Origin of the sequence: Amycolatopsis vastitatis, from assembly GCF_002234595.1 — a bacterium.
GTDB classification, from domain to species: domain Bacteria; phylum Actinomycetota; class Actinomycetes; order Mycobacteriales; family Pseudonocardiaceae; genus Amycolatopsis; species Amycolatopsis vastitatis.
Window position 1 is genome coordinate 1 of the sequence record NZ_NMUL01000066.1, and the last position, 57671, is coordinate 57671.

The following is a 57671-nucleotide window of genomic DNA, read 5'->3' on the forward strand; positions in this document are numbered from 1 at the left end:
TCACTCACGACCGTCACGGCTGCCGGGTCCAGGTGACTGTGTCGGTGCGGAGGCGTCCGTCCTGGACGGAGGTCGCCCGGACGACGTTGGGGCCCGGCTGCAGGGCGACGGCGGGCCAGACGGCGATGTGGTCGCCGGGAACCCGGGTGCCGAGCGGGACGCCGTTGACCGAAAGGCTCACCGGCGCGGTGCCGGCGTAGACCTTGACGTCGGTCGTGGCGGTGGCCCGGACCGTGTCGCGGGCGGAGGTGATGTGCAGGACCGGGCGGGACGACCAGTTCGCCTGGTACCAGTAGAAAGCGTCCTTTTCGGTCAGGCGGTCGTCGGTGACGAGCCCCTTGTCGTTGATCCCCGGGCGGTCGCCCTCGTTGCGCCCGTCCGAAGCGAAGTCGAACATGACCCACACGAAGCTGCCCCAGAGGTACGGACGCGCCTCGATCGCGCGCCACGACGCTTCGGCGACCTCCGCCTGGTACTCCTCGGGGTGCCAGTGCCCGCCGGGCACCGGTGGCGCCGGGTGCTGTTCGTGCTGCCGGACGCTGGCACCCGCCCCGTATTCGGAGACGGCGATCCGCCGGCCAGGGTCGGCCCGGTGGAGGTCGTCGGCCCACGTGCCCAGGTTCGCGGCACCCGGGACGTACCAGCCGTAGTACCGGTTGTAGCCGGTCAGGTCCGCGTGCCCGGCGAGGGCGTCGGTGTCGGACAGGCAGCAGTGGGCGTACGTCGTGAGGCGGTCCGGATCGTCGGCGCGGAACACGGCCTGGGCCGCGGCGAGCACGGCGTTGGCGGCCGGGCTGGAGACGTACTGCTCGTTGCCCAGGCCCCACATCGCCACCGACGGGTGGTTCGCGTTCTGCCGGACCAGCTCGTGCGCCTGCGTCTCGGCGTTCGCGGTGAAGGCCGGCGAATCGGTGACGAACCCGACCAGCGGCACCTCGGTCCACACCACCAGGCCGAGCCGGTCGGCGAGGTCGTATTCGCGCGGCGAGTGCTGGTAGTGGGCCATCCGGACGGCGTTCGCGCCCAGCTCGGCGATCAGCGCGTAGTCGGCGTCGATGTCGGCGGCCGACACCGCGGCGCCGCGGTCCGGACGGCTGGGCAGCTGGGTGTTCACGCCGTGCAGCGGGTACGGGACGCCGTTGAGCAGGAAGCCGCGCGCGGGGTCGGCGGCGAAGGTGCGCAGTCCCAGCGGGACGGTCACCGCGTCCCCGCCCACCTCCGCCGTGACCGAGTACAGGTAGGGATCCCGCACGCCGTTCCACCGGTGCGGATCGCGCACGCGCAGTGTGGAGGTCACCGGCACGGTCGAGCCGGCCCCGACGGTGACCGCGCCCGCCGAGACCGCCACGACGCGGCGCGCGGCGTCCCGGACCACTGTCCGGACCGGAATCCGCCGCGCCGCGGCCGTGTCGTTGGTGACCCTGGTGGTCGCCTCGAGGTCGGCGGACGCCGCCGTCAGTGTCTTTTGCCGCACCGAGACACCCGGGTCGCCGTAGTCGAGCGCGTCCACGTGCACCGGGTCGGCGACGACGAGCTTCACGTCGCGGTAGAGGCCGCCGAACAGGGTGAAGTCGCCGTCGAGCGGGGCGACGCCGGCGTTCTTGCGGTTGTCGACCGCGACCGCGACGGACACCGTCCGCCCGGCGGGCGCGAGCGCGGTGACGTCGAAGCGGAACCCGGAGTAGCCGCCCTCGTGCCGCCCCGCGTGCCGGCCGTCGACGTAAACGTCGGTGACCAGGTTCGCGCCGTCGAACTGGAGGAAGACCCGCCGGTCCCCGGCCGGGACGGCCAGGCGGGTCCGGTACCACCCGACGTCCCTCCGGTAGTTCCCGCCGCCGTCCGCGCCGTCGGCCGCGTTCCACGTGTGCGGCACCGAGACCGGCGCCCAGGAGCTGTCGTCGAAGGCGGGGGCCGCGGCGCCGGTGACGTCGCCGAGGTGGAACCGCCAGCCGCCGGCCAGCACCGTCTCGGTGCGAGGGTGGCCCGGGGCGGCCGCCACCGCCACCGGGACGCAGAAGCAGCACAGCAGCGCGGTGACCACCGCGAGGACGAACCGGCGCACGCGACCCTCCACTCAGGAATTGGTGACGGAGTAGCTGTTGGTCGTGAAGTTCAGGCCGCCCGACGACGAGGTGATCTCGAAGCCGAACTGGACTTCACCGAGCGTGACGTCCCCGAACCAGCCGCGCGCCTTGATCCAGTTCAGCACGGCCAGCACGTCGACCGTCCCGGCGTTCGTGTTCGACGTGCGGACGAACGAGAACACCGCGTTCGAACCGTTCGATCCCTTGTAGACGTCCCAGGTGTGACCGCCGACGGTCGCGGTGGTCTGCTTGCTGCCCAGCGGCCCGACCGCGCCCTGCTTGTTCATCCAGAGCATGGTCTCGTAGGCGTTGTTGTCCGCCCAGATGTCGTAGGCGGTCTCGTAGGCGCCGCTGCCGGGACGGGTGACGTTGAAACTGCTCGAAACCTTCCCGAGCGCGCTGAGCCTCTTGCCGACGTTCTTCGCCGAGTGCGGGTAGGTCTTGACACCGCCGGTGTTGGGCTGGTCCGACCAGACCCCGAAATTGCTGTGGGAGTTCGCCCAGATGGTCTGCGGGCCCGCCCCGCTGCCCCAGACGTCGTTGCGGACGGTGTAGCCACCTTCCGACCAGGTGGCCCATTTGTCCGAAGACGACCAGGTCGCCGCCGAAGCGACACCCGCCGAGGTGGCCACCGAAGCGGCCACCGTCAGCGAAACCAGCAGGGAACGCACGACTTTGTGCATGGTCACGTCCTGTCGTCGGTGAGGGATTCACCAAGACTATGACCGCCTGGTCAGCGCGTGGTCAAGCATTGCCGAACGCATTCGAGAAGTTCGAAAATCGCTTTCCGTCGAATTCATTGAACAACGCGGAAAGGGGCTTTCCCCGCGAACGAGGAAAGCCCCTTTGCCGAGCCGGCGCGCTCAGGAAGCCGCGCGGCGCTTCGTCCAGATGTCGTAGGCCACCGCCGCGAGCAGGACGACACCCTTCACCAGCATCACCCGCTCGCTCGGGGCGCCGATCAGGGACATGCCGTTGTTGATCACGGCCATGATCAGGCCACCGGTGATCGCGCCGACCACCTTGCCGACGCCGCCCTGGACGGCCGCGCCGCCGATGAACGCCGCCGCGATCGCGTCGAGCTCGAAGTTGATGCCCGCCGTCGGGCCCGCCTGGTTGAGCCGTCCGGCGAAGATGATCCCGGCCAGCGCGGCCAGCACGCCCATATTGACGAAGATCCAGAACGTCACCTGCTTGACCTTGACCCCGGACAGGGTCGCGGCCTGCAGGTTGCCGCCGACGGCGTAGATGTGCCTGCCGAACACCGACTTGCCCGCCACCAGCGAGTAGCCGAGCACCAGCACGGCGAGCAGGATCAGCACCCACGGCAGGTTCTTGAACCGCGCCAGCTGCACGACCAGCGCGAGCACCAGCACCGCGATCCCGGCGATCTTCAGCGCGAAGAGCGGGAACGGGTCGACGTCCTGGCCGTAGCCGAGGCGGCCCTTGCGCTTGCGCCACTGCGTGAACGCGATCCCGGCCACCGCGGCGACACCGGCGAGCAGCGACACCAGGTCGGCGCCGCCGAGCGGGCCGAGGGCGATGTTGCCCAGGTAGCCGTCGGTGAAGCCGTTCGACAGCGTGCGGATCGCGTCCGGGAACGGGCCGATGCCCTGGTTGCCCAGCACCGTCAGGGTGAGCGCCCGGAACGCCAGCATGCCGGCGAGCGTCACGATGAACGCCGGGATGCCGAAGTAGGCGACCCAGTAGCCCTGCCACGCGCCGATCGCCGCGCCGACGACGAGGGTGATCAGCACCGCCAGGAACCACGGCACGTGCGAGTTCACCATCAGCACGGCGGACACCGCGCCGGTCATCGCGACGACCGACCCGGCGGACAGGTCGATGTGCCCGGAGATGATCACCAGGATCATCCCGATCGCGAGGATCAGCACGTAGCTGTTCTGCACGATGATGTTGGAGATGTTCTGCGGCTCCAGCAGCGCGCCGCCGGTGAGCACCTCGAACAGCACCACGATCAGCGCGAACGCGACGTAGATACCGCTCTGTCGCGGGTTGATCGAAATCCTCCGCTTGGAGCGCTCAACCGGGGGCACGGCGGGCCGTGCTTCGGTCGTGGTCATTCCCGTTCCTTAGTCATGTACTGCATCAGTAGTTCCTGAGTCGCGTGTTCGCGGGTCGCCTCGCCGGTGATCCGCCCGGCCGACAGCGCGTAGATCCGGTCGCAGAGCCCGAGCAGCTCCGGCAGCTCGGAGGAGATGACCAGCACGGCCTTCCCCTGCGCGGCCAGCTCGTTGATGATCGTGTAGATCTCGAACTTCGCGCCGACGTCGATGCCGCGGGTCGGCTCGTCCAGGATCAGCACGTCGGGGTCGGTGAAGATCCACTTGGCCAGCACGACCTTCTGCTGGTTGCCGCCGGAGAGCTTCCCGGTCACGCTCTGCACGCTCGGCGCCTTGATCCGCAGGTCCCGGCGGTAGGAGTTCGCGGTGTCGTGCTCGGCGTGCTCGTTGACCCAGCCGCGCTTGGCCAGCTTGCCCAGCCCGGCCGCGGACACGTTGCGCTGGATGTCCTCGATCAGGTTGAGCCCGTAGCGCTTCCGGTCCTCGGTGGCGTAGGCGATGCCGTGGCGGACGGCCTCCTGCACCGACCGGACCTCGATCTCCTTGCCGTGCTTGAAGACCCGCCCGGAGATGTCCTTGCCCCACGACCGGCCGAACACGCTCATCGCGAGCTCGGTGCGGCCCGCGCCCATCAGCCCGGCCAGGCCGACGATCTCCCCGCGCCGCAGCGAAAGCGACGCGTTGTCGACGACGACCCGGCCGGCCTGGGTCGGGCTGTGCACCGTCCAGTCCTCGATCCGCAGCACCTCTTCGCCGATCTCCGGTTCCCGCGGCGGGAACCGGTGCTCGAGGTCGCGGCCGACCATGCCGGTGATGATGCGCTCTTCCGTCAGCCCCGCCGCGTCGAGCGTTTCGATCGTCTTGCCGTCACGCAGGATCGTGACGGTGTCGGCGATCGCCGTCACCTCGCCGAGCTTGTGCGAGATGATGACGCACGTGACGCCCTCGTCCCGCAGCCCGCGCAGCAGCTCGAGCAGGTGGGCCGAGTCGTCGTCGTTGAGCGCCGCGGTGGGCTCGTCGAGGATCAGCAGCTTGACCTCTTTGGACAGTGCCTTGGCGATCTCGACGAGCTGCTGCTTGCCGACACCGAGCTCCTGCACCGCCCGCGTGGCGTTTTCGGCGAGGCCGACGCGCTTGAGCAGCGCGCCGGCCTCGTGGTTGGTGCGGTTCCAGTCGATCCAGCCCCGCTTCTGCTGTTCGTTGCCGAGGAAGATGTTCTCCGCGATCGACAACTGGCCGCACAGCGCGAGCTCCTGGTGGATGATCACGATCCCGCGCCGTTCGCTGTCGCGCACCGACCCGAACTCGCACCGCTGCCCGTCGAAGGTGATCTCGCCGTCGTACGTCCCGTGGGGGTAGACGCCCGAGAGCACCTTCATCAGGGTGGACTTCCCGGCGCCGTTCTCCCCGCAGATCGCGTGGATTTCCCCGCGGCGCACGGAAAGAGTGACGTCCGACAGCGCCTTGACCCCGGGGAAGGTCTTGGTGATCCCGCGCATGCCGAGCAGTTCGGTCATTTCAGCTGACCTGCCGTGTAGTAGCCCGACTCGACGAGTTCCTTCTCGTAGTTGGCCTTGTCCACGGTGACCGGCTGCAGCAGGAAGGACGGGACGACCTTCTTGCCGTTGTCGTAGTCGGTGGTGTTGTTGACCTCGGGCTTGCCGCCCTTGAGCACCGCGTCGGCCATCTTGACGGTGGTGTCGGCGAGCTTGCGGGTGTCCTTGAAGATCGTCGAGTACTGCTCACCGGCGATGATGGACTTGACCGAGGCGACCTCGGCGTCCTGCCCGGTCACGATCGGGTACGCCTGACCGCCGGTGCCGTAGCCGTTGCTCTTCAGCGCCGACAGGATGCCGATCGACAGGCCGTCGTACGGCGAAAGCACGCCCTGGACCTTCGCGCCACCGGTGTAGGTCTTGGTGAGCAGGTCCTCCATGCGGCGCTGCGCGGTGGCCGGGTCCCAGCGCAGGATGGCCGCGCGGGCGAAGTCGGTCTGGCCGCTCTTGACGACCAGCTTGCCGCTGTCGATCAGGGGCTTGAGGACGGACATCGCGCCGTTGAAGAAGAAGGTGGCGTTGTTGTCGTCCGGCGAACCGGCGAACAGCTCGATGTTGAACGGCCCCGCGCCCGTGCCCAGGCCCTTGACCAGCGAGTTCGCCTGCTCGACGCCGACCTTGAAGTTGTCGAAGGTGGCGTAGTAGTCGACGTTCGGTGAATTGCGGATCAGCCGGTCGTAGGCGATGACCGGGATCTTCTTGTCGGCCGCCTCCTGCAGCTGGGTGGTGATGGCGGTGCCGTCGATCGAGGCGATGACCAGGAGCTTGGCGCCCTTGGTGATCTGGTTCTCGATCTGGTTCACCTGGGTGGGGATGTCGTTCTCGGCGTACTGCAGGTCGACCTTGTAGCCGAGCTTCTCCAGCGCCGACTTGATGTTGTCGCCGTCGTGGATCCAGCGCTCCGACGACTTCGTCGGCATGGTGACGCCGACCAGGCCGCCCGCGGCGCTGGCGCCCGACGGCGCCGCCTGGTCCGCGGTCTTCTGGCTCGAGCCGCACGCCGAAAGCGTGAGCACGAGCCCCGCGGCCGCGACCGCGGCGATTCCTCTGCTGAACTTCATTGTTCTTTCTTCCTTTCTCAGAAGCCCTGAGCGAGCCGGTGGTAGGCCTGGTTCCAGCGGATGCGGTCCGCGAAGCCGTGCGGGGTCGTGTCCTGGTCGATGACCAGCAGCTCGACGCCGAGCAGGTTCGCGAAGTCGCGAAGGGTCTCCGTGCCCACGGCCTGGGTGAGCACGGTGTGGTGCGGGCCGCCCGCGGTGATCCACGACTCGGCGGACGTCGACAGCGACGGCGCCGGCTCCCAGACCGCACGGGCGACCGGCAGGTTCGGCAGCGGCTCGTCCGGCGCGACGACCTCGATCTCGTTGGCCACCAGCCGGAACCGGTCGCCGAGGTCGACCAGGCCGAGGACGACGCCGGGCCCGGGCGCGGCGTCGAACACCAGCCGGACCGGGTCCTCGCGGCCGCCGATGCCGAGGGCGTGGATCTCGCACGACGGCTTCGCCGCCGCGATGCTCGGGCAGACCTCCAGCATGTGCGCGCCGAGGATCTTCGGCGTGCCCGGCCCGAAGTGGTAGGTGTAGTCCTCCATGAACGACGTGCCGAGGCTCTTGCCGACGCTCATCGCCTTGACCGCGGCGAGCAGCGCCGAGGTCTTCCAGTCGCCTTCGCCGCCGAAGCCGTAGCCGTCGGCCATCAGCCGCTGCACGGCGAGGCCGGGCAGCTGCCGCAGGCCGCCGAGGTCCTCGAAGTTGGTGGTGAACGCGCCGAACCCGCCGTCGGTGAGGAACTTGCGCAGCCCGGCCTCGATCTTGGCCGCGTAGCGCAGCGACTCGTGCCGCGCTCCCCCGGCCGCCAGGTCCGGCACAACGTTGTATTCGTCGGCGTAGCGCCCCACCAGCGACTCCACTGTGTCCTTTTCGGACACACTATCAACCTGTTCGACCAGGTCGTTGACCCCGTAGGTGTTGACCGAGACGCCGAACCGCAGCTCGGCCTCCACCTTGTCGCCTTCGGTCACGGCGACGTCGCGCATGTTGTCGCCGAACCGGGCCAGCCGCAGGTTCCGCAGGTGGTCGGCGCCGATCGCGGCCCGCGCCCACGCGTCGATCCGCGCGACGACGGCCGGGTCGCTGACGTGGCCGGCGACGGTCTTGCGCGGCACGCCGAGCCGGGTCTGGATGAACCCGAACTCACGGTCGCCGTGCGCGGCCTGGTTGAGGTTCATGAAGTCCATGTCGATCGTGGACCACGGGAGCGCCTCGTTGAGCTGGGTGTGCAGGTGCAGCAGCGGCTTGCGCAGCGAGTCCAGCCCGGTGATCCACATCTTGGCCGGCGAGAAGGTGTGCATCCACGCGATCACGCCCACGCACGACGCGTCGGCGTTGGCCTCCTGCAGCACCCGGCGGATCGACGAGGCCTCGGTCAGGACCGGCTTGCCGACGATCTCGGCGGGCAACCCGCCGGAGGCGGCCAGCAACTGCTGGATGCGCAGGGACTGGCCGGCCACCTGCTCCAGGGTCTCCTCGCCGTAGAGGCCCTGGCTGCCGGTGAGGAACCAGATTTCGGGTTTCGACGCGCGCGTCATCGTTCTCCTCGAGAGAGTTCAGTGCTGGCCGTAGACGTTCTGGTACCGGGCGTAGAGCCGGTCGACGTCGTCGGATCGCAGGGGTTCGGGCGTACCGAGCTCGAAAGCCTTGTGCACGGTGCGGGCCACCTCTTCGACCAGCACCGCGGCCTTGACCGCGGCGCGGGCGGTGCGGCCGACGGTGAACGGGCCGTGGTTGCGCATCAGCACCGCCGGCGACCGGCTCGAGCGAAGCGTTTCGACGATGCCGCGGCCGATGGAGTCGTCGCCGATCAGGGCGAACGGCCCGACCGGGATCTCCCCGCCGAACTCGTCGGCGATCATCGTCAGCACGCACGGGATCGGCTCGCCGCGGGCCGCCCACGCCGTGGCGTAGGTCGAGTGGGTGTGCACGACGCCGCCGATCTCCGGCATGTGCCGGTAGACGTAGGCGTGCGCGGCGGTGTCCGACGAGGGCGCGAGCTCGCCCTCGACGAGCTCGCCGTGCAGGTCGGTGACGACCATGGTGTCGGCGGACAGGTCGTCGTAGGACACCCCCGACGGCTTGATGACCAGCAGGTCCCGCCCGGGGACGCGCGCCGAGACGTTGCCCGCGGTCCAGACGACCAGCGCGTTGCGGGTCAGCTCGCCGTGCAGCTTCGCGACGGTCTCCCGCAGCTCGGCGACGGTGTCGAGGACTTCACCGGTCAGCGACATCAGGACTGTCCTTTCGCGACGGCCTGGGAAACGGCGCGGCGGCGGGCCGCCAGGCGGTGCATGACATCGTTGCCGCCACGGCCGAAGTAGTCGTGCAGCTGCGTGTACTCGGCGTACAGCTCGTCGTAGGCGGCGACGTGCGCGGGCACCGGCTGGTACACCGCGCGCTGGACCGAGCCCATCGCGGCGGCGGCCGTGCGGATGTCCGCGTGGGCCCCGGCGGCGACGGCCGCGTGGATGGCCGACCCGAGCGCGGGTCCCTGCGCCGAGCCGATCACCGACAGCGGGAGGTTCGTGACGTCGGCGTAGATCTGCATGAGCAGCGCGTTCTTCGTCAGGCCGCCCGCGATGATCAGCTCGGTGACCGGGACCCCGGCGGCGTTGAACGTCTCGATGATCTTGCGGGTGCCGAAGGCGGTGGCCTCCAGCAGCGCGCGGTAGACGTCCTGGGCGCGGGTGGCGAGCGTCTGCCCGACGATCACGCCGGAGAGCTCGTGGTCGACCAGCACCGACCGGTTGCCGCTGTGCCAGTCCAGCGCGACCAGGCCGTGTTCGCCGATCTCCTGCTGGGCGGCGAGCCGGGTGAGGTGCTCGTGCACGCCGTCCGGGTGCGCGTACGCCGCCGGGACGCCGTGCTCGACGAACCAGCCGAAGATGTCGCCGACACCGCTCTGCCCGGCTTCGTACCCCCACAGCCCGGCCACGATGCCGCCTTCGACGACGCCGCACATGCCGGGGACCTCGCGCAGCTCGGCGCCGTTCATGACGTGACACGTCGAGGTGCCCATGATCGCCACCATCTGCCCGGGCTCGACGGCCTGGGCGGCGGGCGCGGTGACGTGCGCGTCGACGTTGCCGACGGCGACCGCGATGCCCTCGGGCAGCCCGGTCCAGGCGGCGGCTTCCGCGGTCAGCGAACCGGCGCGGGAACCCAGCTGGCCCAGCGGGTGTTCGAGCTTGTCGGCGACGAAGGACTCGAAGCCGGGGGCGAGCTCGCGGAGGAAGTCGCGGCTCGGGTACTGGCCGTCCTGCAGGATCCCCTTGTAGCCGGCCGTGCAGGCGTTGCGGACGTAGGTCCCGGTGAGCTGCCAGACGATCCAGTCGGCGGCCTCGACCCAGTGCCGCATCGCGGCGTAGACGTCCGGGGCCTCCTCGAACAGCTCGAGCCCCTTGGCGAACTCCCACTCCGAGGAGATCAGCCCGCCGTAGCGCGGGAGCCACTTCTCGCCGCGGGTGCGCGCCAGCTCGTTGATGCGCACGGCCTGCGGCTGCGCCGAGTGGTGCTTCCACAGCTTCACGTACGCGTGCGGGTTGCCTTCGAACTCGGGCAGTTCGCACAGCGGCGTGCCGTCCGCGGTCGTCGGCACCATCGTGCACGCGGTGAAGTCGGTGGCGATGCCGACGACGTCGGCCGCGTCGGCCCCCGCGTCCCGCAGCGCCGCCGGTACGGCGTTGCGGAGCACCCCGACGTAGTCCGCGGGCACCTGCAGCGCCCATTCCGGCGGCAGCGCGCGGCCGGTGGCGGGCAGCGTCTCGTCGAGCACCCCGTGCGGGTACTCGAAGACGGCGGAGCCCAGTTCGGCCCCGTCCGCCACGCGCACGACCACCGCGCGGCCCGACAGCGTGCCGTAGTCGACGCCGACGGTGAGTGGTTCTCCCACGGTGTCCTCCCTCCTGAATTGGTGACCGGGACGCGGCGCGGGCGGCGGTGAACGCGCCGCGTCCCGGGGTCTTAGCGGCCGGTGAGGACCAGTGTCGTCACGGAGTTGGCCGGCAACGTCAGCTTCGACGTCGCGGCGAGTCCGGTGATCTCCCTGGTCTGCGGCACGATGGCGGTCGGCGCGGCGAGGCTGTTGCGCCCCGCCGGGTCGCCGGTGAGCGTGGTGAGCGTCCCGGTGCCGTCGACGGCGGTGACGCCGGTGAGCGACAGCCGTGCGGTCTGCACCTGCCCGGTCGGGTTGACGAGTTTGACCGTGAAGGTCTTCCTTCCGCTCTTGGTCGTCACGTTGACCACCTGCCGCAGGGGGCTGCCCTGGTTGAGGCGGCTGGTCACGATCTGCTTGCCGAGGGTGCTGGAGAACATCTGCTGCACCCAGTAGGACGGCGAGCCGTAGCTGCTCCCGGCGTCGAGCCCGATCAGGTTGACCGGCCAGTTGGCCTGGTTCTCGTGCACCAGCACCGGCGCGTACATCGAGCCGATGACGACGTCGCTGTTGCGTTCGAGCCCGGTGAGGAACGCGGCCTCGCCGATGGCGGCGGCCAGGGTGCCGGTGGGCCGGCCGTCCTGGGCGCCGTACTCGCCGACGAGGATGTCCGGGCCGCTGCGGTCGGCGGTGTCGTAGCGGGTCGAGTTGTCGGTGAACCACTGCGGCGACTGGTAGTAGTGGTCGTCCGCGGCGTCCGGGCGCACCCCGGTCGAGGTGCTCGACGCCGCCCCGCCCTGCAGGCCGCCGGTCGTCGCGACGACCGTCAGCTGCGGGTACTTCGCCTTGATGGCGTTGTACATGTCGGTGAAGCGCCAGGCGTAGCTGCCCGAGCCGTCGAACCAGTCCTCGTTGCCGACCTCGACGTAGTGCAGGTCGAACGGCGCCGCGTGCCCGTCGGCGATCCGCTTGGCGCCCCACGTCGTCGAGCTGTCGCCGATGGCGTACTCGATCTCGTCGAGGGCTTCCTGGACGTACTGCGGGTAGTCGGCCTGGTCGACGTGCTGGCCGTTGAGGGTGTAGCCGGCGAACAGCGCGAGCAGCGGCTGGGCGCCGATGTCCTCGGCGAGCTTCAGGTAGTCGAGGATGCCGAAGCCGTCGGTGGACCAGTAGCCCCACGCGGTGTTCTGGTGGCCGGGCCGCTGTTCCAGCGGGCCGATGGAGTTCTTCCACGCGAACCGGGTGTCGAGGGTGTTGCCCTCGAGGTAGTTGCCGCCGGGGACGCGGAACAGGCCCAGCTTCATCGCCGCGAGCTTCTGCCCGAGGTCGGCGCGGACGCCGTTGGGCCGGTTCTTGAAGGTCGGCGGGAACAGCGACACCTGCTGGAACCAGGCGTCCCCGCTCAGTGCCTTCTTGCCCTTGTTGACCAGGGACACGACGATCCGGTTGTCGGTGGACGCGGTGATCGTCGACGGGGTGGTGAAGCTGAACGTCTGCTGCGTCCACGCAGGCCCGACCGGCTGGACGTCCTTGCTCGCGAGCACCGTGCCATCCGGCTTCTCCAGGCTGACGCGGACGCCGCCGGTCCAGGTGCCCTTGGCGAAGAAGCTGCCGGTGTACTTCGTGGACGGCTTCGCGGCGACGCCGTAGAAGCCGACGTTCGCGGCCGCGACCCGGCCCGCCGCGGGGACGGTGTCGGCGTGCAGCTTCAGCGAGCGGTCGAGCGCGGTGTTCAGCGGGGTCGCGGTGTCGATCGCGTAGGTGCCGGTGGCACCCGCCGAGGTGAGCAGCGACCAGTACGGCACCGGCGTGTCGCCCGCGCCGCTGCCGGGCTGGTAGCCCTCCTTGAAGGTGCGGTTGCGGACGAGCTCGGCGTAGAGCCCGCCTTCGACCGAGTGGCTGATGTCTTCGAGGATCGAGCCGTAGGTGGTCGGCCGGGTGTTGGCGCGGACGACGTTGGCGTCGACGGCCAGCTGGTTGGCGCCGGCGAGGGTGCCGATCCGGTCCGCGGTGAGCGGGAAGCGGCGCAGCTCGACCTCGTCGACGGCGCCGGTGAACCCGGACCCGACGGTGAACGCGGCGGTGCTGGTCCCGGACGCCGGGCAGGCGGAGACGTCCAGCGTCGTGCCCGACGGCGTGCCGCAGGTGCTGGTCACCGCGGCGGCATCGCCGTCGGCGTAGACGGTGAGCCGCTGGGCGGCGCGGTCGAGGACCAGGGCCGCGTGGTGCCAGTTGCCGTCGGCGAGCCCGCCGCCGCTGGTGGTCACCTGGATCGTGCCGACGTGGGCGGTGAGCTTGCCGCCGGTCACGCCGAGGGCGTAGCCGTCGCCGTGGTCGACCAGGGTGCCGGCCGCGGTGGTGCGGAACCAGGCGGCCAGCGACAGCGAGCCGGTGCCGGTGTCGAACGCGGGCGAGGTGCCCATGTCCACAGTGGACTTGCCGTCGAGCTGGACGGCCTTGCCGGACGCTCCCGCGGTCCAGGTGGCTCCGCGCAGCGTGCCGTCGGCGGCGTTGGCCGAGGCGTCACGGGCGACCGTGCCGGTGCCTTCGTCGAAGTGCCACGAACCGCTCGCGGCCAGCGCGGCGACGGCGGACGCGGTCAGCGGTGTCGGGTACGCGCGGACGTCGTCGACGCCGCCGGCGAACCAGTCGACCGGGCTGCCGGCCCACTTGCCGCGGCCGATCTCCAGGTGCCCGGACGCGGTCCAGGGCGTGGTGAACGGGACGCTCTGCTGCAGGGTTCCGTTGACGTACAGGGAAAGCGTTCCCGCCGCCCGGTTGTAGACGCCGGCCACGTGCTGCCACTGGTCGGCCTGCGCCTGCAACGTCGACACCGCTGAGGATGAAGCGGTGTCGCCGTCGCCCGCGCGGCGCGTGAAGGCGAAGCGGCCGTCGGCGGCGCGCTGGAGGTAGAAGCCGCTGATCGTCGAACCGTCGACGCTGACAGCGGTCCGGAAGCCGGTGGCCGCGGTCGGCTTCACCCAGGCGGACACCGAGAAGCTCTGCCCGGTGTCGACGACCGGGGCCGGGACGTCGACCGCGGCGTCGGTGCCGTTCAGGGTGACACCGTGCGGGCCGACGACACCGTCGCCCCACGCCGCGCCGCCGGTGAGGGTGGCGGTGCGCGCGTCGAGGGAGTCGTCCGCCGTGGTCGTGCCGGTGCCCTCGTCGAGGCCCCAGTGCCCGGCGATGGCGAGGCGGGCGGCACCGGCGGCGGTCACGGCGCCCGAGTAGGCGCGGACGTCGTCGATCGTGCCGTCGACGAAGTCCACCGGGTTGCCGCCGTACTTGCCGCGGCCGATCACCAGGTGGCCGGTGCCCGCCCAGGCGGTGGGCGCGGCGACGGTGGCCTGGCGGGTGCCGTCGACGTAGAGCGACAGCGTCGCCGCGGCCGAGTCGTACACACCGGTCAGCTGGTACCACTGGCCGGCGACGGGGTCGAAGTTCGCCGACGCGACGACGCCGTCGGTCGGGGCGTCCCCGGCGAGGCGGGTGAAGGCGAACCGGCGGGAGTCGTCGCGGAACTGCAGGAAGAAGTTGCTCACCTGGGTGCCGTCGACGCTGACGAACGTCTGGTAGCCGGACGTCTTGTCGAGTTTGACCCAGCTGCTCACGGAGAAGCTCTTGGTGGTGTCGAGCACGGGCGCGCCGGCGTCGGCGAAGCCGTTGGTGCCGTCGGTCGTCAAGGCTCCGCCGCGGATGCCCGGGCCCCAGCCCGCGCCCCCGGTCAGCGTCGCCGGGTGCGTGCCCGCGGTGTCGGCGGCGGTCGTCCCGCTGCCGTCGTCGAAGGCCCAGTGCCCGGCCAGCGCGGGATCGGGGTCGGCGGACGCGGCCGGCGCGATCGCCACCGGCACGCCGGAGCACAGGGCCAAGGCGGCGAGCACGGCCATGGGCCGCCGCAGTCTGCGGAGCATGACTCTCCCTCGGGTGTGGGCGCCCACATGATCCACCGGGGTGGCGGAGCGGGGTTCAGCGGGTTCGGCGGGTGACGAGGCGTTGCAGGACGATGAAGACGAACAGCAGAGCCCCGGTGATGATCGAGGTCCACCAGGAGTTGAGGGTGCCGTCGAAGGTGATCAGCGTCTGGATGATGCCCAGCACCATGATCCCGAGCACGGTCCCGAGCACGTAGCCGGAGCCGCCGGTGAGGATGGTGCCGCCGATGACCACCGCGGCGATCGCGGTCAGTTCCAGGCCGACGCCGTTGAGCGGGTCGCCGGAGGACTTGTAGAGCACCAGCAGCAGGCCGCCGAGTGCCGAGCAGACGCCGCTGATCGTGTACACCGCGATCTTGGTGCGGCCGGTCTTGAGCCCCATCAGCATCGCGGACTGCGCGTTGCCGCCGATCGAGTAGACCGTGCGGCCGAAGCGCGTGAAGGCCAGGACATAGGCCGCCGCGGCGACCACCAGCAGCGCCACGACCACGCTGATCGAGATGTGCAGCTCGCCGCCGAGCGGGATCTGCGTCTGGGCCAGGGTGGCGATCGTCGCGTTGTCGATCGAGTAGGCCTCGGTGGTGATCGTGTAGCAGAGGCCGCGGGCGAAGAACATCCCGATCAGGGTCGCGATGAACGGCTGGATCTCGAAGAAGTGGATCAGCGCGCCCATCCCGGCCCCGAGCAGGGCCCCGATCACGAGCACCACCGCGACCGCGGCGTACGCCGGCCAGCCGTGCTTCTGGAGCAGGTCACCGGAGACCACTGTGGACAGTGCGACCACCGAGCCGACGGACAGGTCGATGCCGCCGGTGAGGATCACGAACGTCATCCCGACCGCGACCACGAGCAGGAAGGCGTTGTTGATGAACAGGTCGAGGATGACCTGCCCGGAGCCGAACGCCTCGTAGCTCGACGCGCCGAAGATGTACGCCCCGATCAGCAACGCCATCGTGGCGAGGATCGGCAGGTGCCGCTGCTGCGGCCGGTAGCCCTTGACGCGGGCGAGGGTGGTCATGCGGTGACCTCCACCTTCTCCGGAGCGGTTGTGGGCGCCGGGGTGACCGGATGGGCTCCGTGGCGCCGCCGGAACTTGCGGCGGAACGCCGGCGACTGCAGCAGGCACACCGCGAGCACGACCAGGGCCTTGAACAGCATGATCGACTCGGGCGGGATGCCGAGGGCGTAGACGGTGGTGGTGAGCGTCTGGATGAGCAGCGCGCCGATCACCGACCCGCCGAGGGAGAACCGGCCGCCGGTCAGCTGGGTGCCGCCGACGACGACGGCGAGGATCGCGTCGAGCTCGATGAACAGGCCGGCGTGGTTGCCGTCGGCGCTGTGCACGTTCGCGCTGATCATCAGCCCGGCGATGCCCGCGCACAGCGCGCAGAAGACGTAGACGAGCCAGGTCAGCCGCGCCGAGCGCAGGCCGGCCAGGCGGCTGGCCTCCGGGTTGCCGCCGACGGCCTCGACCAGCAGGCCGAGCGCGGACCGGCGGACGAGCACCGAAGCCAGCACGAACACCGCGATCGCGATGAGGATCGCACCGGGGAGGGTGAACAGGAAGCCGCTGCCGATCCACTCGAAGGAGTGGGAGTTGACGGTGATGATCTGCCCGTCGGTGATCAGCTGCGCGATGCCCCGGCCGGCGACCATCAGGATCAGCGTGGCGATGATCGGCTGGATGCCCAGTGCCGCGACGAGCCAGCCGTTCCACACCCCGAGCACCAGCGACAGCCCGAGCGCCAGCCCGAACGCGATCAGCGTGGTGCCGACCCCGTCGGGGTTGTCGCTGACCCAGAGGCACGCGAGCGCGCCGCTGATCGCCACGACCGCGCCGACCGAGAGGTCGATGCCGCGGGTGGCGATCACCAGCGTCATGCCGATCGCGATGAGGATCAGCGGGGCGCCGTTCTTGAGGATGTCGACGAGGTTCCCGTAGAGGTGCCCGTCGCGCAGCTCGATCTTGAAGAACGAGGGGCTCGCGATGAGGTCGCCCAGCAGCAGCACCAGCAGGGCCACCACGGGCCAGAAGAGCCGCTGTTTCGTCAAGCCTTTCACGCCTGCACCCCCTCGGCCATCGTGGCCATGATGTCGTCCGCGGTGAGCCCCTGGTTGTCCCGGACCGCCACGACCTTCCGGTCGCGCAGCACCACGACCCGGTGGCTCAGCCGCAGGACCTCTTCCAGTTCGGCGGAGATGTACACGACGGCCATCCCCTCGCCCGAGAGCTGGGTGACCAGTTTCTGGATCTCCGTCTTCGCGCCGATGTCGATGCCGCGGGTGGGCTCGTCGAGGATCAGCAGCCGCGGTTCGGTGATCAGCCAGCGGGCCAGCAGCACCTTCTGCTGGTTGCCGCCGGAGAGGTTGCCCACCAGCGCTTCGGGGTTGGCGGGCCGGATGTCGAGTGCCTTGACGTACTTCTCGGCGATCTCGTCCTGGCGGCGGCGGGACAGCGGCCGCGCCCAGCCACGCGAGGCCTGCAGCGCGAGCACGATGTTCTCGCGGACCGTCAGCTCCTCCACCAGGCCTTCGGCCTTGCGGTTCTCCGACAGGAACGCGATCTTGTGGTCGAGCCCGGCCCGCGGGGTGCGCAGCGACGTCGTGGCACCGTCGACCGTCACCGATCCGCTGTCGGAGTGGTCGGCGCCGAAGAGCAGCCGGGCCAGCTCGGTGCGCCCGGAGCCGAGCAGGCCGGCCAGGCCGACGACCTCGCCGGCGTGGATGGCGAGGCTGAACGGCTCGACGCCGCCCTTGCGGCCGAGGTCCTCGGCGGCCAGCAGCACCGGCGCGCCGGCGACCTCGGCCCGGCTGGGACCGGAGTCCTCCAGGTCCTCGAGGACTTCCAGTTCCTTGCCGATCATCTTCGTGACCAGTTCGACCGGCGTGATGTCCGCGGTGCGGTACTCGCCGATCAGCTTTCCGTTGCGCAGCACGGTCATCCGGTCGGCGATGGCGAAGACCTGGTCGATGAAGTGGGAGACGAACAGGATCGCCATCCCGCTTTCGCGCAGGGACCGCACGACCTTCAGCAGCTGCTCGACCTCGCCGGCGTCCAAACTGGACGTCGGCTCGTCGAGGACGAGCACCCGCGCGTCGACGTCGAGCGCGCGGGCGATCGCGACCAGCTGCTGTACCGCGATGGAACAGGTGGACAGCTCGGCCGAGACGTCCACGTGGACGTCCAGCCGGGCCAGCAGCTCCTCGGCCCGCTTCCGCATCGGGCCCCACTGGATGCGGCCGAAGCGGCGGGGTTCCCGGCCGAGGCAGACGTTTTCCGCCACCGACAGGTTCGGGCAGAGGTTGACTTCCTGGTAGACCGTGCTGATGCCGGCCTGCTGGGCCTCGCCGGGCCCGCTGAAGGCGACGTCGTCGCCGTTGAGTTCGATCGAGCCCGCGTCCACCCCGTACACCCCGGTGAGCACCTTGATGAGGGTGGACTTGCCGGCGCCGTTCTCGCCCATCAGGGCGTGGACTTCGCCGGGGTACATCCGGAAGTCGACCCCGTCCAGGGCGAGGACGCCGGGGAACTCCTTGCGGATACCGCTCATCCGCACCATGGGCTGCGGTTCAGGCATTTGGTGTGCTCCGGGGAGGGTTGCGTCGGATCGCGCGACTGTCGCTCGGTGCCGGGGTCGTGAGTGGGAAACAGTGTTCTAACACTGTTTCCCACTCACGACCCGCAGGCGGTTGTCAGTACTGACGCTGCGGCAGCGCGGTCTTGGCCGCGGCCTGGTCGAACTCGGTCTCCTGGGTTTCGATGCGGGCGGGCACCTGCTCGCCCGCGGCGACCTTCTTGACCAGGTCCATCAGCTGCGGGCCGAGCAGCGGGTTGCACTCGACGATGTGGTTGATCTTGCCGTCGGCCAGCGCCTGCATCCCGTCCTTCACGGCGTCCACCGAGACGATCTTGATGTCCTTGCCCGGGACCTTGCCCGCGGCTTCGATGGCCTCGATGGCGCCGAGGGCCATGTCGTCGTTGTGCGCGTAGAGCACGTCGATCTTGGGCTGGGACTTCAGGAAGGCCTCCATGACCTCCTTGCCCTTGGCGCGGGTGAACTCACCGGTCTGCGAGGCGACGATCTTGTACTTCGGGTCCGCCGCGATGACGTCCGCGAAGCCCTTCTTGCGGTCGTTCGCCGGGGCCGAGCCCGTGGTGCCCTGCAGCTCGACGATGTTCACCTGGCCGGTGGCGCTGCCGTACTCCTTGGTCAGCCACTCCCCCGCCTTCTTGCCCTCGGCGACGAAGTCCGAGCCCAGGAAGGTCTTGTAGAGGGACTTGTCCGGCGAGTCGATCGCGCGGTCGGTCAGGATGACCGGGATGTTGGCGGTCTTCGCTTCCTTCAGGACGGTGTCCCAGCCGGACTCGACGACCGGCGAGAAGGCGATGACCTTGACCTTCTGCTGGATGTACGAGCGGATCGCGGAGATCTGGTTCTCCTGCTTCTGCTGCGCGTCGGAGAACTTCAGCTCGATCCCGGCGGACTTCGCCGACTCCTGGATCGACTTGGTGTTCGCCGTCCGCCAGCCGCTCTCGGCGCCCACCTGGGCGAAGCCGAGCGTGACGGTTCCGCCGGCCGAGCTGCCGGACGAACCGCCACTCCCGCAGGCGGTGAGCAGCACGAGTCCGGCCGCCGCGGCCGCCGCGGCGGCCCATCGCTTCTTCAGCACGTTCACTCCTCGATCGACGATGATCAGTGGGAAAAACCTGTGTGTATGGGGACTACTCGGGGGATGCTGCGTCTGATCAAAACTGGTTGTTGCGTGTTAGCGCTAACAATCCCTCGGGAACCACCGGGTCCCCGCCGGCCGCCGCGCTACCGCGGTCCGGTGCTTTCGCGCACGATCAACTCGGGGACGACCAGGGCGCGCGCGTGCCGGTCGCCTCCGTCCATCCGTCCGGCCAGCAGGCCGAACGTACGCCGTCCGACTTCGATGAAGTCCTGGCGCACCGTCGTCAGCGGCGGCGTGAAGTACGCCGCCTCGGGGACGTCGTCGAAGCCCGCCACGCGCACGTCCCGCGGCACCGAGATGCCCGCTTCGGCGAATGCCCGCAGCAGGCCCAGTGCCATCTGGTCGTTGCCGGCGAAGACGGCGTCCAGATCGTGTTCCTTGGCGAGGGATCGCCCCGCCTCGTAGCCCGAGCGCGAGCTCCAGTCGCCCCGGATCACCCGTGGGACGCCGACACCGTGGCGTTCCAGGGTTTCCCGCCAGCCGAGCTCGCGGTCACGGGCCTCCAGCCAGTCCTCCGGCCCGGCGATGTGCCACACGGTGCGGTGGCCCAGCGCCAGGAGGTGTTCGGTGGCCCGGCGGGCGCCGTCGCGCTGGTCGACGGAGATCACCGGGACCGGCGCGGCCTCGCCGCCACCGACCGCGACGACCGGGAAGTCCGCGGGCGCGGCTTCCAGCGCCCGGCCGGCGCTGACGTGCGGGGCGATGACGATGACGCCCTCGACCGCCTGGCGGCGCAGGTTTTCCACCGCGTCCGCGATCGACGACCGGCCCGGACGGCTCACGCTGGAGATCGTGATCGCGTACCCGGCTTCCCGGGCGGCGTTCTCGATGCCGTACAGCGTGCTGGCCGGACCGTACAGATTGGACTCGAGCGCCACGACGCCGAGCGTGCCGGTCCGCCCGGTGACCAGCGCGCGGGCCGCGGAGTTGGGGCGGTAGCCCAGTTCCTCGATCGCGGCGAGCACCCGGGCGCGGGTCTCGGGGCGCACCGGGCCGGTCCCGTTGATCACCCGGGACACGGTCATGTGGGACACGCCCGCGACACCCGCGACGTCGGTCAGGCTCGGCTGCCGCGTGCCGGCCGCGGTCACCTTCACGGGTCCGCCGGAGCGGGGTCGTTCGGCCACCGGCGTCCCCTTCCGTCCGCTCCGACATGGTCTGCGTCACCTGTTCCGGTGGCGACGCGGAGTTAGTGTTAGCGATAACACCCGCGGGGTCAAGACCGGGCCGCGTAACGGTCTAGTCACGTGGCCTTCACACGCCCCGACGACGAATTCGACGGCGCGACCTGCGCGGAGCGTCGTTTGAAATTCACCGGCAGCCCGGTGACCACGGTGTTCAAGCGCATGTTCACCCCTCCGCGGAGCGGATGACCTGCGGACTCCGTTCACTCGGACGGCGGATCCGCCCCGGCTCGGATCACCACCCCGCGTGTCAGCCGGCGGGGTCGCGGCGTCAGAGCGCCAGGGTGGCCGCGACGGGCAGGTGATCGCTGCCGGTCGCGGGCAGTGTCCAGGACGCCACCGGCCGCACTCCGGAGACGAAGATCTGGTCGATCCGGGCCAGCGGCAGCGAGGCGGGCCAGCTGAAGCCGAAACCGTCGCCGGCGTCGTCCTGGGCCGCGCGCAGGCGCGCGGTGACCGGTGCGAGCGCGCGGTCGTCGGCGGTGCCGTTGAAGTCGCCGACCAGCACGGTGCGCGGCGCGGGTTCCGCGTCCAGGGCGTCGACGAGGAGGCCGGCCGCGGCGTCGCGGCCGTTCGCGGTGAACCCGGCGTCGATCCGCACCCGCACCGACGGCAGGTGCGCCACGAAGACCGCCACCGGCCCCTTCGGAGTGTCCACTGTGGTCCGCAGTGCGCGGGTCCACGGCATGATCGCCACCGGCCGGGTGTCGCGCAGCGGGAACGTGCTCCAGACGCCGACGGTGCCCTGCACCGAGTGGTGGGGATAGCCGGCCGCGAGCGTTTCCTCGTACTTCGGGACCTCGGACTTCTTCAGCTCCTCGAGCGCGATCACCTGTGCGCCCGAGGCGGCCAGGGCCCGCGCGGTGCCCACCGGGTCCGGGTTCTCGTCGTTCACGTTGTGCGACACGATCGTGAAGTCGCCGCCGGCCGCCCGCTTGTCGAAGAGCCTGCCGCCGAAGCACCCGCCCCAGACCAGGGCGGGCAGCAGGAGGGAGACGAGCGCGAGCGCCGAGCGCCGGACCAGGGCCGCGACGAGCAGCGGCAGCACGAGCAGGCCGGTCCAGGGCAGGAACGTCTCCAGCAGGCTGCCGAGGTTGCCCGGCCAGTTGGGCACCCACGGGTGGGCGAGCAGCAGCAACGCCGTCAGCACGGCGAACGCGGCGACGACGCGGCCGCGGCGCCAGGTCCCGGGCCGGCGGTCCGGGACGGGCGGAACGACGACCGGCTCGGTGGTCGCGGTCATCGGGTCGCCGCCGGCAGTTCGCGCCGGATCGCGGCGATGAGGCGTTCGCTGGTCTCCAGCGCGGCCCGCAGGCCGGCCGCCGGGGTCCCGCCCGGGTTCTGCTGCAGGACCACGCCCAGGATGAGCGAGCCGTCGCGCGCTTTGGCCGCCCACATCAGGGCCCCGCCGCCGGCGGTCGACGAGCCGGTCTTGAGGCCGATGACGCCTTCGCGACCGAGCAGGGTGTTCGTGTTGACGATCGTCCCGGGCACGCCGTCGACCCGCAGGTTCGCGGTGCCGGTGATCGCCCGGATCACCGGGTTCTTCATCACCTCGCGGGCGAGCCGGAGCTGGTCGGCGGCGGTGCTCGTGGTCGAGTCCTCGACGCCGCTGGCGCCGGTGTAGGTGGTGCCGGCCATGCCGAGCGCCGCGGCCTCGTGGTTCATCTTCCCGGTGAACGCTTCCTGGCTCCCGGCGTCCCAGCGGGCCAGCAGCCGGGCGATGTTGTTGCCGGACGGGACGAGCATCAGGGCCAGCAGGTCCCGTTCGCCGATCCGGCGCCCCGCGCGGACCGGCACGGTCGACTCCCCGGTCGAGGAGGACTCGGCTTCGGCCTGCTCGTCGACGGTGATCTCCGGGCCGGCGTCGTCCGGGCCCAGCGGGTGGTCCTTCAGGACGACGTGGGCGGTCATCACCTTCGTGACGCTGGCGATCGGCACCGGCCGCTGCTCACCGTGGTCGCCGAGCGAGCCCAGCCCCTGGACCTCGGCGCTGGCCTGGCCGGCGGCCGGCCACGGCACGGGCAGCGCGACGGCCGGGCGGGCGGCGATCGCCCGGCCGGCGACCTCGGGCGGGAACGCGACCCAGCAGGCCGCCGCGAGCGCCACCGCCACCGCGGCGGCGAGCCCGCCGGCGACGGGCGGGATACGGGTACGGGCCATGGTTCTCCTCCGGGTGCGGGGCGCGCTCGGTGAAGCGCACACCGGTCACCTTGGCCGGAGAAGATCGCCGGTTCGCCCGCGTTGTTCGACGGACTCGACCCGGAACTGTCCCAAGTCTGTACCAACGGCGCGCGGCCGGACGTAGTGAATGACTCATTCCTGTCGTCGGACGAGAGGAATGAGTCATTCACTACACCGCGAACAGCGCGGCCGCACCGGGACCCGCCGCGCTCACGCCGAGCGCTGGATGCAGTCGAGCCCGATGCCGAGCGGTGTGGCGAGGTACTGGCAGATGTGCGACGAATGCGCCTGGTCGGTCTGCGTGCAGGCGACCGGCACCCCGAGCAGGTCCACCGAGCAGTAGGCGTAGAACTGGGTCGAGCTGCCGGGGACCGGGTCGGCCGACGCCGGAGCCGCCGCGGCGACCACCGCGGAAACCGTGAGCGCGGCGGCCGCCGCCCAGGAAACGATGCGGATCTTCATCGTGCTCTCCTTCCGCTAGCTTCCCCCTGCCTGCCAGGGGTTTCTGCCGGGAAAGTTCCCCGTGCCGATCTTGTTCACCTCCGCGTCACCGGAAAGTGTCACGAGCACCCACCGTTCACATCCGTGATCACCGTTCATCCTGTTGACGCTGGCGCCGGTGGTGACCTATAAAGGAAAAGTCCGGGTGTCCGCCGCAACACCTCCGCAGCTCGCTTTCCGGAGGCCGTCGGTGTCCCTGCGAAATCCCTTCCGCCACGCCGTTTTCCTCGCTGCCGCAACCATTTCCGCGATGGTCCTGGCCGTCGGCCCGGCACGGGCCGGCACTCCCCCGGCCACCACGGACGTCGTCGACGTCTCCACCGCGGCCCAGCTGCGGACCGCCCTCGCGAACGCGGTGCCGGGACGGACGATCCGGCTCGCGGCCGGGACCTACCGCGGCTCGTTCGTCACCACGAAGCCGGGGACCGCCGCCCAGCCGATCACCCTCGCGGGCCCGGCGGGCGCCGTGCTGATCAACGACGGTCCGTCGGGTGACGCGCCGGACTGCCCCGCACCGGTTCCGGGCTGGGACTCCGGCTACGGCCTGTGGCTGTTCGGCGCGCCCTACTGGACCCTCACCGGGTTCACCGTCCAGGAGTCGAAGAAGGGCATCGTCGCCGACGACTCGCCCCACACCACGATCGACGGCGTCACCGTGCACCACGTCGACGAGGAGGCGATCCACTTCCGCCGCTCGTCGGCCGACAGCGTGCTGAGGAACTCCACGATCACCCGCACCGGCCTGGTGCAGCCCGGCTACGGCGAAGGTGTCTACCTCGGCTCGGCCGGCTCGAACTGGGGCTGCCACGGCAACTCCGGCGGCGCCGACCGCGGCGACCGCATCCAGGTGCTGGGCAACCACATCGGCCCCTTCGTCGCCGCCGAGGCGATCGACGTCAAGGAAGGAACCACCGGCGGGGTGATCCGCGGCAACACCTTCGACGGCCGCGGGATCACCGGCGAGAACTCGGCGGACTCCTGGATCGACGTCAAGGGCACCGGCTACACGATCGAAAGCAACACGGGCACGTTCACCCCGCCCGGCACGTTCGCCAACGGCTACGAAACCCACAACCCCGGCACGACGCCGTCGTTCGCCACCGGCTGCGGAAACGTCTGGCGGGACAACAAGTCCGACCTCGGTGGCGTCGGCGCGTACGCGATCAAGATCACGTCCGTGTCGAAGTGCAGGGCGAACCCGAACGTCGTGTACGCGTCCAACACGGTCACGAACGCGCGGTCGGGGCTGACGAACGTCCCCGTCACGCCGTGAAGGTCCTCAGGGCACGATCGCGTCGACGTACCCGCCGTCGACGCGCACCGCCGCGCCGGTCGTCGCCGAGGCGAACGGGGAGCTCAGGTACACCACAAGGTGCGCGATCTCCTCGGGCTCGATCAGCCGCTGCAGCAACGACTGCGGGCGGTGCCGCTTCATGAACTCGCGCTGGGCTTCCTCCCACGGCAGTTCCGTGCCCACCAGCTCGCGGACGAAGTCCTCGACGCCGCCGGTGTGCGTCGGCCCGGCGATCACCGCGTTGACGGTGACGCCGGTCCCGGCCGCGTGCTTGGCGAACCCGCGCGACACTCCGAGCAACGCCGTCTTCGACACTCCATAGTGGATCATCTCGGCGGGGATGACGATCGCGGAGTCGCTGGCGATGTACTGGATCCGGCCCCAGCCGCGCTCGGTCATCCCGGGCAGGTAGGCGCGGGTGAGGCGCACCGCGGCCAGGACGTTGACCTCGAAGTAGTGCCGCCAGTCCGCGTCGGTGATCTCGAGGGGCTCCTGGGCACCGAAGATGCCGAGGTTGTTGACGAGGATGTCGGCGTCCGGCACCTCTTCGACCACCTGGGCCGCGCCTGCCTCTTCCGAGACGTCGCCCGGTGCCGGGATGAAGTCCGCGTCCGGCACGTTCTCGCGCAGCCGGGCGATGGCCTTGTGGACGCCGGTTTCGCTCCGGCCGTTGACCGCGACCCGCGCGCCCGCGGCCGCGAGCCCGGCGGCGATCGCCGCGCCGATGCCCTGGGTGGATCCGGTGACCAGGGCCGTCTTGCCGCTCAGGTCGACCCGCATCGTGAAAGCCCTCTCTCGCTCCGGTGTCTCCCTCCGGCCGATTCAAGCACAGCTCACCGGAGCGCACCGGCTGGAAATCCGGTTGCCACCGCGGCCACCCCGGCCACACCATCTGCGCATGACAACGCACCGCACGCCGTTCCTGCCGACCGCCGCCGCGACCCCCGCGCCGGTCCGGCAGCAGCCGTGCCGTCCGCGGAGGCCACGAGTCTCCGCGCCGTGACCGGCGTGCCCACTGCCGCACTGGCTGCCGGTCTGCTGGCCGGCTACGGCATCGCGATCCCGGTCGGGGCCGTCGGGACGTACCTCGTCGCCCTCACCGCCCGCACCTCGCTGCGGACCGGCATCGCCGCGGCCTTCGGCGTCGCGACCGCCGACGGGGTGTACGCGCTGGTCGCCGTGCTCGGCGGCGCCGCGATCGCGGGGGCCGTCGCGCCGTTCGCCGGGCCGCTGCGGCTCGTTTCGGCGGCGATCCTGATCGTGCTCGCGGCCCACGGCGCCGTGCGCGCGGTGCGCTCCCACCGCACCACCACGGTGCGGCCGGTGACGCCGCTCGCGCCCGGACGCGCGTACCTCAGCCTGCTCGGGATCACGCTGGTCAACCCGGCCACGGTCGTCTATTTCACCGCGCTCGTCGTCGGCGACCGCGCCGGCACCGCCGTTCCGCTGCTCGGTCAGGGCGTGTTCGTGCTGGCCGCGTTCGCCGCCTCGGCGAGCTGGCAAGCCCTCCTCGCCGGCGGCGGGGCCCTGCTCGGACGGGTCCTCACCGGGCGGCGGGGCCGGCTGGTGACGGCGCTCGTGTCGAGTGCGGTGATCACCGCACTCGCCGTCCGGCTTGTCCTGCAGTGAGCCGAAACGCTTGTCCCGTAACGGTTTGTCCGGTTCCCGAGCGCAAGCCGGAAGATGTTCCCGGTCCTGTTCGCGGTTAGCGTCGGGGAGACGAACGCGGGAGGCGGCCATGGCGATGCCGATGTCGGGGTGGGACACCGCGGGCGCGGTGCTGCTGGTGCTCTGGGCACTGGCCATGTGGACGGCCGTGGGCGTCCTGGCCGCCGCGAACCGCGGCCCGGTCCGGCCCTGGGTGTACCGGGGCTCGGTCGCGGTGATCGGCTTCGGCGTCCTCGGGCAGCTCGGGCACCTCCAGGAGCACATCGCCCAGGCCGCGTACTGGCTCGGCCACCCGGACTCCCCGGCCTGGATGACGCCGTGGGGCACCGGCCTGGCGAGCGGCCTGCAGCAGGTGCTGCCGGGCCGGCCGACGTTCGGCATGGAACTGCTGCACCTGACCGGCAACTTCCTCTTCCTCGCCGGGCTCGCGGGCGTCATGGTGATCACCCGCCGCGCGACGAGCACCCGCACCCGCCGCTGGGCGAAGATGGGCGTCTGGATGCAGGGGCTGCACGGGCTCGAGCACCTGGTCCTGACGCTGTCCATCGCGTTCGGCGCGCCCCGGGCGATCGGGCTGTCCACGTTCTTCGGTCTCGTGGACCCGGGCCCGGGGCTGACCACCTACCGCGTCTGGTGGCACTTCACCGCGAACGTGCTGGGCTCGATCATCTTCGGGCTCGCGCTGTACCACCTGTGGCGCGAACGGCGGGAAGTCCGCGCCACCTTCGTGCTGCGGCCCGTCCCCGCGGTCACCGCGCGGGCGGCGTGACGCAGGTCAGCGTCGGCACCGCCCAGTCCGCGTGGTCCTGCCCGTTGCCGTCGCCGCCGTCGGTCACCAGCAGGTCCAGGACCTGACCCCCGGTGACGTCGACGTCGATCGGGACCGCCGCCTGCCCGCCCCGGACCACGGGCGTCGTGACCTTCGTGGTGCCGTCCACCGAGACGGCGAAGCCGACGCTGCCGCCGTTGCCCGTTTCGCCGTCGACGCCGACCGAAGCCGTCAGCCGGGTGCACGTCCCGGCCAGGTAGAGCTGGACGTCGCTTTCCGCGTGGACGCCGAGGCCCTTCGCGTAGGCCACCCCGCCGATGGTCATCGGCTTGCCGTCACCGGCGGCGGCTTCGCCGTTGCTCGTGTCGCGTTCGACCGGGCCCCAGCCGTTCGTCGCGGTCAGGAACGGCAGCGAGCTGACCGCCACCTGCCCGGCGGGCGGCGCCGCGGGCACCGCGCCGATGATCCGTTCCCCGGTCACCGAACCCGGGCGGCCCGGCTGCCGGTACGCCACCGCCACCTTCAGCGCCGCGGTGTCCACTGTGGAGGGAGGCGTGACGGTCCACGAGAAGGTCGCCGACCCGCCACCGTCGATCCGCGGGACCGACGCCGGCGACGGCGCGCCGACCGTCCACCCGGCCGGGGCGGTGAGCACGGGCTTGACGTCGAACGCCGGCGGCGCGCCCGCCGCCACCCGGACCGTCGCCGAGGCGGTGAACTGCTGCCCGCCCGAGGCCGTGTCCGGCGCGGTGAGGGAGACGGCCGCCGCCGGCGCCGGCGGCATCGCGTACCGCGCCGGGTCGTAACCGGGCGAAGCGTTCTGCCGGACCGTCAGCGGCGAGCGGTAGCTGCCGTAGTTCGTCCACTCGATCTTGCCGAGCCCGCCCGTGCTGCCGTCGAGGTTCCACACCGCGACGGCGATCGTGTTGCGCCCGTTGGGATTCAGGATGCCGTTCGGGACCGGGAAGCTGTGCTGCGGTCCCAGGTAGTTGACGTACTGGCCGAGCTGCCAGCCGTTGACGAAGATCAGCGCCCGGTACTGCCGCGCCGGGTCGTCGGTGATCGTCAGGCCGAGCGAGGTGTCCTGGCCGCGCGGCAAGTCCAGGTCCGCCGTCGTCCGGTACCACGAGACACCGGGGGTGGTGTCCTTCGCCGGCAGTGTCGCCGGCGCCCAGCGGTGGTCGGGGAACCCGGGCAGGGACCAGCCCGCGCGCTCGCCGTACAGCCCGCCGGTGTTGAGCGGGCCGCGCACCGGGTCGAGCCCGGTCTCGCCGCCGCGGACGCCCTGCAGGCGCCAGGTCACCGACGTCAGCGGGGTGCCGGTGAGCCGGGCGGCGGTGAGCCCGCGGGCGGCCTTGTTGCCGTTGGCGGCGCCGTAGTCCTCCTCGTGGCCCATGTTCACGGTCAGCACGGAGATCTCGTTGTCCCCCTGCTTCAGCGCGCCGGCAGGGAAGCCGAAGGTGTGCTGCGGAGTGGTCGAGCTGCCGAGGAAGACGCCGTTGAGCCACGCCGAGAACGCGCCCGCCGGGCCGCCGCTCTGGCTGGACAGGGTGATCCCGGTCTGCTTCCCGTCACCGGTGAAGTGGCCGCGGTACCAGGTGTTGCCGGTGTGGAAGCCGTAGTCGTCGGCGAAGAGCACCGGTTTCGTGCCCAGCGCCGTCGAGCTGTTGGTGGTTTCCTTGTCCGCCACCGGCCACGCCGAGTCGTCGAAGCCGGGCTGGCTCTCCGGGGACTCCTGCTGGTGCTTCCAGCCGGTCAGCGCGGGCAGCGTGACGGCTTTCGCGGTGGGGGCCGCGCCGGTGACGCTGCCGCTCGACGTCGGCCTCGTCGGCACCCAGGAACCGTTCCACAGCACCAGCTTCGCGGCGCTGAAGACCTCGAACGCGCCGTCGGCGCCGGTGTCGCCGGTCAGGGACAGGATGCCGTACTGGTCGGCCGCGGTGCGCACGAGGTGGGTGCCGCGGACCAGGACCGGCCCGGCCGCGGTGTCCTGGCGCCAGAACGTCGCCGCCGTGACCTTGTCCGCGAGCAGCAGGAGCAGCGGCCGCGCGCCGGGGGCGGTGACGAGCACGCGGGTCAGGCCGTCGTGGGTGTAGTTCAGCCGCAGGTCCCCGCGGGCGGCGTCCCACGTGCTCGTCGCGGCGCCGTCGAGGACCTGCACCGACGGCTGCTTCGCGAACCGCAGGACGGTTTCGCCGGGGCCGCCCTTGTCGCCGTAGAGGACGGCGACGTCGCGGTCGCCGATGGCCGCGGTCGTCATGATCTCCGAGGTCGAGTACTGCATCCGCGTCCGGCCGAGGTCGTAGCCGGCGACGAGGATCTTCGACTGGCGCCCGTTGAGCGTGACGCCGGTGCCGGGCTGCTGCGGCACGACCGGGTAGTAGTCGGAGCTGCCGGTGAGCAGGTCGACGGCGTCCACGACGACGTACGGGCCGGACGCCTTCGCGTTCTTCTGCCCGGTGACGACGATCTTCAGCGTGTGCGCCCCGGCGGGCAGGTCGCGCACCTCGTAGCCGGTGGCCTGGTTCTGCTTGCTCCCCGCGTAGAGGTCGACCGTGCTGACCTTCGCGTCGTCGAGGTAGACGTCGGCGATGCCGTGGCTCGGGTCCTTCGAGGTCACCCACCGGATGCCGGTGCCGGTGAACGGGATGCTCACGCTGTCGCCGGTGACGTTCGAGAACGACTCGGTGTGCTGGTAGTCGCCACCGGTGTAGTTGACCTCGGGCCCGACGTGGCTCCAGGTGCCGGTGTAGGCCACCTCGCCGGCGCGGTCGTCGTAGGTGTAGCCGGCGTGCGCGGCCAGGTCGAGCGCGAGGCTGGTGGTGTTCGTGGCCGTCGACGTCGAGTCGCTGTGCCGCAGGGTGTGGAACTGCGTGCGGGTGTCGGGGTTGATCCGCGCGGTGTCGGTGAGGGCGGGGTCGGTCAGCGGCGCGGAGCCGAGCCCGTCGGTCTTGGTCAGCGGGGCGACGGACTGGGTGAAGTAGCCGATCAGCTTGTCTTCGGCGTACTTCGGGTCGAACTGCCGGGCCTCGGTGATCGCCGCGCCGTAGTCGTAGGAGGTGTAGTTCTGCGGGATCGCGCTCCAGCCCCACGAGGTGCCGCCGTGCAGCATGTAGAAGCTCTGGCCGGTGGCGCCGACCGCGATGTTCTGCTTGTAGAACACGTTCGCGAACTGGTCGTTGATCAGCTGCGCGCACTTTTCGTAGCCCGGGCCGCCCCACGGGTCGAAGGCGCCGCCCTGGAACTCGGCGGTGATCAGCGGCTTGCCGGGGACGTGGTCGTAGCTGATGTCCGGCACGCCGTTCCACTTCGCCGGGTTCGAGCAGTCGAAGCCCTGCGGGTAGGAGTCGGCGGCGTCGACGTCGAGCGCGGCGTCCCCGGCGTTGAAGGTGCCGTTGTTGTTGCCGACCAGCGGGACGGTGATGCCGTCGGCGCGGGCCTTGTCCTCCAGGTGCTTCATGTAGGCACGGCCGTCGGCGTTGCCGTTGTAGTACTCGTTTTCGACCTGGTAGGCGAGCACGCTGCCGGTGCCGTTGGTCAACTGGTGACGCGCGATGATCCGGTCGATCTGCGTCTGCCACTCGTCGGAGTACTTCAGGTAGACCGGGTCGGCGCTGCGGGTGTGGCCGGGGGTGGTGGACAGCCAGGTCGGGAACCCGCCGCCGTCGACCTCGGCGTTGATGTACGGACCGGGCCGCGCGATGACGTAGAGCCCGGCCTGCTGCGCCATGTCGAGGAGCTTGTCGAGATCCCGGATGCCGGTGAAGTCGTAGACGCCCTGCCGCGGCGAGTGGTAGCCCCAGTCGAAGTACAGCGACGTCGCGTTGAAACCGGCCGCCTTCATCTTCTGGAAGATGTCGAGCCACAGGTCGGGGCTGGGCAGCCGGTAGGAGTGGAACTCGCCCGACCAAAGGTAGGTGCGGTTCCCGTCGACCAGGAACGAATAGCCGTCGTAGGTGACGGTGTGCGCGGGCTTCGGGGCCGGCGCCGCGGCCGCGGCCTGCGGGACGACCACGCCGGCCAGGCCGAAGAGCACGGCGAACAGGGCGGCGAACAGCGCCCGGGGACGAGCACGGCGGGCGGAGCGCATGCGGGGACCTCCTGGAGCAGCGCCGGACCAGAATCGAACAGGATCCTTTGCCGACTACACAGGAGTGGTCAAGAAACAACACCGGGATGGATCAGTGCCGACGTCGTGTTAGCGCTAACATTGTCCGGAACCAGACAGCTCGACGGGCCGCCGCGGACCGGCCGCGCTCAGCGCGGGGTGGTGCTCTCGCGGACGACGAGCTCGGCCGGAACGAGGTGGCGGGCGTGGGCGTCCCCGCCGGCCATCCGCTCTTCGAGGAGCCCGAAGGTGCGGCGGCCGACCTCGATGAAGTCCTGGCGCACGGTCGTCAGCGGCGGGGTGAAGTACTCGGCCTCCGGCACGTCGTCGAAGCCGGCGACGTGGACGTCCTCCGGCACCCGGATCCCGGCCTCGGTGAACGCCCGCAGCAGGCCCAGCGCCATCTGGTCGTTGGCCGAGAAGACCGCTTTCAGCCCGCGCTTGCCGACGAGCGCACGGCCCGCCTCGTAGCCCGAACGCGGGCTCCAGTCGCCGCGCACGACCGCGGGGACGCGCAGGCCGCGCCGTTCCAGGGTCTCCCGCCAGCCGCGTTCCCGGTCCCGCGCCTCCAGCCAGTCCTCCGGCCCGGCGAGGTGCCAGACCGTCCGGTGGCCGAGTCCCAGCAGGTGCTCGGTGGCGCGGCGGGCACCGTCGTACTGGTCGACCGAGATGACCGGCACCGGCGCCGCCTCCCCGCCGCCGACCGCCACCAGCGGGATGTCCGAGGGAGCCGCGGCGAGGGCCCGCCCGGCCGTGACGTGCGGGGCGATCACGACGATGCCCTCGACCGCCTGGCGCCGCAGGCTTTCCACCGCGTCGCCGATCGACGTCCGCCCCGGCCGCGTCACGCTGCAGATCGCCACGCCGTAGCCGGCTTCCCGCGCCGCGTTCTCGATGCCGTACAGAGTGCTCGCCGGACCGTACAGATTGGACTCCAGCGCGACCACGCCGAGGGTGCCGGACCGGCCGGTGACCAGCGCCCGCGCGGCGGTGTTGGGCCGGTACCCCAGCTCCTGCACGGCGGCGAGGACCCGCTCGCGGGTTTCCGGGCGCACCGGGCCGCTTTCGTTGACCACGCGCGAGACGGTCATGTGCGAAACGCCGGCCAGGCCGGCGACGTCGGCCAGGCTCGGCTGCCGTGGCCCCGGTAGAGCCGTCCTCGTCTGCTCCCCCGGCTTCGCCCGGTCCACCACCCTGGCCCCCTCCACGTCGTGCCGTCTCACCACGCCCGTGACCGTACCGCCGAATCGCCGCGTACCGGGCGTACCGCGCCGCGTCACCCCCGGCCAGTGGTGTAGACCGCCCGCGGAACGCCGGACGCCTTCACCCCCGGCTTGCGCTCCACTGTGGTCTCGGGCGGAGCCGACGTCGCCGTCGTGGCCACGCTCGTCCACACCGAAGGCACGGTCACGGGCGGTGTCCCGGCCGGTTCCGGCGGCCGCACCGCCGCGGCCACGAGCAGGATCGCCACCACGAGACCGGCGCTCGTCCCAGCCAGCAGCATCGCGTTTCGCCTGTGCATACCGGGTATTGCCCGAAGGCCCCGGTGGTGTTCGGCTCAGCCCGGGGCGAGGCGGACGCAGCAGAAACCCGGGTGCGGGTCCAGCCGGGCCCGCAGGCCGCGCTCGCCCGTGCCGGCGAGCATGCCTTCGACCAGGCCGAGGTTCATCTCGCACACCAGCCGCGTGTGCGTACGGGCGAGCTGGTGGAACGGGCAGTTGCCGAGCAGGACCGCACCGCCCTCGGCGCGCGGCTCGAAGCCGTGTTCTTCGAGTGTGCCGACGATGTCCGGTGCGCCGGCGGCGAGTTCCGCTCCCCGTTCGCGGGCCCGCCTGCCCAGGATCTCCCGGGGCGAGCCGCCGGTTTCGTCGGCCTCTTCCACAGCGGATGCCAGGAGCTGACCGGCCAGTTCGTACTGGCGCTCGGGCAGGGAAACGCTCACCTGCCGGTCGGACCGGCGGTACAGCTTCGCCGGGCGGCCCGCGCCCGGCCCGCTGCGGCCGGTGCGGCGTTCGTGGCCGACCGCCAGCAGCCGTTCGTCCACCAGGCGGTCGAGGTGGAACGCGACGGTCGCGCGGGGCACGCCGAGGGCGGCCGCCACGTCGTCGCGGCTCACCGGCTCGGGCCGGCGGACGACGTACTCGTACAGCCGGCGCCGGGTCGGCTCGTCGAGGGCCGCGACCGCGGCGAGCGCGCCCGCCTGGGGTTCGTGCATCACAGCATTCTAAAACACATCCCTGTTGACGAAAACCCCCGCGGGCTTCTAACGTCGACTTGACTTGATTTTAGAAGGAGGAACCCCGTGACCGTCGATCCCGTCAGCGCACCGGTACCGCTGCGGCACCTCGGTGTCGTCCACGACCGCGACGCCGTCGACCTGCACGCCGCCGAGCGCGCGGTCGCCGACCTGCTGCGGGCGCTCGGCAAGGACCCGGCGTCGGAGCACCTGGGCGACACGCCGCGGCGGGTGGCCCAGGCGTACGCGGAGATGCTGCGGCCGCGCGACTTCCAGCTGACGACGTTCCCGAACGACGAGGGCTACGACGAGCTCGTGCTGGCGAAGAGCATCCCGGTGCAGTCGCTGTGCGAGCACCACCTGCTCCCCTTCCGCGGCGTCGCGCACGTGGGCTACCTGCCCGGCGAGCGGATCCTCGGGCTGTCGAAGCTCGCCCGCGTCGTCGAGCTGTTCGCGCGCGACCTGCAGGTGCAGGAACGGCTGACCAAGCAGGTCGCGGACTGGCTCCAGGAGCACCTCGAGCCCAAGGGCGTCGGCGTGGTGATCGAAGCCGAGCACCTGTGCATGTCGCTGCGCGGGGTGCGGGCGACCGGCGCGCTCACCGTCACGTCGTCGCTGCACGGCCTGCTCCGCGAAGAACCCAAGACGCGGCAGGAGTTCTTCGCGCTGACCGGGGTGAGCGCGTGATGGACTCCTTCGTCATCGTCGGCGCCGGCCTGACCGGCGCGAAGGCCGCCGAAACCCTGCGAGCCGAAGGGTTCACCGGGCGCGTGATCCTCGTCGGCGCCGAACCGGACCTGCCGTACGAGCGGCCGCCGCTGTCGAAGGGCTACCTGCTCGGCCAGGACGACCGGGCGTCGGTCTTCGTCCACGACGAGAAGTGGTACGCCGAGCAGGAGATCGAGGTGCTGACCGGACGGCGCGTCACCGCGCTGGACCGCACCGCCCACGAGATCGAGCTGGCCGGCGGGGAACGCCTCGGCTACACGAAGCTGCTGCTGGCCACGGGCGCCTCGCCACGGCGGCTGCGGGTGCCCGGGAACGACCTGAAGGGCGTCCACTACCTCCGCCGGCTCGCCCACGCCGACCGTCTGCGCGAGGCGCTGGCCTCGGGTGGCCGGGTCGTCGTCACGGGTGCCGGCTGGATCGGCCTGGAGACCGCCGCGGCCGCCCGGCACTACGGCTGCGAGGTGACGGTGGTCGAGCCGGGCCCGGCGCCGCTGCACGCCGCGCTGGGGCCGGAAGTGGGCGGGCTCTTCGCGGACCTGCACCGCCGCCACGGCGTGAAGCTGCGGCTGGGCACCGGGGTGACGGGCTTCGCCGGGGACACCACGGTCTCGGCGGTGCTGACCGACGACGGCGAAATCCCGGCCGACGTGGTCGTGGTCGGCATCGGCGCCCGGCCCGAAACCCAGCTGGCTTCCGACGCCGGACTGGCCGTCGACGACGGCGTCCGCGTGGACGCGGCCCTGCGCACCGAAGACCCGGACGTGTTCGCGGCGGGCGACGTCGCGAGCGTGTGGCAGGAACGCTACGGACGGCGGATCCGCGTCGAGCACTGGGCGGCGGCCACCAACGGCGGCCCGGCGGCGGCGATGTCGATGCTCGGCCGCGGCGCCGGTTACGACGACCTGCCGTACTTCTTCTCCGACCAGTACGACGCGGGCATGGAGTTCACGGGCTGGTTCCCGCCCGGCGGCTACGACCGCGTCGTCACCCGAGGCGACGGCGAGGCGTTCCACGCGTTCTGGCTGGCCGGCGACCGCGTGGTGGCGGGAATGCACGTCAACCAGTGGGACGAGGGTCTCGACGCGGTGCGCGACCTGATCCTCAGTGGCCGGACCGTGGACCCGGACCGGCTCGCCGACCCCGCGCAGCCCCTCAAGAGCTGACCCTGATCGCGGCAGGTCGTGAACGACTCGTTCATCCCGTCCGATGACAGGAACGAGTCGTTCACGACCTGCTCGCGCTCGCGACCGGTCAGTCCTCGCGCCGGTGACGGCCACGCCGCACGCCGGCGAGCGCGCGCACCCGGGTCGCCAGGTCGCCGCGGCGCTCCCGGCGTGCGTATTCCAGCAACGCTTCGGCCTGGTCCTGCGGCAGCCAGCCGCGGTCGGCTCCGGACTCCAGCCGGAGCAGGTGCGTCACCAGCTCGCGGGACTCCTCGTCGTGCTCGCCCGCGCGCTCCGCGAACCGGCTGGCCGCTTCCGCTTCGCCGTCGCACCACGCCGTCATCGCCAGGAGCGTCGCCGTGGCCGTCAGGATGTCGCCGCGGTGGACGCCTCCCTCCGCCGCCAGGTGCTCCGCCAGCTGGAAGCTGCGCGTCCCGACCCCACCCGCCCCTTCCCGGCGCACCGCTTCCGCGAGTGCCCGGATCTGCTGCGTGACATAGTCCCCGCCCGACAACCCCGCCATGCCGTCCCCTCCACCGCGCACGCCAATCCGTGCGTCACCCGATAGGTGTACTCCACCGGCACCCAGATACGTCGAACGCCCCACCCGTTTCGCCCGAACAGTCGGAAAGTCAGCCCGATCGTCCGGGTTCGGAGCGCCGTTGGGACATGTACACCGCCGCCGAGGTACGCCGCTCGACGCCGAGCTTGTGCAGCACCGACGACACGTAGTTCTTCACGGTCTTCTCCGCGAGGAAGAGCCGCTCGGCGATCTGCCGGTTCGTCAGGCCCTCGGCGACGAGGTCGAGCACCCGCCGCTCCTGCGGGCTGAGCTGCTCGTACCGCGGGTCCGGGGCCTGGACGTCCTCGCCGCGCAGCTTGTTCATCACCGACGCGGTGAGCGTGACGTCCAGCAGCGAGCCGCCGGCGGCGACCGTGCGGACGGCCTCCACCAGGGACCGGCCGGAGACCTGCTTCAGCATGTACCCGGCCGCGCCCGCCATGATCGCGCCGAACAGCGCCTCGTCGTCCGAGTAGGACGTGAGCATCAGGCACGCGGGCGGCGGGTCCAGAGTGGACCGGATGTCGCGGCAGACCTCCACCCCCTGGCCGTCGGGCAGCCGGACGTCGAGGATCGCCACGTCCGGGCGGGCCTGGGGGATGCGGACCAGCGCCTCGGCCGCCGTGCCGGCCTCCCCGACCACCTCGATGTCCGGTTCGGGCTCGAAGACGGTCTTCAGCCCGGTCCGGACCAGCTCGTGGTCGTCCAGCAGGAACACCGCGATCGTCATCGTTCCCTCCGCTGTTCGCCGGTCCGCGCCGGCAGCTCCGCGGTCCACTCCAGCCGCGCGCCGCCACCGTCCTCGGCGGTCAGCACGCAGGTGCCGCCCCACCGGGCCGCGCGGGCGGCCAGGTTGCCGAGCCCGCTCACCCGGTCCCGTTCCGGCGGCGGGCCGATCCCGTCGTCGTGCACCACCAGGCCCAGCCGGCGGCCGAGCCCGTCCACCGTCACCTCGACCGAGCACGACGTCGCCCAGGCGTGGCGCGCGACGTTCGTCAGCGCTTCGCGCAGGGACGCGATCAGGTCGGAGCGGACGGCTTCCGGCACCGCGGCGTCCAGCGGTCCGTCGAAGCCGACGCGCGGTTCGAAGCCCAGCGCGTCGCGGGCGTCCACGGCCACTCGCAGCAGCTCCGCGCGGAGGCTACCCTGCGCCTGCGCGGGCGCCTGCAGCGAAAAGATGCTGTTGCGGATCTCGCGGATCGTGCCGTCGAGGTCCTGGGCGAACCCGGCGACGCGCGCCGCGACCCCTTCGTCGGCGATCAGCCTGCTGATCCCCTCCAGCCCGAGCCCGGTCGCGAACAGCCGCTGGATCACCAGGTCGTGCAGGTCGCGGGCGATCCGGTCGCGGTCGGAGAACACCGCCAGCTGCTGCCGCGCCTCCTGCGCCCGGGAGAACTCGACGGCGAGCGCGGCGTGCCCGGCGAACGTCTCGGCCAGCTGGACGTCGGAGCCGGTGAACGGCGACCGGTCGCGGAACTTCGCGACCACCAGCACCCCGAGGGTCTCCTCGCCGACGATCAGCGGCACGGAGATCGCCGAGTCCAGGTCCTTGATCATCGCCGGCATCGCCCCGGCCCGGTCGCGCTGCTGCTCCTGCACGCGTTCGCCGTAGTCGCGGACCACGACCGGGTGGCGGGAGGTGAACGCCATCCCGGTGGCGGTGCCCTCGAGCGGCACGGTCAGTCCGGTGAGCCGGTCGGCGTCCTCACCCGGCGGCTCGACGACGTCGAACACCAGCTGTTCCGGGCCGTCGGGCCGCGCGATCGCGCCCGCGGTCCCGCCGGCGACGACGCGGGCGCGTTCGGCGACCAGCCGGAGCGTGCCGTGCAGGTCCTCCGCCGCGAGCAGGGCCCTGGTGACGTCGTAGGACGCCTCGAGCCAGCGTTCGCGGCGGCGCATCTGGTCGACGAGCAGGGCTTTTTCGACGGCCATCCCGGTCGCCGCGGTGAGCGCGCCCAGCACCTCGCGCTCGCGGCGGCCGAACTCGCCGCCGTCGCCGGGCTCGACCGCGAGGGTCCCGAACGTCCGCGTGCCCGCGCGGACCGGCAGCTCGACCGCGCCGGTGCCGGGGTCGCCGGTGCCGTACCGGGCGACGCCGCCCTCGGGCACGTCCAGCCGGCCGCGCCGGGCTCCCAGCAGCTCGCACGTCGCCGTTACCGCGCGGTGCAGCAGGGCCGGCAGCTCCAGCTCGCGGGCGATGCCGCCCACCGCCGCGAGGACCGCCGGCATGCTGATTTCGTCCGCCACGTCCTCCTCGACCCCGCTGGTTCGCCGAATCCCGGGCCTGCCCCGGGCCGTCAAGAGTGCCACAGGCGACTGCCCGTGTCGGCCCAATCCGGTTCGTCCATCCGGGGGGTCGAAGAACGGAGCGGGTTTGTTACTCGGCGTGGCAGGTGACGCGGTGACCGGTGATGTTCTCGGCCGGGATGCGCAGGTACCGGCGGCCGGCGGGGGGCCGGCAGGGGCAGGTGATCTCGCCGAGATCGGCGGCGGCGGACTCCGTGGCGCGCCCGAGCAGGCTGACGTACCACCCGGCGCCGAAGTCGGCGGCGAGCTCGTCGGCTTCGAAGGCGACGACGGCGTCGCGCGCGCCCGCGTAGAGGGGGCTGTCCGCCGGGACGGCGAAGACCACGGCGTCGTCGACGACGGCGAAGCGCACCGGGCGCACCGCGGGCATCGCCCGGTGGGTGAAAATCACCCGTCCGAGGGTCGCCGATCGAAGCAAGGCGAGGCACTGCTGCCGGTCCAGCAGCAGCCCGAAGCCCACGTCGTCCACCATCGTGTACCTGTGTTTCTCCTGTGAAATACCCGGCCACCAGCGTGATCGGTTCGCCTGGAGCCTCGATAGGGCCGTTAGGCCCGGCCACCGCGACGGCGGCGGCGCACCCACGCCGAGGCGCCGGGCGCCAGGGCCGGAAGACCCGGATCAAGGCGGCCGGCCGGCCGGTGTGACGGCCACGCGGCGTGACCTAGCGTCGTGACTGTCCGTCGCCGGGAAAGTGGAGAAAGGGGTGAGGCCGATGCCGCCGCACTCCGCCGGGGGCGACCGCCCGCCCGCGGCGACGTTCAGGGTCGACCCGGCACTCGTCCGGTCGGCGATCCGGGGCAACCGCGCCGCGGTGAGCGGCCTGCTGAGCACGCTGCGGCCGGTGGTGTTCCGCTACTGCCTCGGCCGGCTCCGCGCGTGGCAGGACGGTTCGTCCGACGCCGAGGACTGCGCGCAGGACGTGCTGATGGCGATCGTGCGCGCACTGCCCGGCTACCGCCATGACGCCGAGGCCTTCCTGCCGTTCGTCTTCGGCATCGCCGCGCACAAGGTGTCCGACTTCCACCGGCAGCGGGCACGGGACCGCACCAGCCCGGTCGCCGAACCACCCGCGGACCGGTGGGTGGGCGCGGACCCGACGGGCGAGGAGGTCGAGCGCTCCGCCGCGCTCGACTGGTCGGCCGGGCTGCTCGACTCGCTTCCGCCGCGCCAGCGCGAAATCCTGGTGCTGCGCATCATCCTCGGCCTTTCGGCCGAAGAGACGGCCACCGCGGTCGGCCTCAGCAGTGCCGGCGCGGTCCGCGTCGCCCAGCACCGCGCGCTCACCACCTTGCGGCACGGCCTCCTCGCGCAGAAACGCGCTTCTTGATCCGCGACCCGGCGACGTGAATGACTCATTCATGGCGCCGGACGACATGAATGAGTCATTCACGTCGTCCGCTCGGCCCACGGGCATTCCCCACGCCTCACTGAGGGATACGGTCGCGGGTTCGGATCGGTTCAAAGTTTCTCCGGCGAACTTCACCACCCGGAAAACCCCCTGGTCACAGCCCTGCACTCCGCCGACGACCGGAGGCCGCGACGGGACACCGGCGGCGACCGGCCGGGCCCGCCGCACCCGGGCGCAATTCTTCGGCAATTCCCGGCGACCTTTCCTCGCCCCGCTTGGCTACGGAGACCGAATCCTGCCCTGACGGTTCGTGATGGGCAGAAATACCTTCTTGCCCGGTGTCAAGCCCCCGTGTAGGTTCCATCACGGAACGATAACCAGCCGGTTGACGGCGCGGCCGCGGGCAGGTGGCCGCGCGCCCACTGATGTCGGGTCAGTGGACCAGCCGGGAATCGATCCGTGCCGACCCAATACCCGCTGCAATACCCGCTGCAATCCCTGCTAGGACCGAACCTGCCGGGAACGAGCCTGGGCTCGTCCCGTTCAGTGTCGTGCCTTCCCGCCAGCCCGACACCCCGGAGGAACTTCCCATGTCCCGCACCCAAGGGCGCCATCGGCTGTCCCGTCGCACGAAGATCGCGACCGGCAGTCTCGCCCTCGCCATCGCGGTCGGCGGCATCGTCGTCGCGACGACCACCGGCAACACCGGTGAGGCCAGTGCCGACGAGGCGAACCCCGCGTTCTTCGTCGACATCCTCAAGGTGAAGCCGAACCAGTTCGACCCGCGGCCGGTCACCGGCGCGTCGACGGGCACGTTCACCGTGGACTGCGGCCGCAACGAGAACCAGCACTTCAACCCCGACAACTTCATCGCCCAGCCCGGCGTCCGCAACGGCGCCCAGCACCTGCACGACTACGTCGGCAACCTCTCCACCAACGCCGACTCCAACAACAAGAGCCTCCTCAAGGCCGGCACCACCTGCCGCAACGGCGACAAGTCCGCCTACTTCTGGCCGGTCGTCCGCATCGACACCGGCGAAGAGGAGAAGAACGAGCCCGCCAAGAAACCCGACGGCGACCGGGCCCAGTCCGACCAGGAGGCGAAGACCGTCCAGGTCTCGTGCCCCGACGTCGCCAGCAAGCTCACCGACATCCCCGACCAGGCGATGGCGGAGGTCGACAGCAACCTCGACCAGCTCGACACGCAGGCCGACGAGGCCAACAGGCGCATCGCGGCGACACAGGGCCAGGGCGGCCCGGACTTCGTGCGCAACGCGATCCTGAGCCCGCTCAAGGACCGGCGCGCCGCGATCATCGACCGGATCGCCATCGCGATCGGCCGGTTCGCGCCGAGGCCGGGTGACCTGGGCGGCCTGGCGCCGTGCACGACGAAGCCGGGCAAGGACACCGGAACGCCCACCCCGCCGCCGAGCACCACTGCCGGGGGCGCGCTGCCGGGCCAGGACGAGAACAACGAGCTGCCCGGCAACGACGGCAAGATCCTGCGGCCGCAGCGGGTGCAGATCACCTTCCGCGGCAGCCCGGTCGGCAAGGTCGTGGCGATGCCGCGCTTCCTGCGCGTGCTCTACGGCGACGCGAAGGTGTCGACCAACGGGCCCGCCAACGCCCGGGCGAGCTGGACGTGCACCGGGTTCGAGAACCGCGTCACCGACAAGTACCCGATCTGCCCGCAGAACAGCAAGGTCAAGCGCATCCACACGTTCCCGAGCTGCTGGGACGGGAAGAACACCGACAGCGCCAACCACCGCACGCACATCGTGTTCCCGGACCAGTTCGGCCGGTGCGCCAAGGGGTTCAAGGCCGTGCCGCAGCTGCAGATCTCGCTGACCTACGACATCCCGCACGACATCCAGGTGAAGAAGCAGTACAAAGTGGACGCTTTCCCGCAGGAGAAGCACAACCCGGGTTCCGACCACGACGACTTCGCCAACGTGATGTCGCAGCGGATCATGAACGGCCTGGTCAACTGCGTCAACCGCGGACGGGCCTGCCGGGCGTGACCCGGTTCCGGCGGCGCGCCCGGGGATGGCGCGCCGCCGGCCTCGCGGGTTGGATGACGGACATGGTCACCGGTGACGAAGTCCGCGCGTTCGCGGCCACCCTGCCCCGCGCTTACGAGGCGTACGTGCGGGACCAGGTCAAGTTCCGGATCGGGCAGATCGTCTTCCTCGCGCTGTCCCCGGACGAAACCCTGATGGGCTTCGCCTATCCCCGCGAGCAGCGGGAAGCGCTGGTGGCGGGCGAACCGGAGAAGTTCCTGATGCCCGAGCCGCGGGACCTGCGCTACCAGTGGGTCCGCTGCCGCCTGGCGGCGATCGATCCGGCCGAGCTGCGCGAGCTCGTCGTGGACGCCTGGCGGATGTGCGTCCCGAAGAAGGTCTGGACCGAGTACCTGAAGACCCACCCGCTCAGCGACTGACCGCCTCGCGCTCGGCCGCCGCGAGCGCGTCTTCCGTCACCCCGAAGAGCCCGGCCACCACCCCCAGGGCCGGCACGCCCATCAGCACGAACACCGCGTGCAGGCCGGCCGCCTGCGCGATCGCGCCGCCGGCCAGGGCGCCGAGGGACTTGGTGCCCCAGGCGACGAGCCGGTGGCTGCTGTTGAGCCTGCCGAGCAACCGGTCGGGCGTGAGCCGCTGGCGCAGCGACACCATCACGACGTTCGACACCAGGAGTCCCACGCCGCCGGCGAAGAACACCACCCCGACCGCGTACGGGTCCGCTGTCACCGCGAGCACGCCGACCGTGAGGCCGCCGGCGAGCCACGACACCCACAGCGCGCGCACACGGCCGAGCCGGCGTTCGACCGGCTCGGCGAGGACCGACCCGGCCAGGCTGCCCGCGGCGATGCTCGCCATCAGCAGCCCGAAGGCCGGCGCGGACAGGCCCATCGCCGATCCGGGGCCGACCGCGTGGAGGACGAGGACGGCGAACGCGGCGCCGGTGGCGAAGTTGAACGTGCCGACCATGACGGTGAACGTCCGCAGGATCTTGTGGTGCCAGAGGAACCGCAGCCCTTCGGCGATGTCCGCGCGCAGCGTGGTTCGCCCGTCGCGGGGAACGCGGTACGAGCCGCGTGCCAGCAGCAGGGTCGCGACGGCCGCCGCCCACAGCGCCACCGGCGTGCCGAACGCGGCTCCGGCACCGGCCGCGGCCAGCAGCCCGGCCAGCGGCGGGCCGGCGAACTCGTTGGCGGTCTGCTCGACGGCGTACATCCGGCCGTTGGCGCGCGCCAGCCGGGTCCGGCCGACGACCTGCGGCACGATCGACTGCGCCGCGGTGTCGTAGACGGTCTCGGCGGACCCGGCCCCGAGCGCGACGACGTACAGCGCCCAGATCGATCCCCCGCCTAGGACGGTCAGAAGCAGCACCCCGGCCAGCAGCCCGCCGCGGAGGACGTTCGCGGTGAGCATGGCGCGCCGGCGGTCGAGCCGGTCGACGAGCGCGCCGGCGGGCAGCGCGAAGAGCAGCCACGGCAGGCTGAAGGCGAAGGCCAGGCCCGCGATGAGCACCGGCGAGCGCGTGTAGTTCACCGCGACCAGCGGCAGGGCGACCTTCAGGACGCCGTCGGCGAGGCTCGACAGGCCGGCGGCGGACCACAGCCGCCAGTAGGTACCCCCGAGTCCGCTCACCTGATCGAGGATCGCACATCGATGGACTTTTCTCCATCGATGGAGCGATCGACTACGCTCCGTTCATGACCGAACCCCGCCGTCGCCGGCCCGCCACCCCCGAAGAGGCGAAGGCGCTCGGCCACCCCCTGCGGCTGCGCATCATGCGGCTGTGCCTGGTCGACGAGCTGACGAACAAGCAGCTGGCCGACCGCCTCGGCCGCGATCCCGGCACGGTCCTGCACCACGTGCGGCAGCTGGTGGCCGCGGGCCTCCTGGAGCCGGCCCCGGTCCGCACCGGCCCGAGCGGCGCGCTGGAGAAGCCCTACCGCTCGAACAACGAGACGTGGTGGCTGGACGGCCCCCTGGCGGGCGCGGACGCCGAGACGCGGTTCGCACCCGTCGAGATCTTCCAGGAGGAGCTGCGCGAGGCGGGCCCGGACTCGGTGGCGGTGTACGAGAAGTTCCTGCTGCACCTGTCCCCCGACGAGGTGGAGGAGCTCGACCGCCGGATCCTGGCGGTGCTGGACGAGTACGTGGCGACCGACCACGAGCGCCCCGGCCGCCCGGCGGTCGGCGGGATCTTCGTGCTGCACCACGTCAAGCGCGACCACGACGGCTGAGGTGGCACCGGCCGCCGGGACGCGAACGGGCCCCTGTCCGGGGGAGGTGGACAGGGGCCCGTCGGTTTCAGGCGGTCACCGCGTCAGTGGTTCACCTTGAACCACGGCTGCGCCCAGCCGAGGTAGGTCTGGCCCCAGGTGCTCTTGATCGTCGCGATCGTGGTCTTGCCGTAGCTGCCCGGGCCGTTGATGTCGTTCGACAGGAACTCGCCGCCGCCGATCGAGATCATCGTGTGGCCGGAGCCGCCGTTGGAGAAGAACGCCAGACCGCCGGCCGGGACCTGGTAGTCACCCGGGTGCTTCAGCGAGGACGGGATCTGCGTCCAGTGGATGTAGGCGGTGTCCGAGCCGGACGCGGAGAAGCCGTAGTTCTGCGCGTTGATGCGGTCGCACCAGCGGTAGTAGGCCGGGTCGTTGGCGCTGTGCACGCGGGTCTTGGCGTAGGCGACCGCCTCCGCGCAGGTCCGGTGGTCCCCGAGGCCCGAGGTGGAGCAGGTCTGCGTCGTGCCGTCGCAGTCCGGGGCCACGCGGCCGTCCGAGCCGGTGTAGACGTAGGCGTCGCTGATGTAGCCGTTGCCCACCTTGTCCCAGATGTCGCTCGTGCCGTACTTGCCGTCGACCGTCGACCCGTTGGTCTGGCAGCTGATGGTCACCGCGGTGCCGTCGGCGATGCTGCCGACCGAGCTCCCGGACGTGCTCGGAGTGGAACGCACGGTCAGCGCCGCGCCGGAGTCGGTGTGGACCGTTCCCGTCGCCGCGAATGCCGGGCTCGCCCCGACGACCGCGATCGCCGCGGCGATGCCGGCCACCCCGGCCACGCGCTTCACGATGCCCATTTTCATGCTTCCGTCCTCCAGTTTTCGATGTGCCCACAGCGTGGCTGCCACCGGTACAAGGCACGTACAAACGGCGGCCGGGCTTCTGGAGAAACGGCAAAAAGGACGGAACCCCGCCGGCTCACGGGGATTCGGCGGGGTTCCGGTGACCGGGGAGTTCAGGCCAGGTACTCGGCCGCGGCGCGCAGGCTGACGTAGGAGCCGCCGAACGTGTCGATCCGCGGGCCGCCCCCGTCGTCGGGGCCCGGCACCCCGGTCTCGACGCGGATGAAGTCCACAGTGGACAATGCCGCGAGCAGGGCCCGCACCCGCGGGTGCCGGTGCGCCTCCCGCGTGACCACGACGACGCTGCGGAACCCCCGTGCCGCTTCGAGCACCGCTTCGGCGTCGTCGGGCGTCACGGTGAGGGCGCGCGTGCCCGGCACCAGCTCGGCGAGATGCGGGCCGAGGCCCCACGGCATCGGCCCGGCCGCGATGGTCGGCTCGGTCCGGACGTCGACGACGAGCGGCGGGCCGTCCAGCCGCACTTCACCCCGGATCCGGAGTGCCTTGCGGGCCGCCTCGAGGCCGAGCCGCCGGTCGACCGGGCCGACCTTCGCCGGCGCGGGGCCGGTGCCCAGCGCCGCCGTCCGCGAAGCCGCCTCCTCGAGCCGCTCCAGGGGCAGCTCCCCCGACGACACCGCCGCGACGATCGCCGACGCGGCCGCGTCGAGGGCGTCCGCTTCGAACGCCGCGCCGCCCAGGCACAGCGCGTCCGCGCCCGCTCCGAGGGCCCGCACGGCCGACCGGCCGAGGCCGTCGTGCCGCCCGTACGCCCCGGACACCGCGCCCATCTCGAGGGCGTCGGTGATCACCGCGCCGGCGAAGCCGAGCTCGCCGCGCAGGACGTCGGTGAGCGCCGTCCGGTTGAGCGTGGCCGGTTCGTCGCCCCAGGCCGTCACGACCAGGTGGCCCGACATGATCGAGCGCACGCCGGCCCGGATCGCCGCGGCGAACGGCACCAGCTCGATCTCCCGCAGCTCCGCCGGCGTGCGGGGCAGCACCGGCAGGGCGACGTGCGAGTCCTCGGTCGCCGCGCCGTGGCCGGGAAAGTGCTTGGCGCACGCGGCGACGCCGTACTTCTGCAGGCCCGTGACGTACGCCGCGACGTGCGGCGACGCCTCGCCGGGTCGGACCCGAACGCCCGGACGCCGATGATCGGGTCCTCGGCCGCCAGCGTCAGGTCCGCGCACGGGGCGAGGTTCAGCGTGACGCCGCAGGCCGCCAGGCGTTCGCCGAGCGCGGCGGCGACGGCGGTGGTCAGCTCCGGGTCGTCGGCCGCGCCGAGGGCGAGCGGGCCCGGCACGAACGACCCGGTGTTCACGTCGAGGCGGGTGACGTCGCCCCCTTCCTCGTCGATTCCGATCACGACACCGTCCCGCTCGCCCCGCAGCTGCGCGGTGAGCGCGGCGACCTGCTCGTCGTCGACGACGTTGCGGCCGAAGAGGACCACTCCGCCCATTCCCCCGGCGATCCGGCGGCGCAGCCAGTCCGGCGCGGTCGTCCCGGCGAAGCCGGGCAGGAGGACGGCTTCGGCGAGTTTCCCCGGAGACGGCACCGGCTACCCCTTCACCGCGCCGGCGACCACGCCGGACACGAGCTTGCGCTGCACGAGCAGGAAGAACGCCAAGGCAGGCAGGGCGTAGATCACCGACGCGGCCATCACCCCGCCCCAGTCGGTCGCGAACGCCGTGCGGAACGACGCCAGCCACACCGGCAGCGTTTCCTTCGACTTCTCGGTCATGAACACCAGGGCGAACAGGTACTCGTTCCACGCCGTGATGAAGCTGAACACCGACGTGGTGACCAGCCCGGGCGCGAGCAGCGGCAGCGTCACCCGGCGGAACGCGCCGGTCTGGCTGCAGCCGTCGATCATCGCGGCCTCCTCCAGCTCGTACGGGATCCCGTTGACGAAGCCGTAGAGCATCCAGACCGTGAAGGGCAGCGTGGTCGCGAAGTAGACCAGCAGCAGCGACGGCAGCGTGTTGAGCAGCCCGGCGTCCCGCATCAGCAGGAACAGCGGGAGGAACAGCGCCGACGTCGGGGCCAGCTGCGACACCATGACCAGCAGCAGGAACCCCCGGCGGCCGGTGAAGCGCAGCCGCGACAGCGGGATCGCCGCGAGCGTCCCGGCGACCAGGGCGCAGAGCACCGCGCCGACCGTGACGATCAAGCTGTTGAGCAGGTACGTCGGGAAGTTGTCCCGGGCCAGCGCGGTGGCGAAGTTGCCGAACGAGAACGACGTCGGGATCAGGTCGTACTTGGGCGAGAGGATCTGGCCCGGCGTCCTCAGCGACGTGACGAACATCCAGTACGTCGGGAAGAAGATCAGCAACGCCACGACCAGGCCCACGACCGAGAGCGCGATCCGCTGCGACAGTGGCTTCCTCACTTGAGACCACCTTCCGGGGTCCGGACGAGCAGCTGGATGTACCGGCCCGTGATGAGCGCGAGCAGGATCAGCATCAGCGTCGCGATGGCGGCCGCCGCGCCGAAGTGGTTGCCCGCGATGCCCTTGAGGTAGAGCACGACGGCCAGCGTGGTGCTCTCGCCGTCGGGGCCGCCCTCGCGGATCGCCCAGATCTGGGCGAAGGCGTTGAAGTCCCACAGCACCGACAGGAACGTCACCATCGTGGTGATCGCCCGGATGCTGGGCCAGGTGACCGCGCGGAACGTCTGCCACGGCCCGGCGCCGTCCATGCCGGCCGCCTCGTACTGCTCCTGCGGGACGCCGACGAGGCCCGCGTAGAGCGAGAACGTCACGAAGGGCACGGCCTGCCACACGATGAGCAGCCCGATCACGGTGAGTGTGCTGGCTCCGCTGGAGAACCACGAGAACCCGATGAAGCCGGAGAACCCGAGCCGGTCGAGGGTCTTGTTGAGGATGCCGTACTGCTCGTCGAAGATCCACTGGAACACCGTGGTCGTGGCGATCACCGGCGTGGCCCAGGCCAGGATCAGCGTCACCTGCAGCGTGGTCCGCACGACCGGGCCGAGGTGGCGCATGAGCACCGCGAGCAGGAGGCCGCCGAGGATGGTGGCGGCCACGAGAGCCGCGGTGAACACCAGCGTCCGGACCGTGATCGTCCAGAACTCCGGGTCCGCCAGGGTGTTCGTGTAGTTGCCGAGCCCGACCCAGACGGTCTTGCCGGACATCAGCTGGCCGATGTCGAGCTTGCGGAGGCTGATGCCGATCACCTGGATCAGCGGCCAGGCGAGCAGGACGAGGATGGCGGCGAGGGCGGGCAGGAGGAGCAGGTACGGGAGCATCCGGTCGCCGAGCCGGCCCCGCCTGCGCTTCCCGGCCTGGGCGGCGCGCGGCGATGCCGGCGGGATCTCCCCCGCCGGCATCGTCACATTCGCGGTCGCGGTCATCCGCCGATGAGCTTGTTCAGGGCCGCGTCGGCGTCGGCGGTCGCCTGGTCGATCGTCTTCTTGCCGGTCAGGTACGCGGTCAGCATGTCCTTGACGGGGTTCTGGCCGGACTCGACGTCACCCCACTTCGGGCTGGCCGGCACGGCCTTGCCGTTGGCCGAGGACTTCGCCATCACACTGCCCAGCGGGTCCTTGTCCAGACCGGTCAGGTCGGTCGACGCGCCGGGCACGACGCCCGCGGCGGCGAGCTGGCTCTGGTACTTCGCGCTGGAGAGCAGCTTGATGTACTCCTTGGCCGCGGCCACGTTCTTGCTGTTGGCCGGGATCGCCAGGTTGGAGCCGCCGAGGAACACCGGGGCGCTCTGGCCCGCGGTCTTGCTCGGGATGGCGAACGCGCCGGTCTTGGCGGTCAGGCTCGGGTCGGTCTTCGCCGCGGTCGGCAGCTCCCACGGCAGGCCGATCATCATGGCCACCTTGCCCGCGCCGTAGATGGTCGCCTGCTGGGGCTTGGCCTCGTCGGCGTCCTTCGGCGCCTTGGTGCCGGAGGTGTCGACGAGCTTCTTGTAGAAGTCCAGGCCGGCCTTGGCTTCCGGCGTCTCGAGGGTCGCCTTGTAGTTCTTGCCGTCGGCCTTGGCGATGTCACCGCCGTTGTCCCAGATGAACGACAGCAGCGCGTACCAGTTCTGGCCCGGCATGTAGAGCGCCTGGAACTCGGGGTCGGAGCCGAACTTCGCCTTCAGCTTGCCGATCGCGTCGAGCCACTCGTCGTTCGACGTCGGCGTCTTGGCGATGCCGGCCTGCTCGAACATGTCCTTGCGGTAGATGACTTCGCGGTTGGCCGCGTAGAACGGGACGCCGTACACCTTGCCGTTGTAGGCGCCGGAGTCGGCGAGGCCCTTCAGCCACTGCGAACCGTTGAAGCTGTCCTTGTCGGCGGTCAGGTCGGTCAGCACACCTTCCTGCGCGGCGAACGACGCGGTCTGCGTGTTGCCGACCTCGATGACGTCCGGCGGGTTGCCGCTGGCCAGCGCGGCGGTCAGCTTCTGCTGGATGCCGTCCCACTGCTGGACTTCGTACTTGACCTTGACCCCGGGGTGCGCGCCCTCGAACTCCTTGTTGAGCGCGTCGGTCAGGGTGCTCGGCGCGGACCCGGTCATCAGCCAGACCGTGACGGTGCCGCTGAGCGGTGCATTGCCGCTCGACGAGGCCGCGGTGTCCGAGCCGCTGGAGCCCGCGCAGCCTGCGGTCGCGAGGGTGAGTGCGGCGGCGCCCGCCGCCAGCTTGAGCCAGCGTTTCACTCGATGCCGTCCTTTCCATGCCCGGCCACCGAAGCCGGGCGCCCCAAATGGTGTAGACCAATGTTGGGGTTAGAGTGGTACGTACCACAGGCCCTGTCAAGGCGGTTGCCGGAACGTTGTAAACGCACCGGGCACTCTGACCGCGCGTAGCCGGACGGTCACCGGAGACGCTCCGGCGGTCGCCAGAAGTCGTCCCGGTAGGAGGGTGTCCGGAACGTTTTTCACCGGCGGGCGGGGCAAAATCGGTGCGCGCCCGTTCCTTGACACGACGAAAGCCGCCCCGGGAAAGACTTCCCGGGGCGGCGCGGCGCGGTCCTGCGCTCAGGCGGGCGTTTTCACCGGCGGCCCGGCGTGCCGGCGAGCCCGGTGCGCGGCCATCCGCACCGGCGCGTTGACCACGCCGAACCCGCGGTCGTCGTAGTAGTTGCCCGGGATCTCCAGCAGCGGTGCTTCCATGGCGCGCATCGCCCGCGCCGCCGCGACGGCGTCCGTGCAGGCGAACGCGACGTGCTGCGGTTCGGGTACCGCCGGCGCCCATTCGCCGCGCCGCACCAGGGCGCTGTCCAAGGTCAGCCGTACCGTCCCGGCCGTGAGGCCGCGGCTGCGCACCAGCCCCGAACGGGGCGGCGAACTCCGTCACCGGCGACGGCATCCACCCGAACACCGCGCGGTAGAACAACGCGGCCTCGTCGAAGTGGTCGAAGGGCTGCGTGAGCGCGACGTGATCGATTCCGAAGACGCCCGCCCCGGCCGCCGTCTCGCCGGTCGGGACGAAGTCGTCGCGCCAGTCGTCGGTACCGCACAGGAACACCTCGGTCCCGTCCGGTGCGGCGACGGACGCGAGGTCGGCCTCCCGGGGCCCGCGGACCCGCGGCAGGACCGGCGCGAGCAGGGCTTCGGCCCGGCGAGCCGACCGGGCCGGGTCGGTGCTCGCCAGCGCGACCGCGCCGATCGCGCCGTGCGCCGGACGCGCCGTGCGCCGGACGCGCCGTGCGCCGGACCGCCTTCGTTGACGACCACGCGGGCGTCGCCCTGCTCCCACAGCTCGACCGGCTTGGTGCGGGCTGGCGGGTGCCCTTCTGGGGCAGCGCGCTCGTCGTGGTCGTCGGCTTCGTGATCCGCCGCAAGCTCGACGAGACGCCGGTGTTCGAACGCACCGAAGTCGCGAAGCTGCCGGTCGCGGTGCTGTTCCGGCAGCACTGGGTCGACGTCCTGCGCGTGGTCGTCGCGGCGACGATCTGGCGGGTTTCGCGCCCAGTGTCGTCGCGGCGATCGGCTCGGCGAAGGACGATTGGCTGGGTGTCGCGATCTTCACCGCGGCGGTGTGCGTGGTGCGGCGATCGCCGCCGCGACGGCCCGGGGAGACGCATCAGGTGCCGACAGCGCTCCTCGGGAGCCGGCCCGCACCGTCCACCGTGGTCACATCTACTGTGGACGGCCAGCCAGCGCGACGCTGACCGCCGTCACCGCGATGCCCAGCGCGAACAGGACCACACCCGGCCACAAGCCGACGGCCCCGACGTGCCGGAGCACCCGCCACGCCCCCAGCCCGAAACCGGCCACGATGAGCAGCGGGCCGAGGACCAGACCCGCCAGCCGGGCCGGTCCCCGGCCCGGCGCCGTTTCCGCGAAGACCGGCGGTTCGCCGTCCGCCGGGAGCGCGTCCGTGTAGACGGCGCTGATCGACCCGAAGGTCACGCGGTCACCGGTGCGCAGCAGCCGGGCTTGCCGCGGTGCCAGCGGCTCGCCGTTGACCAGCGTGCCGGCGCGCGAACCCGCGTCGGACACCCACGTGCCGCGCGCGTCCCGCCGGAGCCAGGCGTGCCGGGGGCTCACCCGGTCCGAATACAGCCTCAGGTCCGCCTCCGGCCCGCGGCCGACCAGCCACGAACCCCGCCGCACCGCCAACCTCGCCACGGCGCCGTCGAGTGTCTCGATCGTCGCCGAGTCCCGTCGCCCCATCGTCCCTCCCGCCCAGTCCCGACTCCCTGCAGAGCCGGGACTGGGCCGGAAGATGCGTGGCGAACGGGTGAACCGGTCAGGGCTTGGGTGCCGGTGCCGTCGCCTTCACCCGCTCCAGCAGCAGCTGGGCGACGTCGCGGACGTCGACGTTCTCCGCCTTCTGCTCGCTCTGGCGCTGGACCAGGCCGTCGGTGAGCATCACGCGGCAGAAGGGGCAGCCGGTCACGATCGTCTCGGCGTCCGTGGCGATCGCCTCGTCCACCCGCTCGAGGTTGATCCGCTTGCCGATCTGCTCCTCCATCCACATCCGCGCGCCGCCCGCGCCGCAGCAGAGGGCCCGGTCGGCGTGGCGGGGCATCTCCGCCAGCTCGGCGCCCGTCGAGCCGACCAGCTCTCGCGGCGGTGTGTAGACCTTGTTGTGCCGCCCGAGGTAGCAGGGGTCGTGGTAGGTGACGCGGGGGCCGTCCTCCACCGGCTTGACCGGCGTCAGCTGCCCGCCGCGGACCAGCCGGTTGAGCAGCTGCGTGTGGTGGACGACCTCGTAGTGCCCGTCCAGGTCCGGGTACTCGCGGCCGAGGGTGTTGAGGCAGTGCGGGCAGGTGGTGACGATCTTGCGCAGCCTGGGCTCGCGGCCCTCGAACACGGCGTTGAGCGTCTCGGCCGTCTGCTGCGCCATCATCTGGAAGAGGAACTCGTTGCCCGCGCGGCGCGCCGGGTCACCGGTGCAGGACTCCTCGTTGCCCAGCACCACGTACTTCACGCCGGCGATGTGCAGCAGCTCGGCCGTGGCGCGGACGGTCTTGCGGGCCTGGTCGTCGAAGGCGCCCGCGCAGCCGACCCAGTAGACGTACTCGACGTCCTCGGCCAGCTCGCCGTCGAACACCGGGACGTCGAAGCCGAGGTCCTTCGTCCAGGCGAGCCGCTCGGAGTTGTTCTGGCCCCACGGGTTGCCCTTGGTTTCCAGGTTCTTGAACAGCCCGCCCAGCTCGGTCGGGAACGCCGACTCGATCATCACCTGGTAGCGGCGCATGTCGACGATGTGGTCGACGTGCTCGATGTCCACCGGGCACTGTTCGACGCACGCGCCGCAGGTCGTGCACGACCACAGCACGTCCGGGTCGATGACGCCGCCGTCGGCCTCCGGGCCGACCAGCGGGCGCGCCTCCTCGTGCTCGGTGCCCGCGAGGATGTAGGGCGCCTCCTCGAACAGGTTGTCGCGCAGGTTCATGATGACGAGCTTGGGCGACAACGGCTTCCCGGTGTTCCACGCCGGGCACTGCGACTGGCAGCGGCCGCATTCGGTGCACGTGGCGAAGTCCAGCATGCCCTTCCACGTGAAGTCGCCGATCTTGCCGCGGCCGAAGGTGTCGTCCTCGCCCGGGTCCTCGAAGTCGATCGGCTTGCCCGCCGACTCCATCGGCAGCAGCGGGCCGAGCGCGTCCGGCAGCCGCTTCGCCGAGACGTTGATCGGCGCGACGAAGATGTGCAGGTGCTTGGAGTAGAGCACGATCGACAGGAACACCAGCATCACGCCGATGTGCAGCAGGAGGCCGACCGTCTCCAGCACCTCGGTCGTCGAGTGCCCCAGCGGTTCGAGGAGGTTCCCGACGCCGAGCGAGACGTACGCGCCGGAGTCGTACGGGAAGTTGCCGGACGCCGAAGAGGCGCCGCGGAAGAAGAACATCGTCCAGACGACGTTGAAGATCATGATCAGGATCAGCCACGCGCCGCCGGTGTGCGAACCGTAGAACCGCGACGCGCGGTCCTTGCGTTCGGGGGCGTTCCGGATCCGGATGATCGCGAACACGCCGAGCGAGACGGCCACGGCGACGGCGATGAAGTCCTGCAGGAAACCGAGCACCGCCCAGTGGCCGATCCACGGGATCGCGAACTGCTCGTCGAAGAGCGCCCCGTACGCCTCGAGGTACACCGAAGCGAGGATCACGAAGCCCCAGAACGTGAAGAAGTGCGCCAGGCCGGGCACCGACCACTTCAGCAGCTTGCGCTGGCCGAACACCTCGCGCACCTGCGCGAAGACCCGGGCACCCAGGTCGTCGGACCGCTTGGTGTCGGGCTGGCCCGCCTTGATCAGCCGGTACAGGAAGGCCACGCGCTTGCCGGCGACGGCGAGGCCGACGACGGTCATGAGCAGGCCGAGGATGAGACGAACGAGCACGAGTCCTCCGGTCGTACTTTGAAGGAACGGCTCAGTGCGAGCCGGTGTAGTACCGGCACGCCTTGCACGCGTACCGCATCTTCGCGACCCGCCAGTGTTTCCGGTACAGATCGAGGTCGGGCGACCGGCGGACGCCGAGGCGCTGGTAGCGCCCGGGCCGCCGCCGGCCGGTTTCGTACTGCTCGGTCGCGCGGCCGAGGTGGGCGCGCCGCAGCACGCACCCCCGCGTCCGGCAGCGGCCGAGCGCGCCGCGGCAGAAGCGGTGCAGCAGCACGAGGTCGCCGGTCACTTCTTCGACCACGCCGTACCCGGGGTGGTCTCCCGGCCCGGCGAGCAGCACCGGCAGGCCGCAGTACGCGCACTTCAGCGTGCACGGGAGACAGCCGGCGATGTGCCTGAGCCGCAGTTCGCGCCGGTCTTCGGAGCCGGGTCCTCCGACGCGCGACACCATGGGGCCTCCTGGAGCGACTGTGATCGGCACCACTGCCTGCTACTGGAGGGTAATGAGGAGATCACTTCACGCGACAGGTCCGAACGGCCCACTTTCCTTGCGCCATTCGGCGTAATTCATCAGGATTCGGCGGCGGGCAAACCGGCGGGGAGATCCGGGAACGCCGGACCCGACAACCGGTCCGCGCCCCGCTCCCGCCACCACGCGGCCTGCTCGCGCGTCTCGACCCCGGTCACGCCGACCTCCGCCCCGGCCGCGTGCGCCGCGTCGATCAACGCCGACAGCGTTCCGGTCACCAGCGGGTGCTCCCGGCGCGCCACGAGGTCCGCCGTCAGCCGGACCGCGCGCACCGGCAGCTCCGTGAGGCAGGTGACGTCGCCGAAGCCGTGGATCTCGGCCGGCACGCCGATTTCCGCCAGCACCTTGACGTTGTCGGCCGCGTCGCCGGCCGCGAGCAGGCCGGCCGCGGGGAAGCCGAGGCGCAGCCGCGAGGGCGCCAAGCCGGTGTCGCCGAGCACCCGGCGGATCTCGCCCACCAGCTCGGGGTCGGCGGCCTGCTGCGCGGTGAGCTCGACGACGAGGGGCACGCCGGGCCCGGAGGCCGCCAGCCGCTCGGCCGCCGTCCGCAGCAGCCACGTGCCGAGCGGCAGCGCCAGCCCGGTCTCCGCGGCCAGCCGGACGCACGTCTCGTGCGGCAGCACGCCTTCGGACGGGTGGTTCCAGCGCAGCCGCGCCTCGAGGCTTTCGACCGAGCCGGCGCCCGCGGACACCAGCGCGCGGTAGCCGACCACGATCTCGCCGTTCTCCCAGGCGCCCGCCACCGACGCGGCCAGGCCGAAGTCGTGCCGGTCGCGCCGGTCCAGCTGCCGGTCGAACAGGCCCCATTGGTTCCCCGTCCGCTGCACGCGGCGCAGGGTGAGGTCCGACGCGCGAAGCAGCTCCGCGGGCGTGATGTCCCGTGGCGGCCGGTGGACGACGCCGATGGCGGCCGACACCGCGACCCCGCGCTGCCCGTCGACGTACTCCGGCTCCGCGAGTTCGTGGGTGATCCGGCGGACGAGCGGCACCACGCCGGGCGTCTCCGCCGTGTTCTGCACCAGCACCCCGAACTCGTCGCCGCCGAGGCGTGCCACGAGGGCCGTTTCCCCGTCGAACACCGCCTTCAGCTTCGCCGCGACCCCCCGCAGCACCCGGTCGCCGAGGTCTTGGCCGAGGCCGCCGTTGATCTGCGAGAAGCCGTCGAGGTCGAGGTGGAACAGCGTCACGCCGTGGACCGGGTCGGCGTCGCGGAGCAGGGTTTCGAGGCGGGTGCTGAAGAACTGCCGGTTGGGCAGGCCCGTCAGCACGTCGTGCAGGGCCTGGTGGCTCAGCCGCCGCTGCAGCAGCGACACCTCGGTGTCGTCGTCGACGATGGTGATCAGCTGCCGGGCCACGCCGAGGGAGTCGCGGATCACCGACGCGGCGAACGTGGCCCACATCGGCTCGCCGTCCTTGCCGACCAGGCGGCGGCCGGTGCGCAGCCGGTGCAGCCGGCCGGCGACGAGGTCCCGGTAGCCCTCCCGCAGCTGCTCGACGTCCTCGGGATGGACGAGGTCGAACAGGGTCATCGCGGCGATCTCGGCCGGCGTGCGGTTGAGCGTCTTGGCGAACGCCGCGTTGGCCCGCAGCACGCGGCCGTCGAGCTCGGTGAGCGCGACGCCGCTCGCGGAGCCGGCGAACACCTCCTCGAACTGCGCGCGGGTGATGACCTGCTTCTGCCGCGTCTCCTGTTCGACCTTGAGCAGCGCGCGGCTGAGGCCCTCCTGCCGCTTCTGGATGTCCTCGCGCAGCATCTCGCCGTAGCCGGAGCTGAGCGCGCCGAGCACCAGCACGAGCCGCTCGGCGAGCCCGTCGACCCGGCGCAGCTCCGGCTCGTGCAGGAGCGCCTTGCCGAGGACCTCCAGGCTGCGGCGCAGGCTTTCCGCGCCGACGCACCGCAGCTCGACGAGCCGCCCGCCCGCCGCCGCGGCGCCGGCGAGGTCCGGCGGGTCGCTCGCCACCGCTTCGAACAGCCGTCCGGCCAGCGCCGTCAGCTCGCGTTCGATCTCTTCGGGGGTGTGCGGGAGGTAGGCGGTGGTGCTGATCAGGTAACCCCATTTGCGCGCGAGCGTGCCGAGCCGCCGCGCCGCGCGTTCGGCGGACGGCTTGTTCCGCGGTTCGTCGCCGCGGGGACGGGGAACAGTCACCTCAGGTTGTCCAAGGCTCTCGAGCACCCTCCGGTCGGGGGAACCGATATATCCTGCCGCGAAATGGTGCGGGGACCCACGGTTTCAGTTACGTCCGATCGAGTGATAACCCTGCGGAGCGATCCCCAGGCGATCCTGCAGCCACGACCGGGTGGCGTCCCGGTATTCCCCGGCGTTTTCGTGCAACGCCACGGAATGCCCGGCACCCGGAAGGACGAACATCGAAAGCTTCGACGGATCGGCGTAGTACGGCGCTTCCTGCGCGCGCAGCACGGAGGAATCCGAACAGTCGCGCAGCGCCGGCACGCCGCAGAAAAGGGCGTCCTTTTCCCCGACCACCTGGAAAACCGGTGCGGTGATTCCCCCCGTCGCCGGCAGCACGATGCCGAACAGCGCGACCGTGCCCATCCCGGGCACCGAAACCTGGTCCTTGGTCGCTTCGTCGGCCGCGATCACGGCCGGGTCGGCGTCCCCGGTCGCGTAGAAGAGCCCGGCCCGCGCTCCCGGTTTCGTCGTGAAGTACAACGGGTCGCTGCCGAGGCGGGCGAGCTGCTCGTCGGCGAACGCGGGCTGCAGGCCCAGCGCCGCGCCCAGCGCCAGCACCGGCAGCGCGGGCAGGTGCGTGATGCCGGTGAGGACCACGCCGTCGACGTCGTGGTAGGTCGACGCCTCCACCGCGACGACGCCGGACCCGACCGAGTGCCCCACGATGACCACGTTCTCGAACGGCACTCCGCCCACGCGCCCGGCACGCAGGTGCCCGACCACCTCGTGCATCGACTCGGCCGCGGCCCAGACCGACAGCGGCAGGCTCAGCGGCTTGCTGCTGCGCCCGGCGCCGAGCTGGTCCGCGGCGAAGGTCGCGTAGCCGTGCGCGGCCATGTCGCGCTGGTAGGAGTAGCGCTCCGGTTCGTACGGCAGGTCCCAGTAGGCGCTGTTGTACGTCCCGCCGTGCACGAGCAGCTGGACGCTGGCCGGTGCGTCCCCGGCGGGCAGGCACAGGCGGCCGTGCACCGTCGCGGGCGCGCCCGGCACCAGCGGCGGCAGGCCGGGGCCGGCGACCGGCAGATCCGTGTCGGTGCACGAGATCGCGGCGGCCTCGGCGGGCACCGCCGAGGTCAGCGAGGCGAGCAGCACACCACAGGCGGACAACGCCGACAACGCCGATACCAGTTTGAGCGGCGGTCTCAAACCGCACTCCCTTTCCGACACAGCCGAGCTGAAGGACCCGGGAACACTACACCCGGTAGCGAAACGGGCACCGTCAGGTCCGCGGAACGACCGTCATCGGCAGCCGGTTCGGCTGCATCGTGGCCTTGATCTGCGCGTAGACCTTCTTGCCCGGCACCGGGACCAGGCGCCACCGCGCGCCGATGGTCGCCGCCACGACGGCGATCTCCGTCGGCGCGAACACGTGCCCCGGGCACAGCCGCGCCCCGGCGCCGAAGGGGATGTACGCGCCCTTCGGCAGTTCGGCGGCGCGGCCGGGTGCCCAGCGGTCCGGGTCGAACCGGTCCGGATCGGGGAACCAGCGCGGATCGCGGTGCAGGGTGTGCTGGCTGACGGCGACCTCGCTGCCCGCCGGGATCCGGACGCCGCCGAGTTCGACGTCCTCGCGGGCGCGGCGCATGAGGATCAGCGGCGGGGTGCGGCGGACGATTTCGTCGACGATCTGCCGCGT

The 57671-nt window shown here is 71.4% G+C and carries 47 protein-coding genes and 1 pseudogene (1 of these 48 running past the window's edge); 9 read left to right on the forward strand and 39 right to left on the reverse strand.

Going from position 1 to position 57671, the window contains the following annotated elements:
* Window positions 1-13 precede the first annotated feature (13 nt).
* The 17 genes from CF165_RS44105 to CF165_RS44185 all read right to left on the reverse strand — a co-directional run bounded on the left by CF165_RS44105 (window position 14) and on the right by CF165_RS44185 (window position 23149).
* Window positions 14-2062: a glycoside hydrolase family 2 protein gene (locus CF165_RS44105; protein WP_240522083.1), complete on the reverse strand. Its 2049-nt coding sequence runs from the start codon at window positions 2060-2062 to the stop codon at window positions 14-16.
* A 12-nt stretch (window positions 2063-2074) separates the two neighbouring features.
* Window positions 2075-2767, reverse strand: a complete 693-nt coding sequence (locus CF165_RS44110) for a glycoside hydrolase family 12 protein (protein WP_093953560.1) — start codon at window positions 2765-2767, stop codon at window positions 2075-2077.
* 180 nt (window positions 2768-2947) lie between these two features.
* Complete coding sequence (gene mmsB, locus CF165_RS44115) at window positions 2948-4168, reverse strand: multiple monosaccharide ABC transporter permease (protein WP_093953561.1); 1221 nt, start codon at window positions 4166-4168, stop codon at window positions 2948-2950.
* A complete protein-coding gene (gene mmsA / locus CF165_RS44120; RefSeq protein ID WP_093953562.1) occupies window positions 4165-5685 on the reverse strand; it encodes a multiple monosaccharide ABC transporter ATP-binding protein in 1521 nt (506 codons plus the stop codon). The genes mmsB and mmsA overlap by 4 nt, the downstream gene beginning before the upstream one ends.
* Window positions 5682-6785, reverse strand: a complete 1104-nt coding sequence (gene chvE, locus CF165_RS44125; protein WP_093953563.1) for a multiple monosaccharide ABC transporter substrate-binding protein — start codon at window positions 6783-6785, stop codon at window positions 5682-5684. The genes mmsA and chvE overlap by 4 nt, the downstream gene beginning before the upstream one ends.
* Window positions 6786-6802: 17 nt before the next feature.
* Entirely contained in the window at window positions 6803-8311 is a 1509-nt protein-coding gene (gene araA / locus CF165_RS44130) for an L-arabinose isomerase (protein WP_093953564.1), read from the reverse strand.
* Window positions 8312-8329: 18 nt separating this feature from the next.
* On the reverse strand, window positions 8330-9007 hold the full coding sequence (locus CF165_RS44135; protein ID WP_093953565.1) for an L-ribulose-5-phosphate 4-epimerase: 678 nt from the start codon (window positions 9005-9007) through the stop codon (window positions 8330-8332).
* Entirely contained in the window at window positions 9007-10668 is a 1662-nt protein-coding gene (gene araB / locus CF165_RS44140) for a ribulokinase (protein ID WP_093953566.1), read from the reverse strand. The genes CF165_RS44135 and araB overlap by 1 nt, the downstream gene beginning before the upstream one ends.
* Before the next feature lie 71 nt (window positions 10669-10739).
* Window positions 10740-14564 carry an alpha-L-arabinofuranosidase family protein gene (locus CF165_RS44145; RefSeq protein WP_093953567.1) on the reverse strand — a complete coding sequence of 1275 codons (3825 nt, stop codon included), beginning with the start codon at window positions 14562-14564 and terminating at the stop codon, window positions 10740-10742.
* A 55-nt stretch (window positions 14565-14619) separates the two neighbouring features.
* Complete coding sequence (yjfF, locus tag CF165_RS44150; protein WP_093953568.1) at window positions 14620-15603, reverse strand: galactofuranose ABC transporter, permease protein YjfF; 984 nt, start codon at window positions 15601-15603, stop codon at window positions 14620-14622.
* Window positions 15600-16637, reverse strand: a complete 1038-nt coding sequence (locus CF165_RS44155) for an ABC transporter permease (RefSeq protein ID WP_439098550.1) — start codon at window positions 16635-16637, stop codon at window positions 15600-15602. The genes yjfF and CF165_RS44155 overlap by 4 nt, the downstream gene beginning before the upstream one ends.
* A gap of 5 nt (window positions 16638-16642) precedes the next feature.
* Window positions 16643-18145, reverse strand: coding sequence for a sugar ABC transporter ATP-binding protein (locus CF165_RS44160; protein WP_167441758.1), 1503 nt, complete (start codon window positions 18143-18145; stop codon window positions 16643-16645).
* Window positions 18146-18278: 133 nt separating this feature from the next.
* Window positions 18279-19262, reverse strand: a complete 984-nt coding sequence (locus CF165_RS44165) for an ABC transporter substrate-binding protein (RefSeq protein ID WP_093953571.1) — start codon at window positions 19260-19262, stop codon at window positions 18279-18281.
* A 140-nt stretch (window positions 19263-19402) separates the two neighbouring features.
* Window positions 19403-20446 (reverse strand): LacI family DNA-binding transcriptional regulator, encoded by a 1044-nt coding sequence (locus tag CF165_RS44170; RefSeq protein ID WP_093953572.1) that lies wholly within the window; start codon window positions 20444-20446, stop codon window positions 19403-19405.
* Window positions 20447-20774: 328 nt separating this feature from the next.
* On the reverse strand, window positions 20775-21746 hold the full coding sequence (locus CF165_RS44175; protein ID WP_093953573.1) for an endonuclease/exonuclease/phosphatase family protein: 972 nt from the start codon (window positions 21744-21746) through the stop codon (window positions 20775-20777).
* Window positions 21743-22666, reverse strand: a complete 924-nt coding sequence (locus tag CF165_RS44180) for a D-alanyl-D-alanine carboxypeptidase family protein (RefSeq protein WP_093953574.1) — start codon at window positions 22664-22666, stop codon at window positions 21743-21745. Before CF165_RS44180 ends, CF165_RS44175 begins: the two co-directional genes overlap by 4 nt.
* 231 nt (window positions 22667-22897) lie before the next feature.
* Window positions 22898-23149, reverse strand: a complete 252-nt coding sequence (locus CF165_RS44185; protein ID WP_093953575.1) for a hypothetical protein — start codon at window positions 23147-23149, stop codon at window positions 22898-22900.
* A 289-nt stretch (window positions 23150-23438) separates the two neighbouring features.
* On the opposite strand from CF165_RS44185, the gene CF165_RS44190 reads away from it, so the two are divergent.
* Window positions 23439-24461, forward strand: coding sequence for a right-handed parallel beta-helix repeat-containing protein (locus CF165_RS44190; protein ID WP_093953576.1), 1023 nt, complete (start codon window positions 23439-23441; stop codon window positions 24459-24461).
* A gap of 6 nt (window positions 24462-24467) precedes the next feature.
* Here CF165_RS44190 and CF165_RS44195 read toward each other — a convergent pair whose 3' ends face one another.
* The gene (locus tag CF165_RS44195) at window positions 24468-25262 is read right to left on the reverse strand and encodes an SDR family NAD(P)-dependent oxidoreductase (RefSeq protein ID WP_093953577.1); all 795 of its coding nucleotides are present in this window, start codon (window positions 25260-25262) and stop codon (window positions 24468-24470) included.
* Window positions 25263-25481: 219 nt separating this feature from the next.
* Between CF165_RS44195 and CF165_RS44200 the strand changes: the two genes are divergently transcribed.
* Window positions 25482-26111, forward strand: a complete 630-nt coding sequence (locus CF165_RS44200; protein ID WP_093953578.1) for a LysE family transporter — start codon at window positions 25482-25484, stop codon at window positions 26109-26111.
* 109 nt (window positions 26112-26220) lie between these two features.
* Window positions 26221-26919 carry a DUF6008 family protein gene (locus CF165_RS44205; protein WP_093953579.1) on the forward strand — a complete coding sequence of 233 codons (699 nt, stop codon included), beginning with the start codon at window positions 26221-26223 and terminating at the stop codon, window positions 26917-26919.
* On the opposite strand, the gene CF165_RS44210 is transcribed toward CF165_RS44205, so the two are convergent.
* The 4 genes from CF165_RS44210 to CF165_RS44225 form a co-directional block, all read right to left on the reverse strand.
* Window positions 26900-31009, reverse strand: a complete 4110-nt coding sequence (locus CF165_RS44210) for a beta-galactosidase (protein ID WP_093953580.1) — start codon at window positions 31007-31009, stop codon at window positions 26900-26902. The two genes, CF165_RS44205 and CF165_RS44210, sit on opposite strands and share 20 nt — an antisense overlap.
* Before the next feature lie 167 nt (window positions 31010-31176).
* Complete coding sequence (locus CF165_RS44215) at window positions 31177-32220, reverse strand: LacI family DNA-binding transcriptional regulator (protein ID WP_093953581.1); 1044 nt, start codon at window positions 32218-32220, stop codon at window positions 31177-31179.
* Window positions 32221-32303: 83 nt separating this feature from the next.
* The gene (locus CF165_RS44220; protein WP_143268825.1) at window positions 32304-32549 is read right to left on the reverse strand and encodes a hypothetical protein; all 246 of its coding nucleotides are present in this window, start codon (window positions 32547-32549) and stop codon (window positions 32304-32306) included.
* Between the two features lie 36 nt (window positions 32550-32585).
* Window positions 32586-33242: a helix-turn-helix transcriptional regulator gene (locus CF165_RS44225; RefSeq protein WP_205661164.1), complete on the reverse strand. Its 657-nt coding sequence runs from the start codon at window positions 33240-33242 to the stop codon at window positions 32586-32588.
* An 87-nt stretch (window positions 33243-33329) separates the two neighbouring features.
* On the opposite strand from CF165_RS44225, the gene folE reads away from it, so the two are divergent.
* Window positions 33330-33950, forward strand: a complete 621-nt coding sequence (gene folE, locus CF165_RS44230; RefSeq protein ID WP_093953584.1) for a GTP cyclohydrolase I FolE — start codon at window positions 33330-33332, stop codon at window positions 33948-33950.
* Entirely contained in the window at window positions 33950-35155 is a 1206-nt protein-coding gene (locus CF165_RS44235; RefSeq protein ID WP_205661165.1) for an NAD(P)/FAD-dependent oxidoreductase, read from the forward strand. Before folE ends, CF165_RS44235 begins: the two co-directional genes overlap by 1 nt.
* A gap of 88 nt (window positions 35156-35243) precedes the next feature.
* On the opposite strand, the gene CF165_RS44240 is transcribed toward CF165_RS44235, so the two are convergent.
* From CF165_RS44240 to CF165_RS44255, 4 genes are all read right to left on the reverse strand, one after another.
* Window positions 35244-35678 carry a hypothetical protein gene (locus tag CF165_RS44240; RefSeq protein ID WP_093953586.1) on the reverse strand — a complete coding sequence of 145 codons (435 nt, stop codon included), beginning with the start codon at window positions 35676-35678 and terminating at the stop codon, window positions 35244-35246.
* A gap of 109 nt (window positions 35679-35787) precedes the next feature.
* Window positions 35788-36447, reverse strand: coding sequence for a response regulator (locus tag CF165_RS44245; protein ID WP_093953587.1), 660 nt, complete (start codon window positions 36445-36447; stop codon window positions 35788-35790).
* Entirely contained in the window at window positions 36444-37946 is a 1503-nt protein-coding gene (locus CF165_RS44250; protein ID WP_093953634.1) for a GAF domain-containing sensor histidine kinase, read from the reverse strand. The genes CF165_RS44245 and CF165_RS44250 overlap by 4 nt, the downstream gene beginning before the upstream one ends.
* 148 nt (window positions 37947-38094) lie before the next feature.
* Entirely contained in the window at window positions 38095-38496 is a 402-nt protein-coding gene (locus CF165_RS44255; protein WP_093953588.1) for a pyridoxamine 5'-phosphate oxidase family protein, read from the reverse strand.
* Window positions 38497-38737: 241 nt separating this feature from the next.
* Between CF165_RS44255 and CF165_RS44260 the strand changes: the two genes are divergently transcribed.
* The 3 genes from CF165_RS44260 (at window position 38738) to CF165_RS44270 (ending at window position 41813) form a co-directional block, all read left to right on the forward strand.
* The gene (locus CF165_RS44260; protein WP_205661166.1) at window positions 38738-39352 is read left to right on the forward strand and encodes a sigma-70 family RNA polymerase sigma factor; all 615 of its coding nucleotides are present in this window, start codon (window positions 38738-38740) and stop codon (window positions 39350-39352) included.
* A gap of 611 nt (window positions 39353-39963) precedes the next feature.
* Window positions 39964-41394, forward strand: coding sequence for a DUF1996 domain-containing protein (locus CF165_RS44265; protein WP_093953590.1), 1431 nt, complete (start codon window positions 39964-39966; stop codon window positions 41392-41394).
* A gap of 62 nt (window positions 41395-41456) precedes the next feature.
* On the forward strand, window positions 41457-41813 hold the full coding sequence (locus tag CF165_RS44270) for an MmcQ/YjbR family DNA-binding protein (RefSeq protein ID WP_093953635.1): 357 nt from the start codon (window positions 41457-41459) through the stop codon (window positions 41811-41813).
* On the opposite strand, the gene CF165_RS44275 is transcribed toward CF165_RS44270, so the two are convergent.
* Window positions 41803-43026, reverse strand: coding sequence for an MFS transporter (locus CF165_RS44275; protein ID WP_093953591.1), 1224 nt, complete (start codon window positions 43024-43026; stop codon window positions 41803-41805). The genes CF165_RS44270 and CF165_RS44275 overlap by 11 nt on opposite strands.
* Window positions 43027-43091: 65 nt before the next feature.
* Here CF165_RS44275 and CF165_RS44280 point away from each other — a divergent pair, with 65 nt between their 5' ends.
* Window positions 43092-43628 carry an ArsR/SmtB family transcription factor gene (locus CF165_RS44280; RefSeq protein WP_093953592.1) on the forward strand — a complete coding sequence of 179 codons (537 nt, stop codon included), beginning with the start codon at window positions 43092-43094 and terminating at the stop codon, window positions 43626-43628.
* An 83-nt stretch (window positions 43629-43711) separates the two neighbouring features.
* On the opposite strand, the gene CF165_RS44285 is transcribed toward CF165_RS44280, so the two are convergent.
* The 12 genes and pseudogenes from CF165_RS44285 to CF165_RS44345 all read right to left on the reverse strand — a co-directional run.
* The gene (locus tag CF165_RS44285) at window positions 43712-44470 is read right to left on the reverse strand and encodes an SH3 domain-containing protein (protein ID WP_093953593.1); all 759 of its coding nucleotides are present in this window, start codon (window positions 44468-44470) and stop codon (window positions 43712-43714) included.
* A gap of 152 nt (window positions 44471-44622) precedes the next feature.
* Window positions 44623-45965 (reverse strand): annotated as a pseudogene (locus tag CF165_RS44290) (glycoside hydrolase family 3 protein).
* Between the two features lie 99 nt (window positions 45966-46064).
* Window positions 46065-46895 carry a carbohydrate ABC transporter permease gene (locus CF165_RS44295; RefSeq protein ID WP_093953594.1) on the reverse strand — a complete coding sequence of 277 codons (831 nt, stop codon included), beginning with the start codon at window positions 46893-46895 and terminating at the stop codon, window positions 46065-46067.
* The gene (locus CF165_RS44300; protein ID WP_093953595.1) at window positions 46892-47878 is read right to left on the reverse strand and encodes a carbohydrate ABC transporter permease; all 987 of its coding nucleotides are present in this window, start codon (window positions 47876-47878) and stop codon (window positions 46892-46894) included. The genes CF165_RS44295 and CF165_RS44300 overlap by 4 nt, the downstream gene beginning before the upstream one ends.
* Entirely contained in the window at window positions 47875-49176 is a 1302-nt protein-coding gene (locus CF165_RS44305; protein ID WP_093953596.1) for an extracellular solute-binding protein, read from the reverse strand. The genes CF165_RS44300 and CF165_RS44305 overlap by 4 nt, the downstream gene beginning before the upstream one ends.
* 321 nt (window positions 49177-49497) lie before the next feature.
* Window positions 49498-49785, reverse strand: a complete 288-nt coding sequence (locus tag CF165_RS54150; protein ID WP_439098548.1) for a hypothetical protein — start codon at window positions 49783-49785, stop codon at window positions 49498-49500.
* Between the two features lie 816 nt (window positions 49786-50601).
* On the reverse strand, window positions 50602-51138 hold the full coding sequence (locus tag CF165_RS44320; protein WP_093953597.1) for an FHA domain-containing protein: 537 nt from the start codon (window positions 51136-51138) through the stop codon (window positions 50602-50604).
* A 76-nt stretch (window positions 51139-51214) separates the two neighbouring features.
* Window positions 51215-53314 carry a (Fe-S)-binding protein gene (locus CF165_RS44325; RefSeq protein ID WP_093953598.1) on the reverse strand — a complete coding sequence of 700 codons (2100 nt, stop codon included), beginning with the start codon at window positions 53312-53314 and terminating at the stop codon, window positions 51215-51217.
* Window positions 53315-53345: 31 nt separating this feature from the next.
* Window positions 53346-53765 (reverse strand): hypothetical protein, encoded by a 420-nt coding sequence (locus CF165_RS44330; RefSeq protein WP_093953599.1) that lies wholly within the window; start codon window positions 53763-53765, stop codon window positions 53346-53348.
* Window positions 53766-53884: 119 nt separating this feature from the next.
* Window positions 53885-55990 carry a putative bifunctional diguanylate cyclase/phosphodiesterase gene (locus CF165_RS44335; protein WP_093953600.1) on the reverse strand — a complete coding sequence of 702 codons (2106 nt, stop codon included), beginning with the start codon at window positions 55988-55990 and terminating at the stop codon, window positions 53885-53887.
* An 84-nt stretch (window positions 55991-56074) separates the two neighbouring features.
* A complete protein-coding gene (locus tag CF165_RS44340) occupies window positions 56075-57181 on the reverse strand; it encodes an alpha/beta hydrolase (RefSeq protein WP_093953601.1) in 1107 nt (368 codons plus the stop codon).
* Window positions 57182-57254: 73 nt separating this feature from the next.
* A protein-coding gene (locus tag CF165_RS44345) for a cytochrome P450 (RefSeq protein WP_093953602.1) crosses the window boundary here: on the reverse strand, window positions 57255-57671 show its 3' portion. It continues 912 nt past the right edge of the window; 417 of the gene's 1329 nt are visible here — the last part of the coding sequence; its start codon lies off the right edge, out of view; it ends in the stop codon at window positions 57255-57257.

Coding starts and splice junctions, on each gene's coding strand:
- CF165_RS44245 (WP_093953587.1), bottom strand. CDS start 36,447: ATGACGATCGCGGTGTTCCTGCTGGACGACCACGAGCTGGTCCGGACC.
- mmsA (WP_093953562.1), bottom strand. CDS start 5,685: ATGACCGAACTGCTCGGCATGCGCGGGATCACCAAGACCTTCCCCGGG.
- CF165_RS44180 (WP_093953574.1), bottom strand. CDS start 22,666: ATGGCCCGTACCCGTATCCCGCCCGTCGCCGGCGGGCTCGCCGCCGCG.
- CF165_RS44220 (WP_143268825.1), bottom strand. CDS start 32,549: ATGCACAGGCGAAACGCGATGCTGCTGGCTGGGACGAGCGCCGGTCTC.
- CF165_RS44145 (WP_093953567.1), bottom strand. CDS start 14,564: ATGCTCCGCAGACTGCGGCGGCCCATGGCCGTGCTCGCCGCCTTGGCC.
- CF165_RS44330 (WP_093953599.1), bottom strand. CDS start 53,765: ATGGTGTCGCGCGTCGGAGGACCCGGCTCCGAAGACCGGCGCGAACTG.
- chvE (WP_093953563.1), bottom strand. CDS start 6,785: ATGAAGTTCAGCAGAGGAATCGCCGCGGTCGCGGCCGCGGGGCTCGTG.
- yjfF (WP_093953568.1), bottom strand. CDS start 15,603: ATGACCACCCTCGCCCGCGTCAAGGGCTACCGGCCGCAGCAGCGGCAC.
- mmsB (WP_093953561.1), bottom strand. CDS start 4,168: ATGACCACGACCGAAGCACGGCCCGCCGTGCCCCCGGTTGAGCGCTCC.
- CF165_RS44300 (WP_093953595.1), bottom strand. CDS start 47,878: ATGACCGCGACCGCGAATGTGACGATGCCGGCGGGGGAGATCCCGCCG.
- CF165_RS44265 (WP_093953590.1), top strand. CDS start 39,964: ATGTCCCGCACCCAAGGGCGCCATCGGCTGTCCCGTCGCACGAAGATC.
- CF165_RS44160 (WP_167441758.1), bottom strand. CDS start 18,145: ATGGTGCGGATGAGCGGTATCCGCAAGGAGTTCCCCGGCGTCCTCGCC.
- CF165_RS44235 (WP_205661165.1), top strand. CDS start 33,950: ATGGACTCCTTCGTCATCGTCGGCGCCGGCCTGACCGGCGCGAAGGCC.
- CF165_RS44110 (WP_093953560.1), bottom strand. CDS start 2,767: ATGCACAAAGTCGTGCGTTCCCTGCTGGTTTCGCTGACGGTGGCCGCT.
- CF165_RS44250 (WP_093953634.1), bottom strand. CDS start 37,946: ATGCCGGCGGTCCTCGCGGCGGTGGGCGGCATCGCCCGCGAGCTGGAG.
- CF165_RS44240 (WP_093953586.1), bottom strand. CDS start 35,678: ATGGCGGGGTTGTCGGGCGGGGACTATGTCACGCAGCAGATCCGGGCA.
- CF165_RS44210 (WP_093953580.1), bottom strand. CDS start 31,009: ATGCGCTCCGCCCGCCGTGCTCGTCCCCGGGCGCTGTTCGCCGCCCTG.
- araA (WP_093953564.1), bottom strand. CDS start 8,311: ATGACGCGCGCGTCGAAACCCGAAATCTGGTTCCTCACCGGCAGCCAG.
- CF165_RS44185 (WP_093953575.1), bottom strand. CDS start 23,149: ATGAAGATCCGCATCGTTTCCTGGGCGGCGGCCGCCGCGCTCACGGTT.
- CF165_RS44225 (WP_205661164.1), bottom strand. CDS start 33,242: ATGCACGAACCCCAGGCGGGCGCGCTCGCCGCGGTCGCGGCCCTCGAC.
- CF165_RS44255 (WP_093953588.1), bottom strand. CDS start 38,496: ATGGTGGACGACGTGGGCTTCGGGCTGCTGCTGGACCGGCAGCAGTGC.
- CF165_RS44195 (WP_093953577.1), bottom strand. CDS start 25,262: ATGCGGGTCGACCTGAGCGGCAAGACGGCCCTGGTCACCGGATCCACC.
- CF165_RS44175 (WP_093953573.1), bottom strand. CDS start 21,746: ATGACCGCGACCACCGAGCCGGTCGTCGTTCCGCCCGTCCCGGACCGC.
- CF165_RS44320 (WP_093953597.1), bottom strand. CDS start 51,138: ATGGGGCGACGGGACTCGGCGACGATCGAGACACTCGACGGCGCCGTG.
- CF165_RS44190 (WP_093953576.1), top strand. CDS start 23,439: ATGGTCCTGGCCGTCGGCCCGGCACGGGCCGGCACTCCCCCGGCCACC.
- CF165_RS44280 (WP_093953592.1), top strand. CDS start 43,092: ATGACCGAACCCCGCCGTCGCCGGCCCGCCACCCCCGAAGAGGCGAAG.
- CF165_RS44270 (WP_093953635.1), top strand. CDS start 41,457: ATGGTCACCGGTGACGAAGTCCGCGCGTTCGCGGCCACCCTGCCCCGC.
- CF165_RS44205 (WP_093953579.1), top strand. CDS start 26,221: ATGGCGATGCCGATGTCGGGGTGGGACACCGCGGGCGCGGTGCTGCTG.
- CF165_RS44260 (WP_205661166.1), top strand. CDS start 38,738: ATGCCGCCGCACTCCGCCGGGGGCGACCGCCCGCCCGCGGCGACGTTC.
- CF165_RS44135 (WP_093953565.1), bottom strand. CDS start 9,007: ATGTCGCTGACCGGTGAAGTCCTCGACACCGTCGCCGAGCTGCGGGAG.
- CF165_RS44285 (WP_093953593.1), bottom strand. CDS start 44,470: ATGAAAATGGGCATCGTGAAGCGCGTGGCCGGGGTGGCCGGCATCGCC.